Here is a 42,880-nt window from a genome sequence, read left to right as displayed (position 1 = left end):
TGAGGTCTGGAGGTTAGCCTGATAGGTGTAAACCTATTTCAGGACTAGACAATTCGCTCCTACTGCGCCGCCAGTCGTAGGGTGGATCACGCTTCATCGATCCACCATCGGCGTCATGCCGAGCATCGCTGGTGGATAGAAAAGCGCAATCCACCCTACAGCTCGGGCCAAGCCCTGACTCCGCAGGAAGGTTATTTGGCCGCCCAGGCGTTGAAGCGCTGCTCAAGGTCTTCGCCGTGGTCTGTCCAGAACTCCACGTCCATCGGCAGGGCCTGCGCCATATTCTGCGGCGCGCTGGGCAGCCAGCCGGTCAGCGCCGGGTCGAGACGCTCGAAGGTCTGCTGGTTCACCGGCCCGTAGGGAATCCGTTTGACATAGTCGGCCTGGTTATCGGCCTTGTTGATGAAGGCGATCAACTGGTGGGCGCGGTCGACGTGTTTCGAGCCTTTGATGATCGCCCAATAGTCCATGCCATAGAGGCTATCCGGCCACACCACGGCGAACTTGTTGCCTTCCTGATGGGCCGCGGCGATGCGCCCGCTGTAGACCGAAGTCATGGTCACGTCACCGGCCGCCAGCCATTGCACGGGCTGGGCCCCCGCCTCCCACCACTGGATATGGGGCTTGAGCTGATCCAGCTTGGCAAAGGCCCGTTCCACGCCAGCCGGCGTAGCCAGCACCTTGTAGACATCCTCGCGCTTGACGCCATCGGCCAGCAGCGCGAATTCCAGGTTGTACACCGCCCGCTTGCGCAGCCCGCGTTTGCCGGGGAAGTGCTGCACATCCCAGAAATCCGCCCAGGACTTCGGCGCTTCCGCCAGCTTGCCGGCGTCATAGGCCAGCGCCACGCTCCAGACCATGGTGGCCGAGCCACATTCCTGGGCTGCATCGGCGATCAACTGGTCGGCACCGCCTATGCGCTGCCAGTCCAGGCGCTCGAACATGCCTTCCTCGCAGCCACGCACCAGGTCGGGCGCCTCGATCTCCACCAGGTCCCAGTCGACGCTGCCGGTATCGGCCATCACTTTGATACGCGCCATCTCACCGTTGTATTCGCCCTCCGTCAGCGGCGCTCCGCTGGCCTTGGCGAAGGGCTTGAAGAAGGCGTCACTCAGGGCTTTCTGCCCTGCCCCGCCGTAGCCCACCACCACCATGCTGTCAGCTGCCTGGGCGCTTCCCAGGCTACAAGCGAGCACCAAGCCGGCGAGCAGACGGCCCGCGTGGCTGGAAGAAGTAACGGAACAAGGACGTGAACGGTTGCTCAGGTGAGGGACGAAAGACTGCCGCATGGTGCTTCTCCTCTTGTTGTTGTCATGAAGCCTGCCCGTGTCGGGCTGACTCGAAGCTAAGCCAGGGCAAAGTAAAAAAACAAGTTGATTTTTTACTGAAGGTAAATTTCTATGGCTCAACAAGAACAAGCGGAGCCGCCAGGCCCTCAGGAGCCTCCATGTCCATCGCTACCTTCCCGCACCTTTTCGAGCCCCTGGAAATCCGCGGCAAACGCCTGAAGAACCGGATCATGTCCAGCGGCCACGACACCTCGATGCCCGCCGACAACCTGGTCAACGACCAGCTCGTCGCCTACCACCGTGCTCGCGCCAGGGGCGGGGTCGGTCTGATCGTCTTGCAGGTGGCCGGGGTGCATGACAGCGCGCGCTACACCTCCCATGTGCTGATGGCCACCGACGATGCCTGCATCGAGGGCTATCGCCGCCTGGCCGACGCCTGCCATGCCGAAGGCACGGTGGTGCTCTCCCAGGTCTTCCATCCGGGCCGGGAAATCATGGAGTCCAGCGATGGTCTGCTGACGGTGGCCTGGTCCGCGTCGGCTTCGCCCAACGAGCGTTTCCGCGTAATGCCGCGAGCCCTGGACCAGCGAATGATCGACGAGATCGTCGCCGGCTACGGCGCAGCCGCCCGCCGACTCTGCGCGGCCGGCCTGGACGGCGTGGAGATCGTCGCCAGCCACGGCTACCTGCCCGCGCAGTTCCTCAACCCGCGCGTGAACCGCCGGGAAGACGGCTACAACGGCGATCTGGACGCCCGCCTGCGCTTCGTCCGCGAAGTGATACAGGCCGTGCGGGCCAACTGCCCGGACGACTTCATCGTCGGGATGCGAATCTCCGCCGACGAACGCGACCCGGAAGGCCTGACAGAGGACGAATCCCTGAGCGCCGCTCTCGCCCTGCAAGGGCAACTCGACTACCTGCACCTGGTGGCCGGCACTTCCGCCTCCATCGGGGGCGCCATCCATATCGTGCCGCCGATGGCCATCGAAGCCGCCTACCTGGCTTCCACCGCCGGGAGCTTCAAGTCACGCCTGGACATCCCGCTGTTCGTCACCGGGCGGATCAACCAGCCTCAGGAAGCCGAAAGCATCCTCGCCCGTGGCCAGGCGGATGTCTGCGGCATGACCCGCGCACTGATCTGCGATCCGCAGATGCCGAACAAGGCTGCCAATGGCCGCAGCGAGGATGTGCGTGCCTGCATCGCCTGCAACCAGGCCTGCATCGGCCACTTCCACCGTGGCTATCCCATCTCTTGTATCCAGCACCCGGAAACCGGTCGAGAACTGACCTATGGAGAACCCAGCCCTGCCACGGCACGCAAGCGCGTGATGGTGGTGGGCGGAGGGCCGGCGGGCATGAAGGCCGCCGCCGTGGCTGCCCAGCGTGGCCATGAGGTGACCCTCTTCGAGGCGGCAACCCAGCTCGGCGGGCAAGTGTTGCTGGCCCAGTTGCTGCCGCGCCGCGCGGAGTTCGGCGGGGCGGCCACCAACCTGCAACGGGAGATGGAACTGGCCGGCGTGCAAGTGCAGCGCAATGTCCGCGTCGACCGTGCCTTGGTGGAACGCGAGCGTCCTGACCTGGTGATCCTCGCCACCGGCGCGAAACCCTACTGGCCGCCCTTCGAGCGCGGCGGCGAGTTGCAGGTGGTCGACGCCTGGCAGGTCCTGCGCGACGAGGTGCAACTGGGCCGTTCGGTGCTGGTTACCGACTGGCGCGGCGACTGGATCGCTCCCGGCATTGCGGAACGCCTGACACGCAACGGCCACCAGGTGCGCCTGGCGGTGAGCGGTACCCATTGTGGCGAGAGCCTGCCCCTTTACGTGCGCGACCAGATGGCCGGAGAGCTGCACAAGATGGGCATTCCGATCACTCCCTATGCGCGCCTCTACGGCTGCGACGACAACACGGTGTACATGACGCATGCCGCCTGTGGCGAACCGATGCTCTTCGAAGAGGTGGACACCCTCGTGCTCTGCCAAGGCCACCAACCCGTGGACGACCTGGGCCGTGAGCTGGAAGGCCTGGTGGATTTCCGGCGGATCGGCGACTGCCTGGCACCTCGTACCGTGGAAGAGGCGATTTACGAGGGACTGAAGCTGGCCTGGAGCATCTGAGTGTCGCCGGCGATCGCGGCTGCAATACAATGCCGCGATCCTGTCCCATGGAGGGAACCATGAGCCCCAGCCTGCCATCGCCGAACGCCAACACCGAGAGCCAGTTCCTCGGCACACGCATCCGCGCGCTGCGCAAACGCCGGGGCCTGACGCTCAGCGAGCTGGCCGAACAGAGCAAGCTCACCGCCGGCTACATCAGCCAGCTGGAACGCAACCTGGCCTATCCCTCGATTCCCGCCTTGTTCAATATCGCCCGCAGCCTGGGCGTGACCATCCAGTGGTTCTTCGCCAGCGAAGCGCCCACCACCGAAGCCGATCGCGGTTACGTCGTGCGTCGCAACGCCCGCACCAGTCTCCACTACGAAGACGGCATCACCGACGAACTGCTCAGCCCACAACCGCTGCGCCAGTTGGAGATGCTCCATTCGCGCTTCCCGCCCGGTACCTACAGCGAAGAAAGCTACAGCCACGAAGGCGAGGAAGCCGGCTATGTACTCAGTGGCGAATTCGAGCTCTGGGTCGGCGAGCGGCACTTCCATCTGCAGGAAGGTGACAGCTTCAGCTTCTCCAGCCAGGAGCCGCACCGCTATGGCAATCCCGGCGAGAAGGATGCGCTGATCCTGTGGGTCATCACGCCGCCGACGTTCTGATTCGCGCAATCGTGCAGGGACTTTTCCTGTAGGGGCGAATTCATTCGCCAAGCAGACCGAAGGCCTGCCCTTCAGACCTCCGATGGGGTGGCTGCGCCACCCCTGACGATTGAAATCGCCCCTACAACAAGGCGGCCCCTACTTCAGCAGCCGCGCAATCCCACCCAACAGACGCTCCAGCGCACCCTGATTGGCCTTGAGCACGCCTAAGCCCGCGTCGCGCATAGACTCCGCGCGCCCCGGCTCGGCCCAGAGTCCGCCAACCTGTGCGGCCAACTCTTCGGCATCTGCCACCTCGGCCAGCGCCCCGGCGTCTCGCAGCTGCGCGGCGATTTCGAGGAAGTTGAACAGATGCGGGCCACTGAGCACCGGCTTACCTAGGGCCGCTGGCTCCAGCAGGTTGTGACCGCCATTGGGGACCAGGCTGCCGCCCACGAAGGCGATATCGGCCAGCGCGTAGAGGAACAGCAACTCGCCCATGGTATCGCCGACCAGCACCGCATCCGTCGCGGCGACCGGCGCTCCGGTGGATCGGCGCACCGTTGTCAGCCCTTCGCGACGACTCAGCTCGAACACCGAACCGAATCGCTCCGGGTGACGCGGCACCAGGATCAGCAGCGCGTCTGGCCGTTGCTTCAGTAGGGCCTTGTGAGCGGCCAGGACGATTTCGTCTTCTCCGGCATGGGTGCTCGCGGCAATCCACACCGGCCGCGAATCGGCGCTCCATTGGCCACGCAATTCCGCGGCGCGCTGGAGCAGAGCCGGATCGATGCGCAGGTCGAACTTGATCGAGCCGGTCACGCCAACACATTCAGGGTGCGCGCCCAGGGTGCGGAAGCGCTCGGCTTCGGCTTCCGTCTGCACAGCGATCCAACTCAGTTCGGCCAGCATGGGCGCGGTGAGCGTGGCGAATCGCGCATAGCCGCGAGCCGACCGCTCGGACAGCCGGGCATTGGCCAGTACCACTGGGATGCCGCGACGGGCGCACTGGTGGATGTGATTCGGCCAGAGCTCGGTCTCCATGATCACCGCCAGCTTCGGCTGCACCTTGTCGAGAAAGCGAGCAGCCGCCCAAGGTAGGTCATAGGGCAGATAGCAATGCTGCACCTTGTCGCCGAACAGCGCGCGGATGCGCTCGGAACCGGTGGGCGTCATGCAGGTGATGGTGATGGGGAGGTCCGGGTGGCGCTCCAGCAGGGCGCGGACCATGGGAGCGGCGGCGATGCTCTCGCCTACCGACACGGCATGGACCCAGATGCCGCCCGGCTTGACCGCCGGCAGGCCAAAGGCAAAACGTTCGCCGATGCGCCGCGCATACGCCGGCGCACGCCAGGCGCGCCAGGCCAGCCGCACAGCTACCAGGGGCAGACCGAGATGGAACAGCAGGGTATAGAGGGTGCGATTCATGGGCGCGGAGCTTAGCGTGACTCGCCGTTGATCGCACTAACCCATGGCTTGCAGGTGCACCGCCAGGCTATCGGCCAGCCAGAGCGCCGCCGGCCCCAGCGCCGCGTCGCGACGGCAGACCAGTTCCACCACCAGCGATGGCGGCGTCCAGTCGCTGCGCAGCTCCACCAGTTGCCCCTGGTATGCCGGGTACTGGGCCACATGGCGCGGCAGCCAGGCCCAGCCCAGTCCGCGCATCAGCAGTTCGGCCATCACGTAGAAGCTGTCGGCACGCCAGACTTGCGGGCCGATCTGCTCGCCGCCCGGATAATGGCTGTCCTGGGGCGTCATGAGGATCTGCCGGTGTCGCGCCAGTTCGCTGCGGTCGGCGTAGGTCCTTCCGCCCAGGGCGTGGCCGGCACCGCAGACCGTGACCATCTCGATGGTGCCGAGGCGTTGGCGCTCCAGAGCATCGGGCATCTGTTCGTGGTGGAACAGCAGTCCGAGGTCGGCGCGCCGCTCCAGCAGCTTGCGCGCCACCTCACCCTGGGCACTGGTGGTCAGTTGCACCTCCAGCAGGGGAAACGCCTTGCCCAACGCCTCAAGGCTGGCCAGCACGGGCTGATAGGGCATCGCCTCATCCTGGGCCAATCGCAGGCGGGCTTCTTCACCCTTGGCCAGTCCCTGCGCCTTGCCGTCCAGGCGCTGGCACTGGCGCAGGACTTCGCGTGCCTCCTCCAGCAAGGCTACGCCGGCCGCAGTCAAGCGCGGCTGGCGACCGCTACTGCGTTCGAACAGCTGCACACCAAGATCATCCTCCAGCGCGGCGATCCCACTGCTGACGGCGGACTGGGCCCGCCGCAGCTTGCGTGCGACGGCAGAAAAGGACTGGCTCTCGGCCACTCCGACGAACAGGCGGATCTGCTCCAGATTCCATTGCATGGCCATCAACCTATCTTCCACACAGATAGGTAATGACTTTATCCCATCATCCGGAAGTCTAGAATCCGCCCATCGCACAGGAGGCCCGACCATGACCGGCTACGTCTATCTCGCTATCGCAATTGCCGCCGAAGTGATCGCCACCACCTCGATGAAGGCCATCGACGGCTTCAACAAACCGCTGCCCCTGATCCTGGTGATCGGCGGCTACGCCATCGCCTTCTGGATGCTGACCTTGGTGGTGCGCAGCATCCCCGTGGGTATCGCCTACGCCATCTGGGCCGGCCTCGGTATCGTGCTGGTCAGCGTCGCCGCGATGGTGCTCTACCAGCAGAAACTGGATACCCCGGCCGTGCTGGGCATGGGTCTGATCGTGTCCGGCGTGGTAGTAATCCAGCTCTTCTCCAGCAGCACCGGCCACTGAGAGCCGCTGCGCAGCTCTCGCTACCTGCTGTAAGTCGGCACCACGACAGGGGCGCTATACTGCGCCCCTGTTTTTTCCGAGGCGCTGCGACCCATGGCCGAATCCCTTTCCACTGATGTGCTCATTCTTGGCGGCGGCATCGCCGGCCTCTGGCTCAACGCCCGTCTGCGCCAGCAAGGCTTCGCCACGCTGCTGGTAGAAAAGGCCAGCCTTGGCGGCGAACAGAGCGTCAAATCCCAGGGGATCATCCACGGTGGTGCCAAATACGCCCTGCACGGTGCCCTGACCGGCGCCTCCGAAGCCATCGCCGACATGCCCCGCCGCTGGCGCGAGGCCCTGGCCGGAAACGGCGAGCTGGATCTTCGCGGCGTGCGCCTGCTCTCCGACGCCCACTACCTCTGGTCTCCGGGCACCCTGGCGGGCAATCTCACCAGCTTCTTCGCCAGCAAGGCCGTACGCGGCCGCGTCGATCAGGTGAAGGGCAGCGAACTTCCTCCCGCGCTGCAGCACCCCAAGTTCAAGGGCAAGGTCTATCGCCTGGCCGAACTGGTGCTGGACGTGCCGAGCCTGATCAACCGACTGGCGGAGCTGGCCGGCGATGGCCTCCTGGCCGCCCATGAGGTCGAGCCGCTGCTGGAGGACGGTCAACTCACCGGCCTGCGCCTTGACGGTCGTGAAGTCCGCGCGCAGCGCATCGTGCTCAGTGCCGGCGCCGGCAACCAGGCGCTGCTCGAAACCCTGGGCCTGAGCCAGCCAGCCATGCAACGCCGGCCTCTGCACATGGTGATGGTCAAGGCTCCCAGTCTGAAGCCGCTGTATGCCCATTGCCTGGGGGGTGGGCCGAAGCCGCGCATTACCGTCACCAGCCACCCGGCTGCCGACGGCCAGTGGGTCTGGTACCTCGGCGGCGACCTGGCCGAAGCCGACGGTGTAGCCCGCAGCGAAGCCGAACAGATTGCCGCCGCCGAACAGGAACTGCGCCAGCTGGTGCCCTGGATCGACCTGTCCACCGCCGAGTGGGCAACCCTGCGTGTGGACCGCGCCGAGCCGGCGCAGAGCGGCCTGGTACGTCCGGACAACGCATTCCTCAACGAACAGGGCCGCCTGCTGGTGGGCTGGCCGACCAAACTGGCCCTGGCGCCCGACTTCGCCGACCGTGTGCTGGCGGCCTTCGAGCGCGACGGCCTGCGTCCTGCTGCCAACCCACCGTTGCCGGCCCTGCCCCGTCCGCCTGTGGCGCAGCCTGCATGGGAGGAGTTGCTGGGATGAACAGCCTGCACAGCCTACACCGCCCTCTCGGCGACACCGGTCTGATGGTATCCCCCCTGGGCCTGGGCACCGTGAAACTGGGCCGTGACCAGGGCGTGAAGTACCCCAACGGCTTTACCATCCCCGACGACGCCGAAGCCCGCCAGCTCCTGGCGTTGGCCCGCGATCTCGGCATCAACCTGATCGACACCGCGCCGGCCTACGGCCGCAGCGAGGAACGCCTCGGCCCTCTGCTGCGCGGGCAGCGCCAGGACTGGGTGATCGTCAGCAAGGTCGGTGAAGAGTTCGAGGCTGGCGTTTCCCGCTTCGACTTCAGCCCCGAACACACGCGTTTCTCCATCGAGCGCAGCCTGAAGCGCCTGGAAACCGACTTCATCGATCTGGTGCTGGTGCACTCCGACGGCAATGACGTAGCCATCCTGAGGGACAGCGGTGTCTACGAAACCCTCGTCGAACTCAAGCAGGCCGGCAAGATCCGCGCCTTCGGACTGTCCGGCAAGACCGTGGACGGCGGGCTCCTTGCCCTGGAGCGGGGCGATTGCGCCATGGTCACCTACAACCTGAACGAGCAGGGCGAGAAGCCGGTACTGGACTTCGCGCTGCAACAGAACAAGGGCATCCTGATCAAGAAAGGCCTCGCCAGCGGCCACGCCTGCCTTGGCGCCGGTGTCGATCCGGTCCGCGCCAGCTTCGAACTGATCTTCGGTCATTCCGGGGTGACCGGCGCGATAATCGGGACCATCAATCCGCTGCATCTGTCCCATAATGTCGCGACGGCCGCCGCCGTTATCGGAGCCCATCGCCACTAACCGAACCCTGCCAAGCCACTAGCCGACCCCTGCCAGAAGGAGCCGACATGCCGCGAATCCTCGCCCGCAAGGACCCCAGCGCGTTCAAGACCCTGCCGCTGCATGTCGAAGCCAGCGCTGACACCCTCAGCTATCAGAGCCTTGGCAGACCGTTGAACTTCACCCAGATGCTGGAACGCCGCCGCCCCGTGCGGGTGAACGATTCCCAGCGTTTTGCGGTGGAACTGGCGAACCTGGGCGTTTCGGTGAGGCTCACCCTGAACCTGCACGGCCGCGACTACTGGCTGCTGGTACGCCAGCGCCGGCAGGATCGGGGCGACACCGTGTTGAAGCTGATTTCCGGCTATGTCCCGGCCCATGAGCTGAACCTGCCGCTGCTCACTGCGATCCAGGAAGTGGCCGAGGAATGCCTGATCGAAACCCCGGAGGGCTGGCTGGGAGGGCGCTTCGCCGATACCTGGCTGCCCACGCCCTACCAGCGGGAATTGCGCTACCGCGATGCCAATCACTTCCGCCTTAGCCCGCTGTCCGGTGCCGCGCGCCCGGTGCACAACGGAAAGCTGATCCTGCTGGAGCGGCCTGAAGCCTACGTGCACCTGCCAACGGCCTCTCTGCAACTGGTCTATGACCTGCGCCTGGACCTGCCTCGGGACAGCCATCAGATCAGCCTCTTCCATGTGGACGAAGTGCTGCAGGGTGGCCAGCTCGTGGCCAGCCTTGAGCGGCGCCGACCCGATATCTACTTGCTGCCGCTGCACCAGGGGCTGCCGACCGGCGATTTGCTGACCGTGCGCAATGGCGAATTCAAGGCCGCCAGCACCCGTGGTATCTGGTTGTCGGAGAGCTTCGCCGAACAGGATGGCTGGCTGGTGCACGAGGAGCGCGTACGCTGGCGCGACTGGCTGGCGCGGGTCGGGACGGCCCGACCGATGGGAAAGAAGATCGCCTGCTGACAACCGGGGCGCCCAAGGCGCCCCGCCCTCATTAAGCTCGCCCGCTTCGCCTCGTCACTTCAGCTCACTGGAGCTCTTGCCCAGCAGTCGCCGGGCAACGATCAGCAACTGGATCTGCTGGGTGCCTTCGAAGATGTCGAGGATCTTCGAATCCCTCGCCCATTTCTCCAGCAACTCGTCCTCTCCATAACCCACGGCTCCGGCCAACTCCACACACTTGAGCGTGATCTCATTGGCCACTCGCCCGGCCTTCGCCTTGGCGATGGAGGCCTCCTTGGAGTTCGGCAGACGGTTGTCGGCCATCCAGGCAGCCTTCAGGGCCAACAATCGCGCCGCTTCCCATTCGGCCTCCAGGCGATAGAGCGTGGCTTCAGCATGGCTGGCAGTCAGCAGCGGCTTCGCATAGTCGAACTTGCAACCGGCCCTAGCCAGCAGCTCACGGGTCCGATCGAGCGCAGCCTTGGCAACGCCCACTGCCATTCCCGCCACCAGTGGACGCGTGTTGTCGAAGGTTTCCATCACCCCGGCAAAGCCCTTCTGGACATCAATCTCGGCATTACCCAGCAGATTGGCCGCCGGAACACGGCAGTCGCTGAAGCTGATGGAGGCGGTATCGGAAGCCTTGATGCCGAGCTTTTTCTCCAGGCGCGTCACGTTCATGCCGGGCGTGCCTTTCTCCACCACGAAGGACTTGATCGCCGCACGCCCCAGGCTGTAGTCCAGCGTTGCCCATACCACCACCGCATCGGCGCGCTCCCCCGAGGTGACGAATATCTTCTCGCCATTCAGCACGTAGTGATCGCCGTCCTTCACCGCAGTGGTGCGGATAGCGGCCGAATCCGAGCCGCAACCGGGTTCGGTGATGGCCATGGCCGCCCAGGCGCCGCCAAAGCGTTTGAGCTGCTCCTCATTGGCAACCGCAGCGATGGCCGCATTGCCCAACCCTTGGCGCGGCATGGCCAGCAGGAGGCCGACGTCTCCCCAGCACAGTTCCATCACGCCGAGCAGGGCGGCGAGGTTGCCGCCGTTGCGCGCGCCCTCCTCGGCTCCTGCACCACGCTTGCTGGCAGAGCAAGCGCCGATGGTTTCAGGCGAGCCGGCGTTCATACCATCGAGAAGCGCCGCCAGCAGGTCCAGCTCACGTGGGTAGGCATGCTCGGCCTGGTCGTACTTGCGTGACAGCGGGCGAAAGTACCGCGCCGCCACCTGATGGGCCTGCAGGCTCAGGCCGCGGAATTTTTTCGGAATTTCCAGGTTCATGCTGCCTTCCTCATAAATGCAGGCCGCCGCTCATCACGGCAATGGCGCGCAGGTCTCGATACCAGCGCTCGGCCGGGTGTTCCTGGGTGAAACCATGGCCGCCGAGCAATTGCACGGCGTCGGTACCGATCTTCATGGCCTTTTCGGCGCAAAGCAGGCGCGCCAGGTAGGCCTCGCGCTGGAACGACTCTCCACGATCGGCACGGGCACAGGCGCGCCAGACCATCAGGCGCATCGCGTCGAGTTCGACGGCGATATCCGCGACCATGAAGGCCACGCCCTGGCGATGGCTGATGGGTTCACCGAAGGCCATTCGTTCATTGCAGTATCCGATCACGTAGTCCAGAGCCGCTTGGGCGGTCCCCAAGGCCAGGCCGCACCAGGCCAGGTGGCCAAGATCGAGGAACGCCTGGTAGTCGAAATCATGGGCAGCCAGGCGATGTTCGAGCGGGACTTTCACGCCCTTCAGGCGAACGCGGGCAGTGCCGCAACCCTTCAAGCCCATGGCAGGTTCCGGGCGCAGCTCCAATCCCTTGCTCCCGGCGTCGATCAGGAACAGCGCGGTGCCTTTGTCAGTGCTGGCAGCAACGATGATGCGGCTGGCATCCAGGCCGTCGAGCACCAGGCATTTCTCGCCATTCAGCACGAAGTGGCTCTTCTTGCGCTGCGCGCGGGTAGCCAGCTTGTGGGGGTCGAACAGGACCGTCGGCTCGTTCACCGCGATGGTCATGCGCGGGGTGGACTGCCCATCGACGAAAGCCGGCAACCAGACGGCCTGCTGCTCAGGCGTGGCCCAGCGACGGATGCAATTGGCGGCAGACAGCGGTGCCAGCAGTGCGGCCGCCAGGCTCAGGTCACCCTTGGACAGGGCCTCGGCCATCAATGCGTTGGTGAGGATCGCGCCCTCGCCCGCCATGCCACCCAGATCCTCGCCGACGCCGTAGTGGGCCAGCCCGAGTCCCTGGGCCTGGTTGAGCAACGCGGCCGGCACCGCGCCCCGCGCATCTGCTTCGTGGGCCGCCGGACGCAGGGCTTCCATGGCGAAAGCCTCGAGCATCTCCACCAGCATCCGCTGCTCGTCGGAGAGGGTGAGATCGAACAGATCGTTCGCGCTGGCAGCGCTCGGGGGTTGGCGGGAGCGCCGTGCCACGAGCTTGAAGCCGGCACGGGTGCCGCCGTAGAGAAGCTTTTCCAGCGTCTTGCGCAGTTTGAGGCGGTCAGGCCAATGGAACTGGGCTACGCGATTGAGCACAGCCAGGGCGCGGCCCTGTGCGTTGGGGAACATCGGCATCGCACTCCATGCAGGATGAGGATGCCGGGATGATGTTCGGCATCGACCCGGTCGCCTATGACCGGGCCGACATCTGTGACTGGCAGAGTTGCCAGTCGGCAGGGATCACTTGCTGCGGATCTTCTCGACGATCGCCGTGGTGGAGCTGTTTTCCACCAGGCCGAGCACCCGCACCTCGCCACCGTAGGCGCGAACGATATCGGCCCCCACGACCTGGTCGATGCCGTAGTCACCACCCTTCACCAGGACATCAGGCTTGACCTGGCCGAGCAGGCGCTCCGGGGTGTCCTCGGGGAAGCTGACGACCCAATCCACCGCGCCCAGGCCAGCCAGCACGGCCATGCGGCGCTCGACGCTGTTGATCGGGCGGCCCGGTCCCTTGAGGCGGCTGACCGACGCATCGTCATTGACCGCCAGCACCAGGCGATCACCTTGCGCGCGGGCCTGTTCCAGGTAGGTCACGTGGCCGGCGTGGAGGATGTCGAAGCAGCCGTTGGTGAAGACGATCTTCTCGCCGTGGGCGCGGGCATCTTCGATGGCCAGCAGCAACTGGTCCAGGCTCAGCACGCCACGCTCGGAACCCTGCTCGCGCTGAACGGCACGGCGCAATTCCGGCGCGCTGATGGCAGCGGTACCCAGTTTGCCGACGACGATGCCTGCAGCGAGGTTGGCGAGCGCCACAGCCTGCGGCAATTCCTCGCCAGCGGCCAGGGCGGCGGCCAGGGTGGAAATCACGGTGTCGCCGGCACCCGTGACATCGAACACTTCGCGGGCGCGGGCCGGCAGGTGCAACGCGGAATGACCAGGGCGCAGCAGGGTCATGCCATGCTCGCCGCGCGTGACCAGCAAGGCTCCCAGCTCCAGTTCCTGCATCAGGGCCGCCCCTTTGGCGACCAGCTCCGCCTCATCGGCACAGCGACCGACGACGGCTTCGAATTCACTGAGGTTCGGGGTGATCAGGCTCGCACCACGATAGATGCTGAAGTCCTTTCCCTTCGGGTCCGCCAGTACCGGCACCCCGCGCTGGCGGGCAGCCTGGATCAGCACCTGGTGGTTCTTCAGTGCGCCCTTGCCATAGTCGGACAAGACCAGGACGCGGGCCTGGGGCAGCAGGCGGTGGACTTGTGCGGCGAGAGCTTCGGCGTCGGTGCCGAAGGCTTCTTCGAAGTCCATGCGCAGCAGTTGCTGGTGACGGCTCATGACGCGCAGCTTGACGATGGTCGGGTGCTCGGCGAGGCGCTGGAAATGCACGTCCACGCCCGCGGCGTTGAGGCTGTCGGTCAGGCTGTCTGCCGCTTCGTCGACGCCGGTGATGCCCACCAGCATGGCAGGAGCGCCGAGTGCGGCGATGTTCAGCGCAACGTTCGCGGCGCCGCCGGGCCGATCCTCGATCTGCTCCACCTTGACCACGGGTACCGGGGCCTCGGGCGAGATTCGCGAGGTGCCGCCATGCCAGTACCGGTCAAGCATGACGTCGCCCACCACCAGAACGGGGGCTTGATCGAATCGGGGCATGGACAGTTTCATGGAGTCTCCGGACGTCAAAATCGGCGCGGATCATACCATAGCAGGTCAGTTGGCCTGACCTGCTCAATTGGACTCCGGGTGCAGCAGAACGGCGCCTGGCGGAGAAGGCCCTCGCCACGGTCGCGCGGCTTAGCTCGCTTCCGGCTGAGCCTCTTCGGCGAACTGATTGGCATGAAGCCGGGCGTAGTAGCCGTTCATCGCCAGCAGTGCCTCATGATCGCCCCGCTCGACGATGCGCCCCTGATCCATGACCAGGATCAGGTCCGCCTTTTCGATGGTGGACAGGCGGTGAGCGATGACGAGAGTGGTGCGGCCGTCCATCACGCGGTCCAGCGCAGCCTGGATGTGACGCTCGGACTCGGTATCGAGCGCCGAGGTAGCCTCGTCCAGCACCAGCACCGGCGCGTTCTTCAGCAATGCACGGGCAATCGCCAGACGCTGGCGCTGGCCGCCGGACAGCAGTACGCCGTTCTCCCCGACTTCGGTATCGAAGCCCTGCGGAAGCTTGTCGACGAATTCCTTGGCGTAAGCCGCCTCGGCTGCCCGCTCGACGTCCTCACGCGGCGCGCCGGCGAGGTCGCCATAGGCGATGTTATTGGCCACCGAGTCGTTGAACAGCGTCACCTGCTGGGTCACCAGCGCGATATGGCGACGCAGGTTGCGCAAGCGATATTCCTCGATATCGACACCATCCAGCAGGATCTGCCCCTGCTCATGGTGGTAGAAGCGCGGAATCAGGTTGGCCAGCGTGGACTTGCCGCTGCCGGAACGCCCTACCAGGGCAACCATCTGGCCCGGCTGGGCCTCGAAGCTGATGTCCTGCAGCACCGGTTTGTCGGTGCCGGGGTACTGGAAGCTGAGATTGCGTATTTCCAGGCGGCCGCTGACTTGTTCCAGCTCGGTGGTTCCATTGTCAACCTCCGGCTTCTCGTCGAGTTGCTCGAAGATACTCTCGGCGCCAGCCAGCCCCTTCTGAACAGTCGAACTCACCTCGCTCAACTGGCGGATGGGTTTCGGCAAGAGTCCCGCCAGAGTGATGTAAGCGACCAGGTCGCCCGCGGATGCATCACCCCGCAAGAACAGCACCAGAAACATCAACAGGGCCATGGCGGTGTAGATGACCAGTTGCAGCATCGGGGTATAGACCGCCCCGGTCTTGATCATTTTCAGCTGCTTGTCGGTGTTGCCTATGCTGGCATCCAGGAAGCGCTTCTGCTCGTAGGGCTCACCACCAAAGCTGCGCACTACACGATATCCCTGGATGGCCTCCGAGGAGATGTGCATCACATCGCCCATCGCGACCTGGATCTTTTTGCTCTGCTTGCGAAATTTTCGACTGGCACTGCTGACCATCAGCGCGATCAGCGGGAGGATCGCAACCATCACCAAGGTCAGTTTCCAGTTCATCCACAGAAGCGAGGCGAACAGGAAGATCACCGTCATCCCTTCGCGGAACACCACTTTGATCGCATCGGTAGCGGCACCCGTGACCATCGTCACGTTGAACGTGATGCGCGAAATCAGGTGGCCTGAGTTGTTGCTGTCGTAGTAGCGGTTTGGCAACTTCATCAACTGGTTGAACAGCGCCACCCGCAAGTCATGCACCAGCCCCAGTGAAACCTTGGCCAGGAAGAAGTTGCCGAGAAACGAACCCACACCCTGCCAGATTGCGATCAATACGATCAGCACCGGCACGGCCTGTATCAGGTTCATATCCTTGAGGTAGGGAATATGCGGCAGCAACGCAGCGTGCGGATCGGCCAGGCCATCGACAAAATACTTGAGCACGTAACCCAGCATTGGCTGACTCGACGCGAAGATCAGGAATCCGATGATGCTGAGAATGAAAAAACCAACATACGGCCTGACATAGCTCAGCAACCGCAGATAAACCTGGAGATCCGATTGCTGGTTAGAATTAGCCACTCTCGTTCCCTATTGCTACTCAGAGAAAATTGATGCGGATTGTACCAGCGAACGAAATGCAGCAGTGGCTCGACGCAGGCGAGGTCCTGGAGAAAGACGGCCGTGGCCCCAAGGTCCTGCGCCAGCCGGACGGCCAACTGCTGAAGATTTTCCGGCCACGTCGCCGACTCTGGCTCGCCCGCATGCGCCCTTCCGCACAACGCTTCGCCCGAAACGCCGAATTGCTTGCCGAACGCGGTATCACGACGCCCAAGGTCAGCGAGTGCATGTGGCTAGACAAGGACCAGGCCGTCAGTGCCTGCTTCTACGAGCCGCTACCTGGACAATCACTGGATCAGCTGTATCGCCATGTACGCCCCGAGTTCGACGCGCTACTGCCCGAACTCGCAAACTTCATCCGTACCCTGCACCAGCGCGGTATCTACTTCCGCTCGCTCCACCTGGGCAATATCCTGCGCTTGCCGGAAGGCGGCTTCGGCCTCATCGACTTCCTGGACATGCGCTTCAAACGCGGCCCGCTAAGCAGTCGATTGGCACGTCGCAACCTGCAACACCTCAATGGCTACCTGCGCCGCAGTCAGATCGACGACTTCCCCTGGCAGCGGCTGCTGCAAGCCTATGAGCGACCAACCACTGCCAAGCCTACGTGACGGCAGCAACCTTGGAATCGCCGAGTATGTCCACCAGCCTGAAGGGGAGCGCCGGTACCTGCTTCAACCAACGACCGGCAAGTCCCGCTCCTGCTTCTCCTGCCTGACACAGGTATCCATAGCCAGCACTAGAGCCACAGGAAGCCAGGTCACAAACCAGATGGTCGATGGCTTGACCCATGGCATCGTGCCATCAGTCAGAACCACCAGACCAGAGTACAGCCACAAGGCAACCGTTGCTCCACCCATCGAAGTATGGCGCAACTTGAAGGCGTGCCAGCCAGTCCAGCACCAGAGTCCTATCCACAGAAGCAGGCCAAGAGCACCAAATCGGATACCAATATCGAGGAGCATGTTGTGTGCATGATTGAACGGAAAAGTAGTCGAATCGATCGAAATCCAGTACTCCTTGAATCCGACGCCCCGCCACCAATTGTCCAACAACAGAGCAAAGCCTTCCTGCCAGATCTCAGGCCGATACGAAAAGCCGCGATTGGATAAAAGATCAGGATTGGACACGTAAATCGCCCCAATCGACAACAGAGCAATTGCCGCCCCACCAAAGGCCAGCTTGCTCCGCAACAAGACGGCCCCTCCAACACAAGACAGCACCAGACTCAGCCACACCCAACGTGTCTCGCTGAAATAAATGAACACACCGAACCCCAACAACGCCAACACCAGCGCACATTGGAGCCCCAGCCCTCGCCTGCGGTCGAACCCAAGGAATATCGTCAGAATCAGTAGGGCGCCACAGGCCTGTGCGGCAGGGATCACGACTCGCCACAGCCCCGCCGACACAACTCGCTCAGAAAAATCATGCCCCTGCATGAAATAGAAAATAAACGAGGAAAGCCCAGCCCCCAGCCCACCAAACGCACAACACAGCAGCAGAAAGCTAGGGAACCGTCCCCGCAAATACAAGGCAGAAACCACAAACCCAAGCAGACTAAGAGCTATATAAAATGGCAATTTAAGTTCGCGCAACTCGCCACCGAGCCCTACATCCAAAGCAGCCACAAACATGAACCATGCGGAAGCCATGGAATACAACACTACAAACGACTTATTCAGCGGCGGATACTGCTTGCGCATCATGAAAAAGTGCAATAAAGCTGGCAACCACAAAAGAACAATAATAAGCCGATGATAATAGGTATTGCTCTGCAACAACCATGGCGCGCACAAAAAGCAGACCAAGCCAATTACAGTTAATCGCGCGAACCAGTCGCCAAAATACACGTTCCCCATAAAATCAAAATTCTTTTCAGATAGAGAAATATTTTTTCAACGCGCCGAGGTAGACCTTGACGAAATTCACAAATCCAAATTTCCTGTAAAGCTCTAGCAGCTCGCGAAAATTCAAAAAGCCGACATCAATGATGCAATCAATAGCTTCACCTTTCCGCTCCTTAAACATTCTTTTCTTTGCTCTTCGCGCTCTCTCAATCAATGCCTTTTGCAAATGCGCTTCGTAAAAATCGGCATTTTCTGCGTTAGAAGACGTGCGTAGACCGTCTATTTCAATCCCTACATTTCTATATACACGATCCATGTAGTCAGTAAACGCAATATTTCGTGTAGCACTACCAGGATGCACCCGCATTAAAGTCATTGAGCCCTTATCTTTCAGGCACTCCATATACGCACCGCGCAAAATACAGCGCAACAAAAAGTCCCAATCTTCCAAGGCGCGCATACCCTGATCGAAAAGACCAACTTCCTTCAAAAAGGAATGACGAAAAGCGGCAGCCTGAAGCGGCAAATTATTCTTTCGAATAAATACAGGAAAGCTTTCCTTTCCGAATCCGGAAACTGGGCGACTCCACTCCCGATGCGAGTCAAGCCCGTAGTTTGCAAATAGAACATCCGGCTTACCATCGGAAAAGTAGCGGAACTTTGAATAAGAAACACTAACCAGCGGACAACGCCGAAAATGATCAACATGCGCCTGCAGTTTTTCAGCGGTCAGCAGATCATCAGCATCCAAAAAAATCACAAATTCCCCACGCGCTAACGAAATACCTTTATTACGCGCAGCGGAAACCCCCTGATTTACCTGATAGACATAGCGAACACGAGCATCTTGCTGCGCCAAGGCAGCCACGCAACCCGCCGTCTCATCAACAGAACCGTCATCGACAATAATCGCTTCCCATTTTTGATAGCTCTGCTTTTGAAGACTACCAACAGTCACTTGCAAAAAGCGGCCATAGTTGTAACAGGGAATAATTACCGAAACTTCGGGGTCGACTGCCTGATTTAAAGACTTCATACCTGCGTTAGCTCCGGCCATAAAATAAGCGTACGAGAGCCCGCAAGGTCTTGCCATTCCAATAGCGAAGAGGCAACTCAGACAGCAACTCCCGGGCCAGCGCCTTGTCCTGCCGGGCGCATTTGAGCAGCATCGAGTTGCGGAAACGCGCACAGACCTCGGGATAGGCTGGATGGTCACTGAAGCGCGCATAGGTCTTCAGCACGTTATCCACCATGAAGCGGTAATTCTTGTAGGTGTTGGTGTCGTGCACCCGATATAGCGCCAGGGGTTCCCCCAGGATGTCGATGAAGTAACCGGCATGGGTGACCTTCAGTTCGATCATCAAGTCCTCAAGACGGACGTCAGGCTCGAACCCCCCGACCCGTTCCAGCGCCTCACGACGGAACAATAGCGTGGGAGCCGGTGCCCCCGGTTTGCGATCGAGGAAGACATCTTCGAAATCCAGTCGGCGGAGCGGAAGTTCGCGCGGCTTACCGCTGGGCTTCCCATCCGCATCGATGGTCTGGATATCCCCAGCGCAAATGCCCACGTCCGGCTTGTCCGCCAGGTAGGCGACCTGCTTGGCAATACGGTCCGGGAGCATGATGTCATCCGAACCGAAGGGCGCGATCAGGCTACCTTTCGCGCGGGCGATGGCCTCATTGAGGGTTCTCGATAGCCCCTGGTTGGCTTGGCTTTGGAAGTCGAAACCATGGATAGCCTGCAGTGCCTGGATGCGAGAAACACTGTCGTCACGGGACCCATCGTCCACCACCAGCAGCTCGATGTTTGGATAACTCTGTCCCAGGACGCTGAGAATGCTCGCCTCGATGTAGGGTGCGTGGTTGTAGGAGGCGATGATCACACTCACCAGCGGCAGCTGGGCATTGTTCGTCGAAGACATGGATTTGCTCAAAATGGATTGATCCGGGCCCAGAAAGCCTGCCAGGCGGGAACGGGCTCGACCGATGGCCAGGACTCGCCCAGAACCTTGAGAATTCGTTCGGCCAATCGTGGGTGGGAAAGCTGCTGTTCGACGAATCGGCGCCCGCCCTCGGCCAGAGCCCGCTCCAGAGTCGAATCATCGCGCAGCCGTGCCAAGTGGGCCCGCAATTCATCGACGCTGGAGTACAGGAGCAGGTGGACACCGTCCTCAAGGCCGATGGCCGGCTCTTCACTGCCTTGGCGCCAAGCCAGCAAGACACAGCCACAGGCCATCGCCTCGAAGTTCTTTGCCATATACTCGCCCAGGCTGACATCAGCACTGACGAAGTACCGGATGCGGTTCAGCATCTGACGGTAGGGCTCGCCGGGAGCGGTGCGCAATAGTTGCAGCGAATCCTCGGCCGCCAGACGGTCCAGCAATCGCTTCCGGTCCTGGTAGGCAGCGCTGGCGGTCCGGCCTATGAATCCCAACTCGATATCCCGTTCCACACCCTCGAGGAAGATCGATCGCGGGTCATAACCCTTGGGAATGAAGTGGACCTGGAAACCTTCGCCCTTCAATCGCTCGGCGACGCTGGCGCCGGTCACCACGATGCGCGCGTTGGGCAACTCCCTGTAGAAGCGACTGAAGTGACCGCGCCAGCGGGAACTGTCCAGATAGTTCTGGCAGGCGTCCTCTTCGTAGATCAGCAGGCCGGAAACTCTGCTGAGGAAGCGGGTCTGCCGGTGGATGTTCTTGAAATGAAGATCAACAAGAATCCGATCATAACGGGACAGGTCCACGCCGCTTAGTGTGCGTCGCAAATTGCGCTGGGCATCCTTGTCGAGGATCTTCAGCTCGAGATCGACCAGTCCCCGGAGGTGTTCGTAGACGCAGGAAAAGTCTGGTTCCCGTCCAGCCGAGCTGAGCGCGAGGACTTTCATAGGCTTCAGCGCAACCACAGCCGAGCGGCCTTGCGCGTGTAGGACCACTTCAGCAGCACACGCCAATCCGTGCGCAGCGCTTCGCCGTAGTACTTGCGCGCGCCGTCCTGGTCACCGGCCAGCAGGCAGGTGCGGAACAGCGACAGGCAGCGCTGGGCGCGATAGCCGGGCTTGAGCGATTGCAGACCGGCCGGAAGCTTGAGGAAGACTTCGTCGACCAGGTCCAGACCGACCTTGCGGGCTGCTTCGGCGTTGTGGCGCAGGCTGCCGGGATGCTTGTGGATGCGCGCCAGCATCAGGTCGAGGACCTCTACTTGTCGCTGGGTCAGACAATAGGCGAAGACCGGAATGTCCTCGCTGTGGCGCAAGTGCTCGGGATAGGGACGCTCGAGCAGCAGTTCGCGGAGGAACACACAGGCGCCGTGGCTGAGGCCAATCTTCTTGTCCAGCAGGTAGTGTTTGAGACGCTGCGCGGGTTCAGCGGGAACGGTGCTGGCTGGGTGTTCCCGCTCGCGACCATCGGGCTGGACGGCTATGTGGCCGGCCAGCCAGAGACCGACGTCGGGTTGGCGGCGCAGGCGCTCGCAGAGGCCCGGCAGGACGCCGGCAGCCAGCTCATCATCGGCGTCGAGGAGCAGGACATAACGACCCTGGGCCAGTTGCACGCCGTTGTTGCGAGCAGTCGACGGCCCGGCGTTGGCCTGGCGCACGCCCTGGAAAGCAGCGCCGTAGCGCTGGCTCAGGGCGGTGAAGACTGCCGGGGTGTCGTCGGTGGAGCCATCGTCCACGACCCAGAGTTCGACCTCCGGGGTGGCCTGGGCCAGCACCGACTCCACGGCACGCGAGAGCACGCCCGCGTAGTTGTAGGTGGGAATGACGATGCTAAGCAGCGGCTTAGCCGACATTGTCATACCAGTCCTTGCCTTCCTTGACGACGAGGATGTCTTCCATGATCAGGTACTGCAGGTCCGAGCCGTAGAACATGTTCAGCGCGTCGGTGGGCGAACAGATCATCGGCTCGCCGCGACGGTTGAGCGAGGTATTCAGGGACACGCCGTTGCCGGTGAGGACTTCCAGCTCTTTCATCAGGTCGTACCAGCGTGGGTTGTGGCGGCGCTCCAGCACCTGGGCGCGGGAGGTGCCATCCTCGTGCACCACTTCGGCCACGCGGGTCTTCCATTCTTCGTTGACCTCGAAGGTGAAGGTCATGAAGGGCGACGGGTGATCGACCTTGAGCATCTGCGACGCGACGGTATCCAGCATCGACGGGCAGAAGGGGCGCCAGCGCTCACGGAACTTGATCTGCTCGTTGATGCGGTCAGCCACGCCGGCCGCACTCGGGCAACCAATGATGGAGCGGCCGCCGAGGGCGCGCGGACCGAACTCCATGCGGCCTTGGAACCAGGCGACCGGGTTGCCGTCGACCATGATCTTGGCGATGCGCTGCGGGGTGTTCTCGATACGCTTGAACACCGGCTGCTGCGGGTGCTTGGCACAAGCCGCGATAACGTCTTCATTGCTGAAGGACGGGCCGAGGTAGACGTGTTCCATCTTCTCCACCGGCACGCCGCGCTTGACCGATACATAGGCAGCAGCGCCGACGGAGGTGCCGGCATCACCGGAAGCGGGCTGAACGAACAGTTCCTTCACTTCCGGACGGGCGATGATCTTCTGGTTCAGCTTGACGTTCAGCGCGCAACCGCCGGCGAAGGCGATCTTGCCGGTCTCGCGGATGATGTCGCCGAGGTAGTAATCCATCATCTCCAGCGCCAGCTTCTCGAACAGTGCCTGCATGCTGGCGGCGTAGTGGATGTAGGGGTCATCGGCGATGTCGCCCTGGCGCTTCGGCCCCAGCCACTCGATCAGCTTCGGCGAGAAGTAGAAGCCCTTGCCGTTTTCCTTGTAGCGACGGAAGCCGATGACGTTCGCGTAATCGGTGTTGATGATCAGCTCACCGTTCTCGAACTTGGCCAGGCGCGAGAAGTCATACTTGGCAGCGTCGCCGTAGGGCGCCATGCCCATGACCTTGAATTCGCCATCGAGCATCTCGAAGCCGAGGTATTCGGTGATTGCACCGTAGAGGCCGCCAAGGGAGTCCGGATCGAAGAATTCCTTGATCTTGTGGATCTTGCCGTTCTCACCCCAGCCGAAGAAGGTGGTGGCGTACTCGCCCTTGCCGTCGATACCGAGGATCGCGGTCTTCTCCTTGAAGCCGGAGCAGTGATAGGCGCTGGAGGCGTGGGCCAGGTGGTGCTCCACCGGCTCGATCTTCACCTTCTTGGCATCGAAGCCCAGTTGCTCCAGGCACCAGACGATCTTCTTGCGGTAGCGCTTGTAGCGGCGATTGCCCATGAGGATGGCGTCCAGCGCACGATCCGGGGCGTACCAGTAGCGCTTGGCGTAATGCCAACGGGCCTTGCCGAAGAGGCTGATGGGAGCGAAGGGAATGGCCACGACGTCGACGTCGGAAGGCTTAATGCCGGCCTGTTCCAGGCAGAACTTGGCCGACTCGTAGGGCATGCGATTCTTCGCGTGCTTGTCGCGCACGAAGCGCTCTTCTTCGGCGGCCGCGATCAGCTTGCCGTCGATGTACAGCGCGGCGGATGGATCATGGCTGAGAGCGCCGGAAAGGCCGAGAATCGTCAATGCCACGGGGGTTAGCCTCTTTCAGGGCAGGTGCCCGGCACCTGCGGTAAACGTTGATCCAGTAGCTGGTGCAGTGCCGATCCGGCCGGCCAGTTCCTGAGGAAGCGCGCGCGGTCCTTGGCGTAGGCCCGGGCAAAGCTTCCCTCGCTGCGATGCTGGCATACGGCGTCGAGGTCGATCAGGGTCCAGCGGCCGTCCTGCCAGAACAGGTTGCTGCCCTTGAAATCGCCATGGCTGATGCGTTCACGGATCAGCGCGGCGAACAGACGGTCGAGGGCTCGTAATTCGGCTTCGGGTGGAGCACCAGCCCCATCCGGGTCATCCAGATGAGGTCGAAAACGGGCGATTATATCTTGCCCGGAGAGATATTCGGTAATCAGGTAGGCACGGCTGCGCAGCCAGAGGAAACGCCGTTCGATCACGGCCAGCGGACGCGGTGTGGCGATGCCGAGGAACTCGAGGCGATGGCCTTCGCGCCAACTGTGCCAGGCTCGGCTCGGGCGCCAGAAGCGCGTCAGCCAGTGGCCCAGCCCCTTGATGTTGTAGCGCTTGACCAGCAGCTTGCGCCCGCCGAAGGCGACCTCCGCCACGGTGGCAGTGCCTCCCTGCTTCAGCGAGCGCCCTTGAGTCAGCGCAACATCAGGGGCCTGCAGCAGTTCCTCAAGGTCCGCTTGCGCTTCGCGGCGAACCGCACGCAGGCCGAATGCACCGCCAACCACGCTGAACAGGCTGCAATCGCGAGCGATCTTCTTCATATAGTCGCCAAGACGCCAACGCCGCATCCGGGCAATTTCCTTTTCCAGCGCCTCCAGCGGCAAGGCATGTTCGCCGTTGACCAGCAGGTACTGCACCAGCAGCTCCTCCAGGAACGGGTCGAGCTCCGCCGGCAGTTGGGCGAAGAACACCCCCAGATTGGCCATGACCTTGTCCCGGGGAAGCGGAATTCCGGGCGCTTCGGCGCGGATGCCGCCGCCATCGATAACCTGCAGCTTGCCGCCGTGACGCAGCAGATTGTCGAGGTGCAGGTCCTCCTGGGCGAGCCCGGCCAGGTGCAACCGTGCGATGGCGCCGAGCGCCTCGCCCAGCACGGCCTGTTGGCCGGCGGACAGCGGTGCGTCACGTTCGACCTCGCGCCAGGCGTCCCAAAGGCTCTCCGCCGACTCCAGGTACTCGAACAACAGCCAGCCGCCCTGCCCCGCCTGATGCCCATCGCTCAGAAGCTCCGGGGAATCGATGCCATGCTCACGCAGCGCGCGAGCACCTGCGAGTTCGCGATGGAAGTGCCGCTCGGCCTTGCCGCCGACCAGCAGCTTGGCCAGCACCTTGCGTCCTTGCCACAGGGCCACGCCTACGTAGCGCTGCCCGGGCAGCACCCGCAACAGGCTCTGTAGCTCCAGGCCGCCAGCGACGTCCAGGCGAATGGGAAGTTGCGGGCTGCGTCCTGCCTGAGCCAGTTCTGCAAGGGTCATTGCCCGCGCTCCTTGTTGCGGCGGCGACTGGCGAGACGAGCCAGCCAATCGCTGACCTCGGCCGAATCCCGCGGACGCTCCAGATAGCCAGCCAGCAGCTCGCGCACCTCGACCTCACCCCAGGCATCCGCCCGGCGAACCAGGGCTTCCAGGTCCTTGACGCGATCACGACGGCCCAGCAACAGCGGACGAGTCTTCTCCAGATCGATCAGACAGGCCTCGAATCCGTCCTGGGTTTCCCGCAGAAAAACATGCTTGGGATAGAAGCACCCATGCACTTGTCCGGCGCCATGGAGACGGCGTGCCAGGCCCGCTACGACGGCGATGACGTCTGCACGCGGCTCTGCGGCCATCCCGTTCCACAGCTCGAGGTAACTGGCAAGTTCACGCCAGCCGTCCAGGGCACGGGACACCAGGATCGCGCGGCGCTCGCCATCAATCTGGCGGGTACCGAAAAACGCCGCCTGCAGGGCCGGAACGCCCAGGTCCTGGTAACGGCGGATATTGCGAAACTCGCGGGAGAACGTGGGCTCGCCAAATGGCCGCAATACGCTTCGGCTGAGGAAGTTGCTTTGCCGCTTCAGATAGTAGGCAGCGTCACCGAGATCCAGGCGGAACACGCTGCTCCAGCCACCGCGCCCGGTATTGGGCGCATCCACTGCCTCCAGGCGCAGTGCCCAGAGCGAATCGAAGCTGTCCAGGCCGTGGCGGGCGAGAATTTCGCGATCAGCCGCTGCGATGAAGTCGCTCATTCGCGTCCCTCGAAGAACTTGAGAATCTGCCGTATCCGGCGCTTGTCGTTGCGCCCCAGGGTCGGCTGATCCCGGTACTGCAGGTAGAAGCGCAGGCGCTGGCTGCGGCTCAGGTGGTACTTGGCGACCTTGTCCAGGCACGCCAGATCCTTGATGACCCGGTAGTGCAGGAATGGCCCCCACCAGAAAGTGCCGGTCGGACAGTCGATCAGGAACAGGTCGCCCGCTTCGTCGACCAGCAGGTTGCGCCACTTCAGGTCGTTGTGGGCGAAGCCGTGGTCATGCAGGCTGCGGGTGGCCTTGGCCAACTGCCGGCTGACGCGGTCGACCCAACGCGGATCGGCCAGGCGCGCATCGCCCTGCTTGGCCAGTTCCGCCATGTCGATCGTGCCCTTGAGTTCCTGGGTGATCAGCGCCCCACGGTGGAAGGCGCCGGCGCGGCGCTCCTGGCCCCAGCCCACGACAGGGGCGGTGGGAATGCCCCATTTGGCGAAGTGCTTGAGGTTCTGCCACTCGGCCTTGACGCGCGGCCGACCCAGCCAGCGACGCAAGCCCTTGCCCGCGCCCCAGTAACGTTTGACGTAGTAGCGCACCCCACGGTGCTCCACGCGCAGCACTTCGGATAACGGGTCCCCGGTGATCCAGTCACCTTCCAGGGCGAACACCTTGTCGAGGTCAGCGAACAGCTCGGCAACGCCGGCATCCAGGCCCTCTGCCAGTTTCCATTGGCTCACGCCTGCCCTCCCTCGGCGTACTTGCGCTCATAGCGCGAGAGCAGGCGCGCGGCCTTCTGCTCGAGCCAGGCAAGAAGTGCAGCTTCATCCTTCAGCACCTGACGCAGCGGCTGGCGGAAATAGGCCTTGAGGAAGCGCAGCTTGTCGCGACGGGTCAGGCCGATGTTCAGCGCCGAGAAATACAGCCCGGCCAGGTCCTTGTCACGCCAACGTCGCGGCGTGGCGACGCGCGTCTGCGCACGATGCAGGTCGATCAGCGACAGTTTGAAGTCGTCGGCGGTGACCGGCCGTGCAGTGTGCAGCAGGAAGTGGCAGATATAGCAGTCGCGGTGGTTGACCCCAGCGCGGTGCATGGTGCCGGTCATGCGCGCCACTTCGTCGATGAGTGCCCACTTCAACCGCGCCGGCGGCGGATTTCGCGGCCAGTCGACACAGTAGTCTTCGAGGCTGATCGTGGGCGCCAACTCTTCGGTGACGATGAAAGAGTGCTGGTGCGCCGGATTGCTGCCTCGTTCGCCGAACGCCACGGCGGTCATGGTCGGCACGCCGGCTTCATGCAGTCGCTGGATGGCCGCCCATTCCTGGCCGGCGCCGAGTACCGGGGCCTTGGCGGTGACAAGGTTCTTGACGATCTCACCCCAACCGATGCCGCGGTGAATCTTGACGAAATAACCCTCGCCATTCACTTCGGTACGCAAGGTGCGGCGGCCTTCCAGCTCGCGATAGACCTCGCCCTTGAGCGCTTCGACCTCGGCGAAGGCATCGCACCCGGCCCAGAGCTGCTCGAAGGGCGGTTTAAGAACAAGCTTCATGGGCGCTCCGCGAGGATCACGTCCGCCGCGTGCTGCGGCATGCTGTAGAGGTCGGCGCTGTTGGCGAAGGCCAGGCCGTTGGCGCTCCAGCTCGTACGTGCGGCCTGGTCGGCGAGCATCTCCGCGAGCAACTGGTTGAGCGCGTCCTGATCGAAGGGACTGGGCAGCACGCGGCCGCTATCGGCCTCGGCGATGTAGTGGGCGTAGCCACAAACGTCAGTGACCAGCACCGGCAGACCAGCGACCAGGGCTTCCAGCAGTACGGTGCCGGTGTTTTCGTTGTAGGCCGGATGGATCAGCAGGTCGGCGCCCAGCAGGAAACGCGGGATATCGCTACGTCCCTTGAGGATGTCCACCTGGTCGGAGATACCCAGGGTCTTCATCTGCAGCAGGAAAGGCTTGGGATCATCCTGGCCGATGACGATGAGGCGGGTACGTTTCTTCAGCTCGCGGGGCAGCGCGGCCACGGCCTTGAGGCTGCGATCCAGGCCCTTGGTCTTGAAGCCCGAACCGATCTGCGCCAGCAGCAGGTCGTTGTCGCCCAACTTGAACTCGCCACGGAACTCGGCGCGGATTTCCGCGGCATTGGCGGGCGCGCGGCGGTCAGCGGCAATGCCCGGTGGCAACAGGTGGAAACGCTTGGCAGGAGTCGCGTAATGCTTGACGAACAGCGGCTGCTGCACCTCGGAGATCATCAGCACTTCGGTCTTCGATTCGGGAGCGAATACTGCGCGCTCATAGTCGGAGAAATGCTTGTAGCGGCCCCAGCGGCGATAGAGTCCATTGCGCAGGTTTTGCGCCTTGTCTTCGAAGCAGGGGTCGGCGGCGTAGTAGACATCCAGGCCGGGCATCTTGTTGAAGCCGACCACCCGGTCCACCGGACGCCGCGCCAGGTCAGCCTCGACCCAGGCGGTGAATTTCTCATTGCGCTTGTGGTTGAACAGCGCCTTGACCGGCGCGATCAGGACCTCGAAACCTTCCGGGATATCACCTTCCCAGATCATGGTGTAGACGCGAACGGCATGCCCACGGCGCTGGCACTCCAGGGCGATGCGCATGAAGTCGCGCTGCAGGCCACCGAAGGGGAAGTACTTGTAGAGCACGAATGCCAATTGCATCAGTGGATATCCTCGGTCAGCAGCAGGGCTTCCAGCTGGGTCGCCACGCGCTGCGGATTCAGCCGGGTAAAACATAGCGGCTGTTCACGCTTCAGGTCGAACAGGCGGATATCTTCCGCCGACGGCTTGTAGGCGCAGGTCTTCTTCAGACAGGGCGCGCAAGGGAAGTCGCTGCCCAGGTGGATCTGCGACCGCCCGTAGGCGCCGGTGAAACCGGGATTGGTCGGACCGTAGAGCGACAGCGTCGGCACATCCAGCGCAGCGGCCAGGTGGCCGAGGCCGGTGTCCACCGCCACGCAGGCGCGCGCCCCGGCTACCACCTTGGCCATTCCCGCCAGGGATAATCTGGGGAGCACGGCAGCCTTTTCCAAGCCTTCGGCGATACGTTCGGCACGCGCCTTCTCCGCCGCGTTGCCCCAGGGCAGGCGCACGTGCCAGCCATGATCACAGGCACGCTCGGTGAGCTCGCGCCAGTACTTCTCAGGCCAGTGCTTGGTGTCCCAGGTGGTGCCATGGAGGAACAGCAAATAGGGCGATCCGCCCGGCGCATCGGCGAGCTGGGCGCGGTTCAAGCCGTAGTTGCCCACACCTTCCGGCACGCGGTAATCCAGGGCCTGAGCGAACAGCTGACGCACGCGCTCGACGGCATGCTGCCCCCAGGCAACCGGATAGCGCCGGTCATAGAAGTGGCTGGCCAGAGGCTCGCGGGCGGAATCCCGGTCCAAACCAACCACCGGAGCCTTGGTGTAGCGCGTCAGCAGGGCGCTTTTCAGCAGGCCCTGGGCGTCGATCACCAAGTCATAGCGGGCTTCCCGCAGACGGCGCTTGAAGCGGCGCCACTCGCCACTCCTGAGCGTCTGCCAGACGTTCTTGCGCCAGCGCCGAATGGCCACCGGGATGACGTGGGCCACTGCCGGGTGCCAGGCTGGAATCTCGGCAAAACCTTCCTCGACCACCCAGTCGAACTGGATACCGGGAATTGCACGTGCTGCATCGGTCAGCGCTGGCAGGGTGTGGATGACATCACCCAGGGAAGACGTCTTGATCAGTAGTACCCGCACTCAGCGACTCTCCACCAATTCGAGCGGGTCCGGCACCAGACGATCCAAGGCTTCGATCACCGGACGCGGCTTGAGCTCGCGCAGGCAGTTGTAGTGGCCGAAGCGGCAGGTACGGTCAAAGCAGGGGCTGCATTCCAGGCCAAGGCGGACGATCTCCACCTGCTCGGCCAGGGGCGGGGTGAACTGTGGCGAGGTCGAGCCATAGACCGCCACCAGCGGGCGCGCGAGCGCAGCGGCGACGTGCATCAGGCCGGAATCGTTGGACACCACGGCGCTGGCGCAGGAGAGCAGGTCGATGGCCTCTGCCAGGCTGGTTTCACCGGAGAGGTTCACCGCTTCCTCGCGCAGGCCGGGGATCAGGCGCATGCGGATGTCTTCGCCGCCCGGGTGGTCGTTCTTCGAGCCGAACAGCCAGACTTGCCAGCCGGCGCGAATCTTCAGTTCCGCAACCTTGGCGTAGTGCTCGGCGGGCCAGCGCTTGGCTTCACCGAACTCCGCACCCGGGCAGAGCGCGAGCACCGGACGATCCACGTCGAGGCCGAACTTGGCCAGGGCCGCGTCGCGGCTGACCGGATCGATCTGCAACGAGGGGCGCGGATAGGGCTTGGGCAGCTCGGCGTCCGGCTCGAAGGCCAGGGCCATGAAGCGCTCGATCATCAGCGGATAGCGCGACTTGTCGAGCGTACGGATGTCGTTCAGCAGGCCGTAGCGCATCTCGCCCTTCCAGCCCGTGCGCTTGGGAATGTCGGCGAACCAGGGCACCAGCGCCGATTTCAGCGAGTTCGGCAGGAGGATCGCCTGGTCATACTGCCCCGCCAGGGACTTGCCGATCTTGCGCCGGCTGGTGATATCCAGCACGCCGTGGCCGATGGGGAAGCTCAGGGCCTGGCGCACTTCCGGCATGCGCTCGAGGATGGGCCGGCTCCACTCGGGGGCAAGCACGTCGATCTGGCAGTCGGGATGGCGGGCTTTCAGGCACTGGAAAAGTGTCTGCGCCATCACCATGTCGCCGACCCAGGAGGGTCCTACGATCAGAATGTTCATAAGGGCAGTTTCAAGCCTCAGCCTCAAGCGACAAGCCGCAAGCTCCAAGCGGCGATGACCACTTGCAGCTTGCGGCTTGCCGCGTGCAGCTCAGTCGGATTACTTGACCAGGGTGCGCCACTCGCCGTGGGCGGAGGTCTTGCCGGTCACCAGGTCGAAGTAGGCTTTCTGCAGCTTCTCGGTCACCGGACCACGACGGCCGATGCCGATCTTGCGACCGTCCACTTCGCGGATCGGGGTGACTTCAGCGGCGGTACCGGTGAAGAAGGCCTCGTCGGAGATGTACACCTCGTCACGGGTGATGCGCTTCTCGACCACCTTGATGCCCAACTCGCTGGCCAGGGTCAGGATGGTGCTACGGGTGATGCCGTTGAGGCAGGAGGTCACTTCCGGGGTGTACACCACACCGTCCTTGACCAGGAAGATGTTCTCGCCCGAGCCCTCGGCCACGTAGCCTTCCGGGTCCAGCAGCATGGCCTCGTCGGCGCCGCCGGAGATGGCTTCCTGCAGGGCCAGCATCGAGTTGATGTAGTTGCCGTTGGCCTTGGCGCGGGTCATGGAGATGTTGACGTGGTGGCGAGTGTAGGAGCTGGTGCGCACCTTGATGCCGTTGACCAGCGCTTCTTCGCCCATGTAGGCGCCCCAATGCCAGGCGGCGACGATCACGTGGACCTTCAGGCCGGTGGCGCGCAGACCCATGCCTTCGCTGCCGAAGAACACCATCGGGCGCAGGTAGGCGCTTTCCAGGCCGTTTTCACGGACGGCGGCGCGCTGCGCTTCGTTGATCTCTTCCTTGGAGAACGGAATCTCCATGTTGAAGATGTGAGCGGAGTCGAACAGGCGGTCGGTGTGCGCTTGCAGGCGGAAGATGGCGGTGCCGTCCGGGGTGTTGTAGGCGCGCACGCCCTCGAACACGCCCATGCCGTAATGCAGGGTGTGGGTCAGGACGTGAGTGGTTGCTTCGCGCCACGGCACCAGTTCGCCGTCATACCAGATCACGCCATCACGATCGGCCATCGACATATTGCCAGCTCCTCAAGAATTCGATTGGTTCAGCCCGTCGAGTCAGTTCAAGCCCAACTCGCGCCAGATCCGCGTCACGCCTTGGCGCTCCGCGTGGAACTGGTCCCCGCGCACCACCCCCGGTTGCTTTTGCAGGGCCTGGCGGTGGGCTGCTGAACGGTAGGCTTTGTAGGCTTCCTGCAGCAGGCGAACTTCGTCGCCGGTCAGCAGATTTGCCTGTTCCAGGCCATCCAGGATGCGGATGTTATCGGTGTAACGAACCAGCTCGGGATGCTGTCGTGACCAGGCCAGGGCCGCATATTGCACCATAAATTCGATATCGACGATACCGCCGGCATCCTGCTTCAGATCGAAGGCCGCCGCGGCCTCGAAGGCATTCTGACCGGTGCCGGCGGCGGTCTCACGAGTGCCGAGGTTGTCGCGCATCTTGGTCCGCATCTCGCTGACCTCGACACGCAACGTGGCCAGGTCGCGCTCACGGCCGAGCACCGCCAGGCGGACCTGCTCGAACGCGGTGGCGACTCGCGGTGAGCCTGCAAGCACCCGTGCACGCACTAGCGCCTGGTGTTCCCAGGTCCAGGCTTCATTCTCCTGGTAGCGCAGGAAGGCGCCGAGGGAGCTGACCAGCAGGCCCGCCGCGCCCGACGGACGCAGACGCATGTCCACCTCATACAGGGCGCCGGAGGTGGTCTGGGTCGTCAGCAGGTGGATGATGCGCTGCCCCAGACGCGTAAAGAACTGTGCACCATCGATGGGCTTGGCACCGTCGGTTTCGGCCTGCGGGTCGCCGTCATGGATGAACACCAGGTCCAGGTCCGAACCGTGGCCGAACTCCAACCCACCCACCTTGCCGTAGCCGACGATGATGAAATCCGGGTCGCAGAGGCTGCCATCAGCGCGCTTGGGCGTGCCGTGCTTGGCCACGGTATGACGCCAGGACAACGCCAGGACCTGATCGAGGATGGCCTCGGCAAGCCAGGTCAGGTAGTCGCTGACCTTCATGAGCGGCAGTGTGCCGGCGATCTCCGACGCCGCCACGCGCAGGCTGTGGGCCAGCTTGAAATGCCGCAGGGCCTCCATCTGCTGCTCCAGGTCGTCTTCCGGGATGCGCGTCAGGCGCTCGCGCAGCTCCGCAGCCAGCTCGGGGGCCAGCGGCGGACGATAGAGGCGCCCTTCATTGAGCAGTTCATCCAGCAGCAACGGGAAGCGAGTGATCTGCTCGGCGATCCAGGGGCTGGCTGCGCACAGCTCGATCAGCCGCTGCAGGGCACCCGGGTTCTCGGTCAACAGCACCAGATAGGCGGAACGCCGGGCCACCTTTTCCACCAGCGGCAGCACTCGCTCCAGTACCAGGTCGGGCTTGCCGTGCTCCACGGTGAGGTTCAGCAAACGCGGAATGAATGCATCCAGCCGCTCCCGACCAAGACGCTGCATTGCCCGCACCTGGGGGCCGTTGCGCAAATCGGTGAGTCGACGCCAGGCGGCGGCAGGTTCGGCAAAGCCGGCCTCACCCAGTTGCCGGCAAGCACTCTCCTCGTCCAGCGCCTCTTCCCAGAGCGGCAGCCACTCCCCGCCGATGCAGCTTTCGCCGTCGCCGCCCTCTTCTTCATCCGGGTCGGCGATCACCTGCTGGAAGTGCCATTCGACCCGCCCGCGCCAGTACATCAGGCGCTCATGGAAGGCGGTCCAGTCGTCGAACCCCATGATGAAGGCCACGCGCGCGCGATCGAGGTCGTTGTCCGGCAGCATCTGGGTCTGGCGGTCGGCGATCGCCTGCAAGGCATGCTCGGTATAACGGAGGAATTCGTAGCCTTCTTTCAGCTCCGCCACCACTGGCGGCGGGAGATAGCCCTGACCTTCCAGGGTATCCAGGACCGTCAGCAGCGGCCGCTGTTGCAGGCTGAGGTCGCGACCGCCATGGATCAGCTGGAACGCCTGGGCGATGAACTCCACTTCGCGAATGCCGCCGGAGCCGAGCTTGACGTTCTCGGTCATGCCCTTGCGGCGCACTTCCTGCTGGATGAGCTGCTTCATCGAACGCAGCGCTTCGATGGCGGAAAAGTCCAGGTAACGGCGATAGACGAAGGGGCGCAGCATCTGCAGGAGCTGGGCGCCAGCAGCCTGGTCGCCACCCACGGTGCGCGCCTTGATCATGGCGTAGCGTTCCCAGTCGCGCCCCTGGTCCTGGTAGTACTGCTCAAGCGCATTGAAACTGAACACCAGGGGGCCGGAGGAACCGTAAGGACGCAGGCGCATGTCCACGCGGAAAACGAAACCGTCCACAGTGATCGCATCCAGGGCCTTTATCAGGCGCTGGCCGAGACGGGTGAAGAACTCCTGGTTATCCAGGGCGCGCTTGGCCCCCTCGGTCTCGCCACCTTCGGGGTACCCGAAGATCAGGTCGATGTCGGAAGACAGGTTCAGCTCGAAGGCACCCAGCTTGCCCATGCCCAGCACCACCAGATGCTGCGGCAGACCGGAGCGATGGCCGATCGGCGTGCCGAACTGGGCGCAATGGCGGCTATAGAGCCAGTGGTAGGCCAGATCGATGCAGGCGTCGGCGAGATCGGAAAGGTCGCGGCAGGTTTCCGCAAGATCGGCCTGGCGGGTCAGATCGCGCCAGATGATGCGCAGCTGCTGGCGATTGCGATAGCGACGCAGGCGACGACCGAGATCGTCTTCTTCCGTGCAGTCCTCCAACACCGAGGCGATCTGGGCGCGCAGCTCACCAGGTGCCAGCGACCGCTCCAGCTCACCGGTAGCCGCCAGCGCCAGCAGCATTGCCGGGTCGCGCTGGGCCTGATCGGAGACGAAGTCACTGGCGGCGGTGACGCGGGCGAATGCCTGCTGCCGCCCGTCGGGCCAACTGTCGAAGTCCGAGGCTCGCTCGGCGAGGGCAACACGGACGGCAGACAGCGCGCGATCGGCGCTGGGCTGGAGGTTGGCCGAGAGGTCGGCCAGCGGCGGCAGGCTCATGGTCTATCCTTTCTGGGCTGCGGGCCGAGGCTGGGCCCGTGGCTGGCGCAGCGGTGGCGGAACAGCTCTAACTCGGGGATTTCAGCCGACTGCGCCGCGCAGTCTGTAGTTTTACTACGAAAGATTGTATCCAGAGTGCTGAAACCTTCGTCGATTTGTAGTAAAACTACACGAGCCCGGTTCTACCCCCGGTAACAAGAATTTCGCCGCGACCGCCCCACAAGGCCGGCCGTGACCACTGGCATCCGATTCTGGAAGCCTTTCCGCCCTGGAGCAAGCCATGCAAGACCTCGATCCCGTCGAAACCCAGGAATGGCTGGATTCCCTGGAGTCCGTACTCGACAAAGAAGGCGAAGACCGCGCGCACTACCTGCTGACCCGCATGGGTGAGCTGGCGACCCGCAGCGGCACCCAACTGCCCTACGCCATCACCACGCCCTACCGCAACAGCATTCCCGTAACCCACGAAGCACGCATGCCCGGCGACCTGTTCATGGAACGCCGCATTCGCTCCATGGTGCGCTGGAACGCCCTGGCAATGGTGATGCGCACCAACCTGAACGACCCGGACCTGGGCGGTCACATTTCCAGCTTCGCTTCCTCGGCAACCCTGTACGACATCGGCTTCAACTACTTCTTCCAGGCTCCCACCGAAGAGCATGGCGGCGACCTGATCTTCTATCAGGGCCACGCTTCCCCCGGCATCTACGCCCGCGCCTTCATGGAAGGCCGCATCAGCGAAGACCAGATGGTCAACTTCCGTCAGGAAGTGGACGGCAAGGGCCTGTCCTCCTACCCGCACCCGTGGCTGATGCCGGACTTCTGGCAGTTCCCCACCGTCTCCATGGGCCTCGGCCCGATCCAGGCCATCTACCAGGCTCGCTTCATGAAGTACCTGGAAAGCCGCGGCTTCATCCCCGCCGGCAAGCAGAAGGTCTGGTGCTTCATGGGTGACGGCGAATGCGACGAGCCGGAATCCCTCGGCGCCATCTCCATGGCCGGCCGCGAGAAGCTGGACAACCTGATCTTCGTCATCAACTGCAACCTGCAGCGCCTCGACGGCCCGGTTCGCGGCAACGGCAAGATCATCCAGGAACTGGAAGGCGTCTTCCGCGGTGCCCAGTGGAACGTCAACAAGGTGGTCTGGGGTCGTTTCTGGGACCCGCTGTTCGCCAAGGATGCCAACGGCACCCTGCAACGTCGTATGGACGAAGTGGTCGACGGCGAATACCAGAACTACAAGGCCAAGGACGGCGCGTACGTCCGCGAAAACTTCTTCAACACCCCAGAACTCAAGGAAATGGTCCAGGACCTTTCCGACGACGAGATCTGGAAGCTCAACCGTGGCGGCCACGACCCCTACAAGGTCTATGCGGCCTACCACCAGGCGGTCAACCACAAGGGCCAGCCCACCGTCATCCTCGCCAAGACCATCAAGGGCTACGGCACCGGTGCTGGCGAAGCGAAGAACACCGCTCACAACACCAAGAAGGTCGATGTCGAGAGCCTGAAGCAGTTCCGCGACCGCTTCGACATCCCGGTCAACGACGCCGACCTGGAAAAACTGCCGTTCTTCCGTCCGCAGGAAGGCAGTGCCGAGTACAAGTACCTCCACGAGCGCCGCGCCGCCCTGGGTGGTTACGTGCCGCAGCGTCGCGTCAACAGCTTCAGCATCCCGACGCCGCCGCTGGAAACCCTCAAGGCCATCCTCGACGGTTCGGGCGATCGTGAAATCTCCACCACCATGGCCTTCGTGCGCATCCTGGCGCAGCTGGTCAAGGACAAGGAACTCGGCCAGCGCATCGTTCCGATCATCCCGGACGAAGCCCGTACCTTCGGTATGGAAGGCATGTTCCGCCAGCTCGGCATCTACTCCTCGGTCGGCCAGCTCTACGAGCCTGTCGACAAGGACCAGGTGATGTTCTACCGCGAGGACAAGAAGGGCCAGATCCTCGAGGAAGGCATCAACGAAGCGGGCGCCATGTCCTCCTTCATCGCCGCCGGTACCTCCTACAGCAACCACAACCAGCCGATGCTGCCGTTCTACATCTTCTATTCGATGTTCGGCTTCCAGCGTATCGGTGACCTGGCCTGGGCCGCTGGCGACAGCCGCGCCCGTGGTTTCCTGATCGGCGGTACCGCTGGCCGTACCACCCTGAACGGTGAAGGCCTGCAGCACGAGGACGGCCACAGCCATATCATGGCGGCCACCATTCCGAACTGCCGCACCTACGACCCCACCTTCGGCTATGAGCTGGCGGTGATCGTGCGTGAAGGCATCCGCCAGATGACCGAAGAACAGCAGAACATCTTCTACTACATCACCGTGATGAACGAGGCCTACACCCAGCCGGCGCTGCCGGCAGGCGCAGAGGAAGGCATCATCAAGGGCATGTACCTCCTCGAGGAGGACAAGAAGGAAGCCGCGCATCACGTGCAACTGCTGGGTTCGGGCACCATCCTGCGCGAAGTCCAGGAAGCGGCGAAGATCCTCCGCGAGCAGTTCAACGTCGGCGCCGATGTCTGGAGCGTCACCAGCTTCAACGAGCTGCGTCGCGACGGCCTGGCAGTCGAGCGCCAGAACCGCCTGCACCCGGAACAGAAGCCGAAGCAGACCTATGTCGAGCAGTGCCTGACTGGCCGCAAGGGCCCAGTCGTGGCCTCTACCGACTATATGAAGCTGTTTGCCGACCAGATCCGTCAGTGGGTCCCGAGCAAGGAGTACAAGGTCCTCGGCACCGACGGCTTCGGCCGCAGCGACAGCCGCAAGAAGCTGCGCCACTTCTTCGAAGTGGACCGTAACTGGGTGGTCCTGGCAGCCCTGGAGGCCCTGGCAGACCGCGGCGAGATCGAACCCAAGGTCGTGGCCGAGGCCATTGCCAAGTTCGGTATCGACCCTGAAAAACGCAACCCGCTGGACTGCTGAGGAGACGCATTGTGAGTGAATTGATTCGCGTACCCGACATCGGCAGTGGCGAAGGTGAAGTGATCGAGCTGTTCGTCAAGGTTGGCGACCGCATCGAAGCCGATCAGAGCCTGCTGACCCTGGAATCCGACAAGGCCAGCATGGAAATCCCGGCCCCCAAGGCCGGTGTGATCAAGAGCCTGAAGGTCAAGCTGGGCGATCGCCTGAAGGAAGGTGATGAACTGCTGGAACTGGAAGTCGAGGGTGCCGCCGCTGCGGCGCCCGCGCCGGCTGCCGCTCCCGCGCCCAAGGCCGAAGCACAACCCGCCGCTGCGCCGGCCCCGGCTGCTGCTCCGGCGGCCACCGGTTCCAGCGTGCAGGACGTCGTCGTGCCGGACATCGGCACCGACGGCAAGGTCAAGGTCATCGAAGTACTGGTCAAGGCCGGTGACACCGTGACCGCTGACCAGTCGCTGATCACCCTGGAGTCCGACAAGGCCAGCATGGAGATCCCCTCCCCCGCCGCAGGCGTGGTGGAGAGCGTCGAGGTCAAGCTGGATGCCGACGTCGGCACCGGCGACCTGATCCTCAAGCTGCGCGTCGCGGGCGCTGCTCCTGCTGCAGCCCCGGCCCAGGCCGCTGCGCCGGCCGCCGCCCCGGCACCTGCTGCCGCTCCGGCTGCAGCCCCCGCTCCGGCAGCCACCGGCTCCAGCGTGCAGGACGTCTTCGTGCCGGACATCGGCACCGACGGCAAGGTCAAGGTCATCGAAGTGCTGGTCAAGGTCGGTGACACCGTGGCCGCCGACCAGTCCCTGATCACCCTGGAATCCGACAAGGCCAGCATGGAGATCCCCTCGCCCGCCGCCGGCGTGGTGGAGAGCGTCGAGGTCAAGCTGGACGCCGAAGTCGGCACCGGTGACCTGATCCTCAAGCTCAAGGTTGCAGGCGCTGCTGCTCCGGCTCCGGCCGCCGCACCGACTGCCGAACAACCTGCGCACCGCGTACCGGACGGCGCTCACCCGATCGCTGCCGCCGAGGTCGCCGCCATCGCGGCCCTGGCCGCTGCTGCGGCGAACACCACCGGCGTACCGGCGCGCTCCAGCGGTGCCAAGGTCCACGCAGGTCCGGCGGTTCGCCAGCTGGCCCGCGAGTTCGGTGTCGAGCTGAACGCAGTTCCGGCTACCGGCCCCCACGGCCGCGTGCTGAAGGAAGACGTGCAGGCGTACGTCAAAGCCATGATGCAGAAGGCCAAGGAAGCCCCGGCCGCAGCTGCCGCCGGTGCAACCGGCGGTGCTGGCATCCCGCCGATCCCGGTGGTGGACTTCAGCAAGTTCGGTGAAATCGAAGAAGTGGCCATGACCCGCCTGATGCAGGTCGGTGCCGCCAACCTGCATCGCAGCTGGCTCAACGTGCCGCACGTGACGCAGTTCGACTCGGCCGACATCACGGAGCTGGAAGCCTTCCGCGTGGCCCAGAAAGCGGTGGCCGAAAAGGCCGGCGTCAAGCTGACCGTCCTGCCCCTGCTGCTCAAGGCTTGCGCCTACCTGCTCAAGGAACTTCCGGACTTCAACAGCTCCCTGGCCCCCAGCGGCAAGGCGCTGATCCGCAAGAAGTACGTGCACATCGGCTTCGCCGTGGACACCCCGGACGGCCTGCTGGTGCCGGTGATCAAGAACGTCGACCAGAAGAGCCTGCTGCAACTGGCTGCCGAAGCCGCCGCCCTGGCGGAGAAGGCCCGGACCAAGAAGCTCTCGGCGGACGACATGCAAGGCGCCTGCTTCACCATCTCCAGCCTCGGCCACATTGGCGGCACCGGCTTCACGCCGATCGTCAACGCGCCGGAGGTGGCGATCCTCGGTGTGTCCAAGGCCGCCATGCAGCCGGTGTGGGACGGCAAGGCCTTCCAGCCGCGCCTGATGCTGCCGCTGTCGCTGTCCTACGATCACCGCGTGATCAACGGCGCCGCCGCCGCGCGCTTCACCAAGCGTCTCGGTGACGTGCTGACGGACATCCGCACCATGCTGCTGTAACTCGTTTCAAATTCGCGAGCACGCCACGCTCGTACCTCAACCCCGCCCCCTGAGGCGGGGTTTTTTTTGACTACGCGATACCCCAGCGAGCAAGCCGACTGTGCGCTCGCGCACAGTTTCCATGCCCCCCTTCCCACTCGCGAATTGCACCGTGCGGCATGCTTGCCAGTGCCATCATCATGATGCACCCTTGCCCGATGCTTTGAAGAAGTAGGCCGGCCCCTCTACCGGTCAGAGAAGTGGAAGCCCAGCGCCCGATGAAGAGCCATCCCGATGCCACCAGCCGTACGGTGGCCGAGATAGTGACGCAGTTGCCCGTCCCCTCGCGACTGGGCCTGATGCGTTTCGAGCGGCTCAACGAGGCCAGCTGGGCGATGCTTTTCCTCGATCCGAGCTGCGAGCGTTCCCTCGGTCTTCCAGCCAGCGAACTCTGCGCCCTGATCGACGCCCCCTACGCCAGCCTGATGGAACCGGAAACCCGCTATCGACTGCATGACGAGCTACAGCTGCAGCTGGCCAACCACCCGCACTACTCCATCCAGTACACGCTGCATTCACCCAACGGCCCCTTGTGTCTGCAGGAAATCGGCGAGTCTTTCCAGCAGCACGGGCGTCAACTGCTGCGTGGCTACCTGTTGGTGGCAGGCGATGCATCCGAACACAAGGAGCGGCTGAAGAACCTCGACCTGGAGGCCCAGAACAGCCGCCTGCGTACCTCCCTGGAGCTTTACCAGCGCTCCCAGGACGACCACCTGCAACACCTGATCCGGTCCCGTGCCCAGCAAAGCCTGATCGTCCGGCTGGCACGCCATCGCTACAGCTCCAGCAACCCGGCGCAGGAAGCCGCGCAGTTGATCACCCAGGCCGCCTGCGAGGCCTACGATGTGGCCCGCGTCGGCATCTGGCTGCTGGACGGGACTCAACTGTCGGCGGTCGGTCTGTTCCGCCGCGACGAGGATAACCACGAGCATCCGGGCGCGATGGAAATGAGCCAGTTCCCGCGCTACCTCGAAGCCTTGCACAGCGGCCGCGCCATCGATTCCCACAATGCCCAGAGCGATCCGCGCACCAGCGAACTGACCAGTACGTACCTCAAGCCGCAAGGCATCACCGCCATGCTCGATGCCAGCATCCGCATTGGTGGCGAGGTGGTCGGCGTACTCTGTCTGGAGCACATCGGCCCGCCCAGGGTCTGGCAGACCGACGAGATTGCTTTCGCCGGCGAGCTGGCCGACCAGTTCGCGCAGGTGCTGGTGAACCAGCAGCGGCGCCACGCCACCAGCGCCCTGCACCTGTTCCAGCGCGCCGTGGAACAGAGCGCCAGCGCCTTCCTACTGGTGGATCGCGAAGGCCTGGTGGAGTACGTCAATCCGAGCTTCACCGCCATTACCCAGTACAGCGCCGATGAAGTCCACGGCCGCCGCCTCTCGGATCTGCCGGCCCTGGAGAACCTCAGCGAGTTGCTGTTCGACACCAGCTCGGGCCTGGCCGCCTGCAACAGCTGGCAGGGCGAATTCCGCAGCCGGCGCAAGAACCTGGAGCCTTACTGGGGCCAGCTGTCCATTTCCAAGGTGTTCGGTGAAGACGGCGAGCTCACCCATTACATCGGGATCTACGAGGACGTCACCCACAGCAAACTGGCCCAGCAGCGCATCGAAAAGCTGGCCTACACCGACAACCTCACCGGACTCGGCAACCGCCCCTATTTCATCCGTACCGTCGAAGAGCGCTTCAACAGCGACCGCGACACCCCGCTCTGCCTGCTGCTGGTGGATATCGACAATTTCAAGCGAATCAACGACAGCCTCGGCCACCAGACCGGCGACAAGCTGCTGGTGAGCCTGGCGCGGCGCCTGCGCAACAGCCTGAGTCCGAGCGGCATCCTCGCGCGTTTCGCCAGCAACGAGTTCGCTGTGCTGCTCGACGGGGCTGACCTGGAGAATGGGCAGAAGATCGCCGCCCAGGTACTGCAAACCCTCGACAAGCCACTGTTCGTCGACAACCAGCTGATCAGCGTCACCGGCTCCCTCGGCCTTGCCTGCGCGCCTCTGCACGGCCGCGACCCGCAGACCCTGATGAAGCACGCGGGCCTCGCCCTGCACAAGGCCAAGGCCAACGGCAAGCATCAGCTTCAGCTGTTCACCGAGGCGCTGAATGCCGAGGCCAGCTACAAACTGTTCGTCGAGAACAACTTGCGCCGTGCGCTGGCGCAGAACGAGCTGGAAGTCTTCTACCAGCCCAAGCTGTGCCTGAAGACTGGCCAACTTCTCGGGATGGAGGCCCTGCTTCGCTGGCATCACCCGGAGAAGGGCATGATCAGCCCGGACCAGTTCATCAGCGTGGCCGAAGAGACCGGCATGATCATCCCCATCGGAAAATGGGTGATCCGCGAAGCCTGCCGCATGAGCAAGCGCCTCACCGCCGCCGGCCTCGGGGATCTGCAAGTGGCGATCAACCTGTCGCCCAAGCAATTCAGCGACCCCGACCTGGTGGGTTCCATCGCCGCCATCCTCAACGAAGAACAGCTGCCACCCAAGCGCCTGGAGCTGGAACTCACCGAAGGCCTGCTGCTGGAAGCCACCGACGAGACCCGTCACCAACTCAATAACCTGAAGAGCCTGGGCCTTACCCTGGCCATGGACGACTTCGGTACCGGCTACTCCTCGCTGAGCTACCTGAAGAAATTCCCCATCGACGTGATCAAGATCGATCGCAGCTTCATCAAGGACATCCCCGAGAACCAGGACGACAAGGAGATCACCTCCGCGGTCATCGCCATGGCCCACAAGCTCAAGCTCAAAGTGGTCGCCGAAGGCATCGAAACCGCCGCCCAGCTCGGCTTCCTCCGCCGCCAGCATTGCGATGTGGGCCAGGGATACCTGTTCGACAAGCCGATCTCCGGCAAGCACCTGTTCGAAAACCTCGGTCGCTACCCCTGCCGCAAGGCCCCTTGAACAGCCGTTGAAAAACGACCTCGCAATCGGGGTAACATCGGGATTCATTGCAATCCCGAGGAGACGGCTGATGGTCCTGCGTTCGCAAATACTCGCCCACAAACTCGAGCTGCCCAGTGCCGCCCAGGCCCTGCCCGGCCGCGAGACGCCAATGCCGGTGCCCGACAGCCACTACGTCAATGGTCGTCCGCTGCAAGGCCCGTTCCCCGCTGGCCTGCAAGTGGCGCAGTTCGCCATGGGGTGCTTCTGGGGCGCTGAACGGCGTTTCTGGCAACAACCGGGAGTCTGGACCACCGCCGTGGGTTACGCGGGCGGCTTCACCCCGAACCCCACCTATGACGAAGTCTGCTCCGGCCTGACCGGGCACACGGAAGTGGTGCTGGTGGTGTTCGATCCACAGAAAACCAGTTTCGACGAACTGCTGAAGGTGTTCTGGGAAGCGCACAATCCGACCCAGGGCATGCGCCAGGGCAATGACGTCGGTACCCAGTACCGGTCCGCCATCTATTGCTACGACGAAGACCAGTTGGCCGCGGCCCGCGCTAGCCAGGAGCGCTTCCAGGCGGAACTGGAGCATTCCGGATTTGGTGCCATCACCACCGAAATAGACGAGGCGCCTGCCTTCTATTACGCCGAGGCCTACCACCAGCAATACCTGGCGAAGAATCCCGGCGGCTATTGCGGCCTGGGTGGCACCGGCGTGTGCCTGCCAGCCTGAAGAAGGGCAGACGGGGCGGTTA

General features: G+C 63.5%; 33 protein-coding genes. 11 read left to right on the top strand and 22 right to left on the bottom strand.

Translation table 11 applies throughout. The features are described from left to right. Positions 1-191 precede the first annotated feature (191 nt). A complete protein-coding gene (locus MnOB_RS13820; protein WP_107504078.1) occupies positions 192-1,289 on the bottom strand; it encodes an ABC transporter substrate-binding protein in 1,098 nt (365 codons plus the stop codon). A gap of 158 nt (positions 1,290-1,447) precedes the next feature. Between MnOB_RS13820 and MnOB_RS13815 the strand changes: the two genes are divergently transcribed. After that, on the top strand, positions 1,448-3,403 hold the full coding sequence (locus MnOB_RS13815) for an oxidoreductase (protein ID WP_077524799.1): 1,956 nt from the start codon (positions 1,448-1,450) through the stop codon (positions 3,401-3,403). Positions 3,404-3,432: 29 nt separating this feature from the next. Next, positions 3,433-4,053, top strand: coding sequence for a cupin domain-containing protein (locus MnOB_RS13810; RefSeq protein ID WP_107504077.1), 621 nt, complete (start codon positions 3,433-3,435; stop codon positions 4,051-4,053). 138 nt (positions 4,054-4,191) lie between these two features. On the opposite strand, the gene waaA is transcribed toward MnOB_RS13810, so the two are convergent. Together waaA and MnOB_RS13800 are read right to left on the bottom strand one after the other, a co-directional pair. Continuing rightward, positions 4,192-5,460 (bottom strand): lipid IV(A) 3-deoxy-D-manno-octulosonic acid transferase, encoded by a 1,269-nt coding sequence (waaA, locus tag MnOB_RS13805; protein WP_077524797.1) that lies wholly within the window; start codon positions 5,458-5,460, stop codon positions 4,192-4,194. 36 nt (positions 5,461-5,496) lie between these two features. Next, positions 5,497-6,381, bottom strand: coding sequence for a LysR family transcriptional regulator (locus tag MnOB_RS13800; protein WP_077524803.1), 885 nt, complete (start codon positions 6,379-6,381; stop codon positions 5,497-5,499). Positions 6,382-6,472: 91 nt separating this feature from the next. Between MnOB_RS13800 and MnOB_RS13795 the strand changes: the two genes are divergently transcribed. The 4 genes from MnOB_RS13795 to MnOB_RS13780 all read left to right on the top strand — a co-directional run bounded on the left by MnOB_RS13795 (position 6,473) and on the right by MnOB_RS13780 (position 9,836). Continuing rightward, positions 6,473-6,805, top strand: coding sequence for a DMT family transporter (locus MnOB_RS13795; RefSeq protein ID WP_077524796.1), 333 nt, complete (start codon positions 6,473-6,475; stop codon positions 6,803-6,805). 93 nt (positions 6,806-6,898) lie between these two features. Continuing rightward, positions 6,899-8,074: an NAD(P)/FAD-dependent oxidoreductase gene (locus MnOB_RS13790; RefSeq protein ID WP_077524795.1), complete on the top strand. Its 1,176-nt coding sequence runs from the start codon at positions 6,899-6,901 to the stop codon at positions 8,072-8,074. After that, positions 8,071-8,883: an aldo/keto reductase gene (locus tag MnOB_RS13785; RefSeq protein WP_077524794.1), complete on the top strand. Its 813-nt coding sequence runs from the start codon at positions 8,071-8,073 to the stop codon at positions 8,881-8,883. The genes MnOB_RS13790 and MnOB_RS13785 overlap by 4 nt, the downstream gene beginning before the upstream one ends. 47 nt (positions 8,884-8,930) lie before the next feature. Next, the gene (locus MnOB_RS13780) at positions 8,931-9,836 is read left to right on the top strand and encodes a metal ABC transporter ATPase (protein ID WP_077524793.1); all 906 of its coding nucleotides are present in this window, start codon (positions 8,931-8,933) and stop codon (positions 9,834-9,836) included. Between the two features lie 54 nt (positions 9,837-9,890). Here the strand turns inward: MnOB_RS13780 and MnOB_RS13775 are convergent, their stop codons facing one another. The 4 genes from MnOB_RS13775 to msbA all read right to left on the bottom strand — a co-directional run bounded on the left by MnOB_RS13775 (position 9,891) and on the right by msbA (position 15,840). After that, positions 9,891-11,096 (bottom strand): acyl-CoA dehydrogenase family protein, encoded by a 1,206-nt coding sequence (locus tag MnOB_RS13775; RefSeq protein WP_077524792.1) that lies wholly within the window; start codon positions 11,094-11,096, stop codon positions 9,891-9,893. A gap of 10 nt (positions 11,097-11,106) precedes the next feature. Then, the gene (locus MnOB_RS13770) at positions 11,107-12,381 is read right to left on the bottom strand and encodes an acyl-CoA dehydrogenase family protein (RefSeq protein ID WP_077524802.1); all 1,275 of its coding nucleotides are present in this window, start codon (positions 12,379-12,381) and stop codon (positions 11,107-11,109) included. A 111-nt stretch (positions 12,382-12,492) separates the two neighbouring features. Then, entirely contained in the window at positions 12,493-13,914 is a 1,422-nt protein-coding gene (gene hldE / locus MnOB_RS13765; RefSeq protein ID WP_077524791.1) for a bifunctional D-glycero-beta-D-manno-heptose-7-phosphate kinase/D-glycero-beta-D-manno-heptose 1-phosphate adenylyltransferase HldE, read from the bottom strand. Between the two features lie 129 nt (positions 13,915-14,043). Continuing rightward, positions 14,044-15,840 carry a lipid A export permease/ATP-binding protein MsbA gene (msbA, locus tag MnOB_RS13760; protein ID WP_077524790.1) on the bottom strand — a complete coding sequence of 599 codons (1,797 nt, stop codon included), beginning with the start codon at positions 15,838-15,840 and terminating at the stop codon, positions 14,044-14,046. Between the two features lie 56 nt (positions 15,841-15,896). Here msbA and MnOB_RS13755 point away from each other — a divergent pair, with 56 nt between their 5' ends. Further along, positions 15,897-16,490 carry a lipopolysaccharide kinase InaA family protein gene (locus tag MnOB_RS13755; protein WP_352230868.1) on the top strand — a complete coding sequence of 198 codons (594 nt, stop codon included), beginning with the start codon at positions 15,897-15,899 and terminating at the stop codon, positions 16,488-16,490. A 63-nt stretch (positions 16,491-16,553) separates the two neighbouring features. Here the strand turns inward: MnOB_RS13755 and MnOB_RS13750 are convergent, their stop codons facing one another. The 15 genes from MnOB_RS13750 to glnE all read right to left on the bottom strand — a co-directional run bounded on the left by MnOB_RS13750 (position 16,554) and on the right by glnE (position 34,251). After that, positions 16,554-17,741 carry an O-antigen ligase family protein gene (locus MnOB_RS13750; protein ID WP_077524788.1) on the bottom strand — a complete coding sequence of 396 codons (1,188 nt, stop codon included), beginning with the start codon at positions 17,739-17,741 and terminating at the stop codon, positions 16,554-16,556. Positions 17,742-17,757: 16 nt separating this feature from the next. Continuing rightward, a complete protein-coding gene (locus tag MnOB_RS13745) occupies positions 17,758-18,765 on the bottom strand; it encodes a glycosyltransferase family 2 protein (protein WP_158713816.1) in 1,008 nt (335 codons plus the stop codon). Between the two features lie 7 nt (positions 18,766-18,772). Next, positions 18,773-19,651, bottom strand: a complete 879-nt coding sequence (locus MnOB_RS13740; protein ID WP_077524786.1) for a glycosyltransferase — start codon at positions 19,649-19,651, stop codon at positions 18,773-18,775. Positions 19,652-19,659: 8 nt separating this feature from the next. Beyond that, the gene (locus MnOB_RS13735; RefSeq protein WP_234358256.1) at positions 19,660-20,634 is read right to left on the bottom strand and encodes a glycosyltransferase family protein; all 975 of its coding nucleotides are present in this window, start codon (positions 20,632-20,634) and stop codon (positions 19,660-19,662) included. Then, entirely contained in the window at positions 20,622-21,521 is a 900-nt protein-coding gene (locus MnOB_RS13730) for a glycosyltransferase family 2 protein (RefSeq protein ID WP_077524784.1), read from the bottom strand. The genes MnOB_RS13735 and MnOB_RS13730 overlap by 13 nt, the downstream gene beginning before the upstream one ends. Beyond that, on the bottom strand, positions 21,511-23,268 hold the full coding sequence (locus MnOB_RS13725) for a carbamoyltransferase family protein (protein ID WP_077524783.1): 1,758 nt from the start codon (positions 23,266-23,268) through the stop codon (positions 21,511-21,513). The genes MnOB_RS13730 and MnOB_RS13725 overlap by 11 nt, the downstream gene beginning before the upstream one ends. Before the next feature lie 5 nt (positions 23,269-23,273). Further along, positions 23,274-24,731 (bottom strand): lipopolysaccharide kinase InaA family protein, encoded by a 1,458-nt coding sequence (locus MnOB_RS13720; RefSeq protein ID WP_077524782.1) that lies wholly within the window; start codon positions 24,729-24,731, stop codon positions 23,274-23,276. Continuing rightward, complete coding sequence (locus tag MnOB_RS13715; RefSeq protein WP_077524781.1) at positions 24,728-25,483, bottom strand: lipopolysaccharide kinase InaA family protein; 756 nt, start codon at positions 25,481-25,483, stop codon at positions 24,728-24,730. Before MnOB_RS13715 ends, MnOB_RS13720 begins: the two co-directional genes overlap by 4 nt. After that, complete coding sequence (locus MnOB_RS13710) at positions 25,480-26,217, bottom strand: lipopolysaccharide kinase InaA family protein (RefSeq protein WP_077524780.1); 738 nt, start codon at positions 26,215-26,217, stop codon at positions 25,480-25,482. The genes MnOB_RS13715 and MnOB_RS13710 overlap by 4 nt, the downstream gene beginning before the upstream one ends. Next, positions 26,214-27,029, bottom strand: coding sequence for a lipopolysaccharide core heptose(I) kinase RfaP (gene rfaP / locus MnOB_RS13705; RefSeq protein ID WP_077524779.1), 816 nt, complete (start codon positions 27,027-27,029; stop codon positions 26,214-26,216). The genes MnOB_RS13710 and rfaP overlap by 4 nt, the downstream gene beginning before the upstream one ends. Beyond that, complete coding sequence (locus MnOB_RS13700) at positions 27,026-28,147, bottom strand: glycosyltransferase family 4 protein (RefSeq protein WP_077524778.1); 1,122 nt, start codon at positions 28,145-28,147, stop codon at positions 27,026-27,028. Before MnOB_RS13700 ends, rfaP begins: the two co-directional genes overlap by 4 nt. Beyond that, on the bottom strand, positions 28,147-29,208 hold the full coding sequence (waaC, locus tag MnOB_RS13695) for a lipopolysaccharide heptosyltransferase I (RefSeq protein ID WP_077524777.1): 1,062 nt from the start codon (positions 29,206-29,208) through the stop codon (positions 28,147-28,149). The genes MnOB_RS13700 and waaC overlap by 1 nt, the downstream gene beginning before the upstream one ends. Continuing rightward, positions 29,209-30,252, bottom strand: coding sequence for a lipopolysaccharide heptosyltransferase II (gene waaF / locus MnOB_RS13690; RefSeq protein WP_077524776.1), 1,044 nt, complete (start codon positions 30,250-30,252; stop codon positions 29,209-29,211). Positions 30,253-30,351: 99 nt separating this feature from the next. Then, complete coding sequence (locus MnOB_RS13685; protein ID WP_077524775.1) at positions 30,352-31,275, bottom strand: branched-chain amino acid transaminase; 924 nt, start codon at positions 31,273-31,275, stop codon at positions 30,352-30,354. A 42-nt stretch (positions 31,276-31,317) separates the two neighbouring features. After that, a complete protein-coding gene (glnE, locus tag MnOB_RS13680) occupies positions 31,318-34,251 on the bottom strand; it encodes a bifunctional [glutamate--ammonia ligase]-adenylyl-L-tyrosine phosphorylase/[glutamate--ammonia-ligase] adenylyltransferase (protein ID WP_077524774.1) in 2,934 nt (977 codons plus the stop codon). Positions 34,252-34,531: 280 nt separating this feature from the next. On the opposite strand from glnE, the gene aceE reads away from it, so the two are divergent. From aceE to msrA, 4 genes are all read left to right on the top strand, one after another. After that, complete coding sequence (gene aceE, locus MnOB_RS13675) at positions 34,532-37,177, top strand: pyruvate dehydrogenase (acetyl-transferring), homodimeric type (RefSeq protein WP_077524773.1); 2,646 nt, start codon at positions 34,532-34,534, stop codon at positions 37,175-37,177. A gap of 11 nt (positions 37,178-37,188) precedes the next feature. Continuing rightward, on the top strand, positions 37,189-39,186 hold the full coding sequence (gene aceF / locus MnOB_RS13670) for a dihydrolipoyllysine-residue acetyltransferase (protein ID WP_077524772.1): 1,998 nt from the start codon (positions 37,189-37,191) through the stop codon (positions 39,184-39,186). Positions 39,187-39,443: 257 nt separating this feature from the next. Then, a complete protein-coding gene (locus MnOB_RS13665) occupies positions 39,444-42,140 on the top strand; it encodes a sensor domain-containing protein (RefSeq protein WP_077524771.1) in 2,697 nt (898 codons plus the stop codon). 70 nt (positions 42,141-42,210) lie between these two features. Then, the gene (msrA, locus tag MnOB_RS13660; RefSeq protein WP_077524770.1) at positions 42,211-42,858 is read left to right on the top strand and encodes a peptide-methionine (S)-S-oxide reductase MsrA; all 648 of its coding nucleotides are present in this window, start codon (positions 42,211-42,213) and stop codon (positions 42,856-42,858) included. The last annotated feature ends 22 nt before the right edge of the window (positions 42,859-42,880 follow it).

Origin of the sequence: Metapseudomonas resinovorans (assembly GCF_002003485.1) — a bacterium.
Taxonomy (GTDB): Bacteria; Pseudomonadota; Gammaproteobacteria; order Pseudomonadales; family Pseudomonadaceae; genus Metapseudomonas; species Metapseudomonas resinovorans_D.
The sequence above is the reverse complement of the archived record's forward strand: the minus strand, read 5'-3'. Positions and strand labels throughout refer to the sequence as shown.

Coding starts and splice junctions, on each gene's coding strand:
- MnOB_RS13820 (WP_107504078.1), bottom strand. CDS start 1,289: ATGCGGCAGTCTTTCGTCCCTCACCTGAGCAACCGTTCACGTCCTTGT.
- MnOB_RS13815 (WP_077524799.1), top strand. CDS start 1,448: ATGTCCATCGCTACCTTCCCGCACCTTTTCGAGCCCCTGGAAATCCGC.
- MnOB_RS13810 (WP_107504077.1), top strand. CDS start 3,433: ATGCCGCGATCCTGTCCCATGGAGGGAACCATGAGCCCCAGCCTGCCA.
- waaA (WP_077524797.1), bottom strand. CDS start 5,460: ATGAATCGCACCCTCTATACCCTGCTGTTCCATCTCGGTCTGCCCCTG.
- MnOB_RS13800 (WP_077524803.1), bottom strand. CDS start 6,381: ATGCAATGGAATCTGGAGCAGATCCGCCTGTTCGTCGGAGTGGCCGAG.
- MnOB_RS13795 (WP_077524796.1), top strand. CDS start 6,473: ATGACCGGCTACGTCTATCTCGCTATCGCAATTGCCGCCGAAGTGATC.
- MnOB_RS13790 (WP_077524795.1), top strand. CDS start 6,899: ATGGCCGAATCCCTTTCCACTGATGTGCTCATTCTTGGCGGCGGCATC.
- MnOB_RS13785 (WP_077524794.1), top strand. CDS start 8,071: ATGAACAGCCTGCACAGCCTACACCGCCCTCTCGGCGACACCGGTCTG.
- MnOB_RS13780 (WP_077524793.1), top strand. CDS start 8,931: ATGCCGCGAATCCTCGCCCGCAAGGACCCCAGCGCGTTCAAGACCCTG.
- MnOB_RS13775 (WP_077524792.1), bottom strand. CDS start 11,096: ATGAACCTGGAAATTCCGAAAAAATTCCGCGGCCTGAGCCTGCAGGCC.
- MnOB_RS13770 (WP_077524802.1), bottom strand. CDS start 12,381: ATGTTCCCCAACGCACAGGGCCGCGCCCTGGCTGTGCTCAATCGCGTA.
- hldE (WP_077524791.1), bottom strand. CDS start 13,914: ATGAAACTGTCCATGCCCCGATTCGATCAAGCCCCCGTTCTGGTGGTG.
- MnOB_RS13755 (WP_352230868.1), top strand. CDS start 15,897: ATGCAGCAGTGGCTCGACGCAGGCGAGGTCCTGGAGAAAGACGGCCGT.
- MnOB_RS13750 (WP_077524788.1), bottom strand. CDS start 17,741: ATGGGGAACGTGTATTTTGGCGACTGGTTCGCGCGATTAACTGTAATT.
- MnOB_RS13745 (WP_158713816.1), bottom strand. CDS start 18,765: ATGAAGTCTTTAAATCAGGCAGTCGACCCCGAAGTTTCGGTAATTATT.
- MnOB_RS13740 (WP_077524786.1), bottom strand. CDS start 19,651: ATGTCTTCGACGAACAATGCCCAGCTGCCGCTGGTGAGTGTGATCATC.
- MnOB_RS13730 (WP_077524784.1), bottom strand. CDS start 21,521: ATGTCGGCTAAGCCGCTGCTTAGCATCGTCATTCCCACCTACAACTAC.
- MnOB_RS13720 (WP_077524782.1), bottom strand. CDS start 24,731: ATGACCCTTGCAGAACTGGCTCAGGCAGGACGCAGCCCGCAACTTCCC.
- MnOB_RS13715 (WP_077524781.1), bottom strand. CDS start 25,483: ATGAGCGACTTCATCGCAGCGGCTGATCGCGAAATTCTCGCCCGCCAC.
- rfaP (WP_077524779.1), bottom strand. CDS start 27,029: ATGAAGCTTGTTCTTAAACCGCCCTTCGAGCAGCTCTGGGCCGGGTGC.
- MnOB_RS13700 (WP_077524778.1), bottom strand. CDS start 28,147: ATGCAATTGGCATTCGTGCTCTACAAGTACTTCCCCTTCGGTGGCCTG.
- waaF (WP_077524776.1), bottom strand. CDS start 30,252: ATGAACATTCTGATCGTAGGACCCTCCTGGGTCGGCGACATGGTGATG.
- MnOB_RS13685 (WP_077524775.1), bottom strand. CDS start 31,275: ATGTCGATGGCCGATCGTGATGGCGTGATCTGGTATGACGGCGAACTG.
- glnE (WP_077524774.1), bottom strand. CDS start 34,251: ATGAGCCTGCCGCCGCTGGCCGACCTCTCGGCCAACCTCCAGCCCAGC.
- aceE (WP_077524773.1), top strand. CDS start 34,532: ATGCAAGACCTCGATCCCGTCGAAACCCAGGAATGGCTGGATTCCCTG.
- MnOB_RS13665 (WP_077524771.1), top strand. CDS start 39,444: ATGAAGAGCCATCCCGATGCCACCAGCCGTACGGTGGCCGAGATAGTG.
- msrA (WP_077524770.1), top strand. CDS start 42,211: ATGGTCCTGCGTTCGCAAATACTCGCCCACAAACTCGAGCTGCCCAGT.